The following is a 47,090-nucleotide window of genomic DNA, read 5'->3' as shown; positions in this document are numbered from 1 at the left end:
CGGGTCGATCCGGTATGCGTCTTGTGCTTGTTCTGAAGCGTGACGCGGTTGCCAAGGTTGTGTTGAACAACCTTTACAAGCGTACGCAGTTGCAAGATTCGTTCCCTGCGAACATGCTTGCCCTCGTCGACGGTGTTCCCCGTACGCTTTCCATTGACGGCTTCATCTACTACTGGACCAAGCACCAGATTGACGTTATTGTGCGGCGCACCAAGTTCCGCCTAGAGAAAGCACGCGAACGCCTACATATATTGAACGGCTACCTTAAGGCACTTGACGCACTTGACGAAGTGATCGCATTGATCCGGCGCTCACCAACCGTGAACGATGCGCGTACAGGCCTTATGGAATTCCTCGAGATCGACGAGATCCAAGCAGACGCAATTCTCGCTATGCAGCTTCGGCGCCTAGCCGCACTCGAGCGCCAGAAGATTATGGATGAGCACGCAGAGCTTTCTGCTCGCGTAGCGGATCTTGAAGACGTTCTTGTAAAGCCGGAGCGTCAGCGGCAGATCGTTTCAGAGGAGCTTGCGGAAATCGTCGAGAAGTACGGTGATGATAGGCGCACGCGTATCGTTCCGTTCTCGGGCGAAATGTCCACGGAAGACCTCATCCCTGAGGAAGACGTGGTTGTCACAATCACCCGTGACGGTTTCACAAAGCGCACCCGCGTGGATTCCTACAAGAGTCAACACCGTGGCGGTAAGGGAATTCGGGGCGCGAAGCTACGTCAAGATGACGTTGTGCAGCACTTCTTCGTCACTACGACCCACCACTGGCTGCTGTTCTTCACAAATCTTGGCCGCGTTTACCGCGTCAAGGCGTACGAGATACCTGAGGGTGGCCGCGATTCGCGCGGACAGCACGTTGCGAACCTCCTGGCATTCCAACCGGATGAGGAGATCAGCGACGTCCTCGCTATCAAGGACTACGATCAAGCCGATTACCTGGTTCTTGCAACCAAGTCGGGCTTGGTCAAGAAGACCGCCCTTCAGGATTACAACTCGCCGCGAAGCGGTGGCCTGATTGCGATCAACCTTCGGGACGTCAATGGAGAGCCAGACGCGGTGGTATCGGCAAAGCTTGTGAATGCTGACCAGCACCTCATTCTCATTTCCAAGATGGGGCAGGCTTTGCGTTTCGAAGCTAGTGACGAATCTGTGCGTCCGATGGGCCGTGCAACGTCAGGTGTGCGCGGCATGAAGTTCCGCGACGGGGACTACTTGCTTTCCCTCGACGTTGTACATGAGGGGCGTGACCTCCTTGTCATCACAGAGGGCGGATTCGCCAAGCGGTCCGCTATCGACACTTACCCAACGCGTGGCCGCGGCGGCCTTGGCGTCAAGGTAGCGAACCTCGTGGATGAGCGCGGCGACCTCGTAGCTGGCCTTGAAGTCACCGAAGAGGATGAAGTGCTTGTCATCATGGAGAGCGGCAACATCGTGCGGAGCGCGGTAAGCGAAGTTCCGCGCACCGGTCGTAACACACAGGGCGTGACCTTCGCGCGCCCCTCGAAGGATGACCGTATTATCGCAATCACTAAAAACTTGGAATCACAGTTGGATGACGATTCCGAGGCAGTAGACTCAGGTGATGAGGCCACAGCAACCACGGAAGCGCAAAATGCAACTGAGGTTGCCGAAGGAGTCGAACCCGATTCCGCGGCGCGAAATGAGGAAGGTGACGAATGAGCGACACCTCGCGATCTGACGTTCAGCAAGGTTGGGAGCAGGACACCCCGCATCAGGTAATGCTGGCAGTTGCCCGAGTTGATCCATGGACCGTCATGAAGGTCAGCTTCATGCTTTCTGTGGCATTTGCAATCGCAACGGTTATTGCGTCTTTCGTGATCTGGCTGATGCTCGACGGCATGCACGTATTTGCCGACATCGAACATTTCCTGGTCAGTATTGGTGCCGAATCGTTCGTCAAGCTGCTTGACTACGCTCGCCTGCCGCAGGTGATGTCCATGGCAACTCTTGTGGGTGTGGTAAACATCGTGATTCTCACGGCGCTATCCACGCTGGGTGCGCTCATTTATAATCTCGTCGCTGCACTTGTGGGCGGCGTGCGAGTCACCCTCATGGACGAATAACCAACCTGCGAAACGAAAGTGCTGGTCATTCTAAATCCTTCTAATGTAAGGATTGTCACTGATGGCAGTTTGGAATTGTCCAACTGCGTTGGGTAATCTTATTTGGTGCGAGAGCGCAAGGGCCTATAGCTCAGTCGGTTAGAGCGCTTCCCTGATAAGGAAGAGGTCGCTGGTTCGAGTCCAGCTAGGCCCACAGGCGTTTGAAGCACAGTAACGGAGGCTCGTATGATTCGCGAAGGACTACGAAATCTAGTTATTGGTGGGATCGTTGGTACAGTAGGTCTTGTGACTTACCAGATCACCCGCGATCTTTCAGACGATAAGAATCTGTGGCAGGCTATCCAGGCTGAACCATCTAACGCGATGGACTAACAGATTCCCAATAGGGGCTATGGCGCAATTGGTAGCGCACCTGCTTTGCAAGCAGGGGGTTAGGGGTTCGAGTCCCCTTAGCTCCACAACCACCCGGCCGAATAGGCCGGGTTTTTTAATGCCCGAGGTTGTCCGCACGGTTGTCTAAAACCGGAGCCGATTGTGGGGCGCGATTTGGGAAACATTGCGGCGCTATGCAGCATATTCGTTTAGATTCTCTAACAAACACCACTTATGCACAGGTATATCCACACCTGGGGAAACTTACACATATGTAGTTTCTACAATGTTGTTCCTTGGAATCTCAGGTAGTTTAAAGTACTCAAACAGTAATAGAACCCGACCTGTGGAAAACCAGCAGGTCGGGTTCGAAACAGTTGTGGAAATCTGTGTATAACTCAGCTGTAGAACTGAGCAAGCCCCCAGTAGATCCCGTAGTTCAGGGCTAACAGCGCTACAAAAATCCCAACAGATGCCAACACCGTGGCGGTGGTTTGGCTCTTTTCAGTCTTTCCAGGCCTCGGTCTTGCCAGGCGCACCAAAATCCATGCAACAAGCGCGCCCGTGATCAAACCACCTAGATGTCCTTGCCACGAAACTCCAGACACAACGAAGCCGTAAACAAGGTTCACGGCTAGCAAAACCACAATCGACGTTGTGTCTGAGCCAGAGGCCTTTTGGAGCACGAAAATAGCTGCAAACAAACCAAACAATGCGCCCGATGCGCCCACTGTCGCTCCCATTAGAGAAGTGGGATCAACAAACCCCCACGCCAGCACGAACAGTGATCCGCCCATTGCAGAAGCCGCGTACAGAACCAGGTAGCGCCCGGCCCCAAGGACCTGTTCCACGGGGTTACCAACGATGTAGAGCGTCAGCATGTTCAGCCCTAAGTGCAACAGTCCGCCGTGCACGAGGGCAACCGTGAGTAGGCGCCACGGTTCGTGCATTGACCAGGCGGGCACATACATTAACCAAACCTGGAGCGGCTTGTAAACCGTAGCAAGAAGCGAAACCGCGATGGTTATGCCAAGAATCCAAGTGGTGATGCTCTTACCCTGCAAGCGATATGCCGGCCGGCGCATGCGGGCACGAGTAGTGCTGTTCGCACACTCGGGGCAGATTGAACCTACCTCAGTGTGGATAGTGCAGTCCGAGCAGGTACCTCTTCCGCACCGTTTACATGTGGAAATGGCGGGGAGGTTAGGGTGACGAGGGCAGGCCACAGCGGGCTGTGACCTGCGTTCGCCGTAGCGTGGCTGGTCGCTCACTCTTCGATGTCAATCGTTTCGACTACAACGTCCTCAACCGGCCTGTCATTCATACCCGTTGGGACTGCGGCAATCGCGTCTACAACCGCCTTAGACTCGTCGTCAATAACCTTGCCGAAGATTGTGTGGTTACCCTGCAGCCAGGTGGTTGGAGCAACGGTGATGAAGAACTGCGAGCCGTTGGTGCCGCGACCCATACGCTTGCCTGCATTAGCCATTGCGAGTACGTACGGTTCGTTAAAGTTCAGCTCCGGATGGATTTCGTCGTCAAAGTTGTAACCGGGGCCACCAACGCCAATGCCAAGAGGGTCGCCGCCCTGGATCATGAATCCGGGAATAACGCGGTGGAAAACAACGCCGTCGTAAAGCGGTGCGTTGGTCTTTTCACTCGTTGCCGGGTGCGTCCACTCCCGCTTACCTTGCGCAAGTTCGGCAAAGTTCTTCACCGTAATCGGTGCGTGGTTGGGGAAAAGTTCGATGGCGATATCGCCCATATTTGTGTGAATTGTTGCTTTCATACTGCAATTGTCGCAGATTTGTTTGGATATGTCTTTATTGATCGCCCAAGATTAGCGGCCGGTTCATCCTGCAATGCGCGCGGTTTCAGTGCAAAATGGAAGGGATAGTGTTTCGCTAACGCGAAGCTGATTCTCAACGTAACGGAGGAAATGATGGGCAAGCTAGATACTAAGAAGCTCCATCGTGAGGCCGATGCCGCAGCTGAGGCCGCGATGCGTCATGGCGAAGAGTTTGTAACGAAGGCGCAGAACCTGGCGCAAGAGGGCGCAGAATGGGTTGCTCCTCGCGCTCAGTACCTGTGGGATGAGACGGTTAAGGCAACCGCCCCGGTGCTAGAGGAAGCCGCGGATCGCGTCCGTCCCTACTTGGATGATGCTCAGGCTGTAGCCAGTGATTACGCCAAGCGCGGCGAGAAGGCTGCTCGTGCAGCGTCCGCGGCAGCAAAGAAGGACGGTACTATTGCCGAGCGCGTACAGCGCGCGGGTGAGGCCAGCCGCAAGGAGCTCACAAAGCCGAAGAAGTCTGTTGCCGGTACGGTAGCTAAGACGTTCGGGTGGGTACTGCTCGGCACCGCGGCAGCGGGCGTTGGTTACCTACTTTGGCGTCGTTCCCAGCCGATTGAGGATCCTTGGGCAGAAGAGTACTGGGCGGACCTCGACACCGATGTTGACATCGTGGAAACCCCGGCAGAATCTGCTGAGGAAACCGAAGAGTAAGCCAAACTTAGCTTCTTCTACAAGGGAGGTTGAGGCCGCGGGCCTCGGCCTCCCTTCAAATTTCAAACCCCTTGGTAGCTACAGCTTTACATCGGTGACAGGCATGCTAGAAGCGGCCTAGAAACACAAAAATGGTGGGCATTACGCCCACCATTTTGCGTGAAACTTTAACGCCAGCGCAGTGTCATGAGGAATCCGGTCATCATGAAACCAAGGCCGATTGCGAGATTCCAGTTGCCAATGCCAGGAATTGGGAAGCGAGCCCCCGTCATGTACATGACGACCAGCCAGAGTAGGCCAATGATTAGCAAAGTTACGAACGTGGGAGCCCACCAAGACGGGGAGAGTGGGATGCCGTCAGTCCACGACTTGATTTCCAAATCATCCGTATGAGACGAGTTGGACGTCTTCTTGCGTTTTCTTGATTCAGGCACGCCTAATACCTTCCGACAGAGCCCTACCCGTACACTGGTTACATTGGATTGGGCAAATGATTAAAATCCTGTAATAGCGTACCAAAAGTAGCAGACATCGCGAAGAGGAGGGCTAGTGGAAAACGCGGATATGCGCGGCGCTCACCGTGGCGCGCACAGTCGCGGAGCTAACCATAGCCGCAAAACTCCTTTTTCAGAGCGCCTGAAACACTTTTTTGGCCGTGGATTCGTGCTGTTCTTAGCTGGTTTGCTGTTTGCTGGTGCAATGACGTTGCGTCCTTCCGCTGGCTCGAGGTACGACTCAGATCTGTTGTCTCTGGTGGCCCGCAAAGAAGTTACCGTGAAAGAGCTATCGGCGGCCAACGAGGACATGTATAAGCAGATTGACCAGATGATCGCGGCTGTTCCAGATCAGCCGCAACTGCCCGTTTCAGAACGTACGCGTGTGGAGTTAGCCGGGCCAGGCGTCACGGTAACGTTAAATGACGCTCCGATACCGGAACCATTACCGGAGGGCGTTGTGGCGGACGACCTCGTAATTCACCAGCAGGACATAGAGGCCGTTTTTAATGCTCTGCTAAGTGGCGGTGCAGAGGCGCTCAGCGTGCAGGGCCGGTTTGTGCGCGCCGATTCGAAAGTTTCATGCGTGGGCAATGTAATCAACATCGACGGTAAGCTCTACTCGCCCCCCTACGAGATTGGGGCGATTGGCGATTCCGCCAAAATGCGCCGCGCGCTCTCGCAGGATCCACAGATCGCCATACTGGGTGAGTACGTAGCTCGGTTCAACTTGGGTTACAGTGTTCGAGATGAATCAAACCTCAAAATTAGTGCCGTAAATCAACAGCCGGTATTCAACTTTGCGAAAGTGACGGCTAGCAATGACAACTAGCTCTTACCCCAGCAGGCGTGCAGTGGCGCGCAAGAAACCAAGCCTGTTTATTAGGTTCATTGGTGTTCTTGGCGAGCTCATGATCACGGCTTCGCTTGTGATTGGGTTATTTATCTTCTGGCAGCTGTACTGGACTTCCTGGGAGGTCGAGGCAGACCGGGAGCAGGCGATCAGTGACTTCGAAGCGAAACTTCCAAGAGTTTCTGTCGATAAGGTTCCTCCGGCTCACACGGAGGCTCCACCTGAGTTCACCCCGGTGGGTTATGGCGAAACCATGGGCATTTTGCACATACCCGTTTGGGACAACATGAAAGTTCCGGTGGTGCACGGAACGGCACAGTACCTGCTGGATCAGGCGCTGGGCGGACACTATGAGTTCACGCAATGGCCGGGCGAGGTTGGCAACTTCGCGGTCGCTGCTCACAGACGATCGTACGGTAACAACTTCCGTTACGTAGATACGCTCGAAGAGGGCACACCGGTGGTTATGGAGACCTCGAACGCATTCTTGGTATACAAGGTAGTGCAAAAAGAGATCGTGCTTCCGGAGCAGACAGAGGTTATCAACCCGGTTCCTGATCAGCCGATTGGCGCCACTCCCACCAAGCGAATGCTAACGATGACCACGTGTAGTACTGAGACTGGAGGCCAGTTTGGTAACAGTCACCGCTACATCGTTCACCTGGAGTTCCAACACTGGTATGAGCGCGATGAGGGCATGCCACCCGAACTGAAGTCTGAGAAGGAGGGCGCATAATGTATGCCGCTATCTTCCGCCTGCTGCCGGGCCCGAAGTGGTTAAAGGTTGTCTGGTCGATCCTGCTGATTGTTCTAGTGGCCTGGCTACTTCTTGAGTTTGCCTTCCCCTGGGTCCAAGACACGTTTAACGTGGTTGACAATACGGTGGATGTGCCGGATGTGACAACAACAAGTACGTAATCGTTTCACATAAGCAAATAGATTGGCGGCCCGTGACATGAGTTCACGGGCCGCCCATCTATCCGTAAGGTTTATTCCCCATTTTCAGAGGGCTGTTCCGCAGGTGGTTGTGGCTGCTCCTGAGCGGGAGGCTGTGTGGGAGCGGGGGCCTTGGCAACCGTGACGGTAATCGTCGTGTCCTTGGATACCGTTCCAGTTGCGGAAAGGCTCATTACGGTGCCCTCCGCGTGGTCTGCGCTCTCCTCGGTCTCCACGTTGGTGTTGAGGCCCAGCTCCTGCAGTGCTTGGAGCACCTCGTCGCGGGGGCGCCCAACCAGGTCGGCTGGTACAGAAACGTTGCCAGACGCGATGAATAGCTTCACCGACTCGCCTTCGCTGATTTTAGCTCCAGCCTCTGGATCGGTCTTGATAACCCGTCCCTTCTCCTGCGATGGGTCGTCAACGGTGACAACGTCAGAAACCTGTAATCCGTTTTGCTTGAGTTGATCTCGAGCTTGTTGCTGGGTTAGGCCGCTAACGTCAGGAACCGTTGTGTCTGCAGGACCTGAAGAGAGGACCACCTTGACGGTTGTGCCCTTATCTACGATCGTGCCTGCTTCCGGGTTAGATGAAATGACCGAGTTTGCAGGAATTTCTGAACTTGCTTCGGTGCTTGCAATGGCAAACTCTAATCCGGCTTCCTTTAGCGTCGCGATTGCTTGTTCTTGAGTCTGTCCAACAACGGTTGGAACCGGAACTTGTTCTACTTCCGGCTCCGCGGAGTTAGTGGCAAACCACCACACCAAGCCGCCAATCATGGCAAGGGCAACAACGATAAGTAAAGCGATTGGCCAGCGCTTCTTCTTGGGTTCCTCCTCCAAGGTGTCAATGCGCGCCATGGTTTGCGTATCGTAGGCGGGGGCAGGAGGTGGCATGGTTGCTGCAGGCATCGTCATAGTGGCTGGGGACATAACCTGCGTTGCTGGCGCCTGCCATGAGTCCGTTTCGGGGGCCATTACGAGAGCGCCGCGCGCAGCTCGATTGAGGTCGGCACGCATCTCTTCGGCAGAGCTGTATCTGTCGTCACGGTTCTTCGCTAAAGCCTTGAGGACAACTCGGTCAATTGAGTCCGGCACGTCACTGGTGATGGACGAAGGTTTGGGCGGAATCTCTGACACGTGCTGGTAGGCCACGGCGACAGCAGAATCTCCCTTGAACGGAGGTTGTCCCGTGAGAAGTTCGAACAGGACACAACCCGTGGAGTAAATGTCAGAGCGGGCGTCAACCGGATCGCCGTGCGCCTGTTCCGGGGATAGGTACTGAGCAGTTCCAACCACGGCATTCGTCTGCGTCATAGTGGCTTGAGAGTCCGTGAGGGCACGCGCGATACCGAAGTCCATGACTTTGATCTTGCCGGTGTTCGTTAGCATTATGTTGCCCGGTTTAATGTCTCGGTGAACCAGACCGTGCACATGTGAATATTCGAGGGCGGAGAGCACGCCAGAGATGATCTCTACGGCCTCATCGATAGGAACAGGAGCTCCTCCTGCCAGGAGGTCGCGCACCGTGTGCCCTTCTACGTATTCCATAACGATGTAGGGCACGGAGACGGTTGAGCCGTCGGGTGTTGTCACGTCCTCTTCGCCAGTGTCGTAAACCGCAACTATGTTCGGATGGTTCAAAGACGCGGCAGCCTGCGCTTCGCGGCGGAAACGGGTTTGGAAAATAGAGTCTCGCGCAAGGTCAGTGCGGAGCATCTTGATTGCGACCACCCGAGAAAGGCGCGTATCGAAGCCAAGATGTACCTGCGCCATGCCTCCACGGCCGATCATCGACCGCACTTCGTAGCGTCCGGCTAGGCGGTGGGTGTGGTTGTCAGCCATACTTGAACCTCCGTTGATGTGTTATCTGCCAGAATACTCGTAAATCGTCCGTGGCTCGCAGTAGGGCTTGTGGAGCTCGGGTTGCTGTTGAAAGCAAACATGACTAGCAGTGTGACAATAAAAATGACAATGGCGACAAATAATAACTCTTGTAGTTTCACCGCGTAAGCGTTTGACGCTGCGTGTCTAAAGGCCTTGTTATTAGCCGGTTGTCGCCGTGATTTAGGGGCGTATTGTGCCCGAGTGGGTAAGTTGCTTTTAGTTGCAGGTTTTGTGGTTCGGTTGTGTTGGTCAGATTTGAATGCGGGGGGCGCGTCAGATCGCAACTTTGTGGCAGTGGTTTTGCGTGAAGTGGCCACGTCAGTGCGTCTTTTGGTTGCGGCCTCGTTAGTGGATTGTTTCTTCGGGATCGAGGTGGTGAAGCCCGCGCGATTGCGTTCGAGGGCAACTGGTGGCGCGTCAGGTAGCGAGACCGGTTGAGGATTGGTGGGGAGCCCAAGGGAGAGAGCGGCGCTAGATAGCTGCTTCGCGAGGGTAGCACCATCTTTTGGCCGATCTGATGGTTTCTTTTCCAGTAGCTTCATGACGATTCGCGCCAGCTCTTTGGGAACATCGTCGGGTAGCGGCGGGACTTCATCGTTGACGTGGGCAAACGCGACGTCCACCTGAGTTTTGCCGGTAAACGGACGCTTTCCAGCAAGTGCCTCGTAGGCGATAACGCCTAGCGCATACAGGTCGCCACTGTGGGTTGCGGGATCTCCCATCGCCTGTTCGGGTGGTAGGTACTGAGCGGTTCCCATAACCATGCCGGCCTCAGTCATGGTGGCTTGGCCAGGTGTTGTGGAAATGCCAAAGTCGGTGAGCTTAACCAAACCCTCGGGCGTGATGAGGATGTTGGAAGGCTTAATGTCACGGTGGACGATTTCGCGGTCCTTGGCTGACTGAAGTACGTACGCGGTTTGGATAAGGATGGGTAGTAGCTGGTCTGGCGCGATGCGGTTACCGCCACGCAGATACTCGTTGAAGGGACGGCCCTCAACGTACTCCATGACAATCCATCCGGTGCCATCCTCCTCACCGTGGTCGAGGACCGCAGCGATGTTGGGGTGTTGGATGCGCATGGCGTTGGTTGCTTCCATGCGTAGGCGCTGGAGGAAGGTGGCCTGACCGGTGAGCTCTGGTTTGAGGATCTTCACGGCAATGTGTCGGCCAGTGACTTTATCTCGCGCGGTCCAAACTTCGCCCATGCCTCCCGTAGCAACCTGGCGGACAAGCTTGTAGCGCCCGCCCAGTACTTTTCCGCTGTAGTTACTCATTGGCAGACTCAACTTCCAAGAGTTGGCGGACCACTGGGCCGGCGTCAGTTCCGCCACCCACGTACGGGTTGATGTCATCGCCCTGGATGGCTACGGCAACAACTACGGGGTTGTCATTGGCTATAAAGGCTACGGACCAGGCGATGTTGCGATCTGCTACCTCGGCCGTACCGGTTTTTGCAGCAACGGTGCGGCCGGGCAGATACATGGTCCCGCCCAAGCCGTACCGGGTGTCAACTACCGCAACCATCATTGTGCGCAGTTGAGAGGCAACTTCGGGTGTGATTGGGGTGGCGAGGAGCTCTGGCTTAGTGTTGGTTTGAACCTCAAGATCGGCGTTTACTACCGAATCGATAAGGTACGGCTTCATCAGTTGGCCATTGTTTGCCACCGCTGCAGCGATCATAGCCATTTGTAGAGGCGTGACTTGCACGTCGCTTTGCCCAATCGCGGCGAGGGCTGTTTGGGCTTGGTCTAAGTCCTCGGGATATGCGGAGGGAGTAACTGGTAGCGGGATGGAAAGATCCTGCTCGAAGCCGAAGTCTAGGGCCTTCTGGTGGAGTTTTTCTGCGCCAACTGTTACACCGCCCTCGGCAAAAGTCGTGTTGCACGAGCGCGCAAACGCCTCGGTCAAGGTCGGGTTGCCGTCACCGCACGCGAGGCCGCTAATGTTAGGCAGGTCGGTTTCAGTGCCGGGTAGGCGATATGAGGCTGGGCCGCTCACCTTCGAATCTGGAGTCAGGCCGGATTCAAGCATTGCTGCAGCAGTTACAAGCTTGAACACTGAACCGGGCGCGTAGCGATCGCCTGCAATGGCGCGGTTCTTGAGCGGTTTTCCACTGTCTGCGTCAAGCTGCTTGTAGTAGTCCAATGCGGCCGCCCCGTCTGGGTCGGCTAGTTTGTTCGGATCGTAGGATGGGGAGGAGTAGAGGGCGCGGATTGCTCCGGTCTTTGCCTCGATGGCAACAACGGCTCCTTCGCGTCCTCCAAGGGCAGATTTAGCAGCTTCTTGGAGAGCGGCGTCGATAGTTAGGTTGACGCCGCCACCACGCCGCTCCTGGCCGGTGAGCAGGTTTTGGAGTCGCTGGGTGAAGAGGGAGGGTGCGTCGCCTTCAAGAATGTCGTCGGCGGCGGATTCGAGGCCGCTGGATGACCCGAGGTTTGTGGAGAACCAGCCGGTGAGGTGCCCGTAGAGGTCGCCAGCCGGGTAGCTACGGTTGTATCTGTGGGAGTCCGGGATTTTCACTGACTCGGCGATTGCAGTGCCGTTCACGATGATGGGGCCTCGGTCGCGTTCCGCGGCATGCAAAATGGTGCGCGAGTTGCGCGCGTCCGCGTTAAGTTCGGGCGCCTTGTAGAACTGAATGTAGGTGGCTGCTAGCGCCAGCGAACACACCATGGCGAACAGGATGATGTAAAGCTTACGGATTTGATCGTTCATCTGGCGCCTTCCGCAACATCATTGGGGATAGCAACCGGGGTTGGGGGGCGGCGCGACGCGTCGGATATGCGTAGCAGTAGGGCCACGGAGATCCACGAGGCAACCATGGACGAGCCACCTTGCGCGAGGAAGGGCGCGGTGAGGCCCGTGAGTGGAATCAGGCGGGTGATGCCGCCGAGTACTACGAATAGTTGGAGTCCGAGCGAGAAGCTGATACCGGTGGCAAGTAGTTTGCCAAATCCGTCGCGCACACCGATTGCAGCGCGCAGTCCGCGCTCGATCAGGATTAGGTACAAGAGCAAAATGGCCATCAGGCCGGTGAGGCCAAGTTCTTCTGCGAGGGAAGACAGGATGAAGTCAGACTGCGCGAAGGGCACTAGTTGCGGGTATCCGCGCCCCCAGCCGGTGCCGAACAATCCGCCTGACGCCATGCCAAACTGGCCTTGCACTACCTGGTGAGAACCGCCGATGGCGTTGTAAATGTCGTTGTCGTACGCGTGTAGCCAGATAGTGATGCGCCGCCCAACGTGGGGGAAGGCTTGGATTGCGAAGTAGGCGGCTGGTGCGAATAGTGCCGCGCCGATGATTAGCCAGGAAACGCGAGCGGTGGCTACGTAGATCATGGCGATGAACAGGCCGAAGAATAGTAGCGAAGTGCCGAGGTCACGCTGCAAGACGAGCACGAGGATTGCTACCAGCCATGTGAGCAGGATGGGGCCGAGGTCGCGTGCGCGAGGCAGGCGGATACCGAGGAACTTCTTACCCCCAACGGTGAGCATGTCGCGGTTGGTGACGAGATATCCAGCGAAGAAGATGGCGAGGGTGATTTTTACGAACTCGGCAGGTTGGACGGAGAACGGTCCGAGGTAAATCCAGATGCGCGCACCGAAATGTTCTTGTCCAAGTCCGGGAATGAGGGGCAGGATGAGTAGAACGATGGACACGAACATGGCGATGTAGGTGTAGCGGCGCAGGTTTCGATGGTTGCGTACGAGGATGAGTACAACTGCACCGGCCAATAGCCCCACGGCTACGAAAATCAGCTGTTTCATACCGACAATCGGGTATTGCGATTCTGGTGGGAGGTTCTCGTTTAGCGCCTTGTAAGACATGTCGAGCCGGTAAATCATGGCGAGGCCAATGCCGGTCAGTCCGACAGCCACGGGCAGGATCACTGGGTCGGCGTGTGGAGCGAGTTTGCGCACCCCAAGGTATGCAACGGTTGAGAATACGACGAGGATTACCACGTGCCAAAGGATGTTGGCGGGTAGTTCATCGGTTCGATTGAGGGAAGTGAGGGCGTAGCCTCCCAGGCCTGCGGCCGTGGATAGGACAAGCAGGAGCAGCTCTAGGATGGGCCGCGATCTTGGAGGGGAGATCGTTACGGTTGCCATTAGCTCTCCTTAGTGGCAGCCGTTGTTGGCGAGCTAGTTCCAGATTCGGATGGCGTAGTTTCGCCTGTTTTATCATTCTGCTCAGTTGTCGAAGTTGTCTTATTACTCTCAGCTGTGCGCTTCAAGGACTCAACATACTGGTTGATTTCCTCCATTGAGGATCTGCGTACAGGCTCTTGTAGGCGCGTGCGTTCAACGGGGAGGAGATCTGCAGCCTTGAGCTCGGTTAGTTCAACTGGATGAGACAACTCGAACGGGCCAACCGCCTGCGGAATGCCTTGGAATATGACAACCTGGTCTTCCACCAATTGCGCGTAATACTGGGTTTGTGACCAAACGTATCCGCCCCAAGCGCCCAGAATCACCAGCGTTGCAACGATAAGGGCGAAGAAGGGTTTAACCCAGGATTTGGGTTTCAAGTCTTCGGGTTCTTCCTCATCGAGGATGGTTTCGCGCGGAGCAAGGTTGGCGGCGCGTGCGGCAGCGCCCCCGCCTCCGCGGCTAGGAAGGTTGCGATCAACCGCTGCGGCGCCCACTACCTGAGGGGTTTGCGCGTCGATGGAACCGGCAGGAACGACGTCTGCGATCACGCACGTGATGTTGTCGGGCCCGCCCCCTCGTAGGGCAAGGTTGATTAGCTCCTCGGCACATTCGCCAGGATCGTCGATGGTGGATAGCGTTTCGATGATTGTGTCGGCGGAAACTACGCCGGACAGCCCGTCGGAGCACAGCAACCACCGGTCACCCACCACGGCTTCGCGTACGGATTCGTCGGGCACAACGTCAGAGCCAGAGTCTCCAAGAATGCGTAGCACGATCGAACGCTGCGGGTGGTTTTCAGCCTCTTCTGGCGTGATTTGTCCGGTTTGGATTAGGTACTGCACAAACGAGTGGTCGGTGGTGACCTGCGTGAGGTTGTCGCCGCGAAGAACGTATGCGCGCGAATCACCGATGTGTACCATCGCAAGTTTTGACCCTGATCTCATAAGGGCAATGCACGTGGTGCCAAGGCCTTGCAGTTTAGGGTCGTTCTTGGAGCGTTCAACCAGCTCCTCGTGCGCGGCATTCAGGGCGTCGCGGAGGAGGGGAAGCATTTGTTCGGCCGGATGGTCGTCCGCATCGAGGGGGGCGAAGTGGGCGACGGCCACGGATGATGCTATGTCTCCGCCCGCGGGCCCGCCCATGCCGTCGGCTAGCAGGAGCAGGTGCGGCCCGGCATAGCCGGAATCCTGATTGTTTTTACGCACAAGGCCCACGTCGGACCTGGCGGCGAAGCGGAAGTCAACTGCCATTAGCTCACCAGCTCAAATGTGGTTCTACCAATGCGAACGTTAGCGCCAAACGTGAGGCGGTGGGGCCGGTCGATGCGCTCGTCGTCAACGAACGTGCCGTTTGTGGAGCCGAGGTCTTCAACCCACCAGCCTTCATCGTCCAGGTGCAGGCGGGCGTGGCGCGAAGACGCGTATTCGTCGTCAATTACGAGCGTAGAGGCAGGCGAGCGGCCGATGGTGATGTCCGCATTACCTAGCTTCATGGTGGTACCAACCAGGGGACCTCCGGTGATAAGGAGTTTGGTTGGCGTTGCGGGGGCTGCACCGCGTTTGCGGCGTCGTTTGGATTCAGCGAGGTGCTTGTCAGCCTCTTTGCGGCCTGCGCCGCGCGGCGTGACCACGGTTCCGAAGATGTCTTGGCGTAGCAGTGAGACAGCTCCGAGCGCCACCGCCCAAAGTAGGAGGAGATAGAGGAGCCGGAGCAGCGTGAATGCTAGGTCAGAAGCCATCTACGTGTATTGCTCCTTTGCGGCAGATGTCCAAAACAGGATGCGCGTGCGTCCAATCACCAGCTGATTTCCGTCCACCAGTGTGGCGGCGTCTACCTTGTGTCCTTCGACGTAGAGGCCGTTTGTGGAACCGAGGTCGGAAGCAATCACGCCGTCCGGGGTTTTGCGTAGTTCGAGGTGGCGGCGAGAAACTCCGGAGTCTGAGATGGTGATGTCGGCTTCGGCTCCGCGGCCGAGGATGGTGACGGGCTCGGTGAGGATCCAGCGTTCACCCTCTACGTCGATGATCGGGTTGGACTCGGTGGCAACTTGGCTGGTGGCTGGGGCTACCGCCCCGCGTTTGGTGCCAACTTCGATTTCGAGTTCACCCGTGAGCTCTTCAGGACCTTCCTCAATATTCACGTCGATGGGGCCGACGAGAGCGAAGTTGTTTTCTTCGGCGTGTTCGCGCGCAGTGTTTTCTACTTCGGTGGCGAGGACGTCAATGCCAAGCTCTTCGAGTCGCTTCATGTCGGAGGGTGCGACGCGGACGGTGTACTGGTTCGGGGCGATAGCGCGATCCCGGGAATATTCCTGGACGTGGTTGTCCATGGCGCTGCGCACCGCCGAGCTGACGTCTACAGGCTTTAGTTCAGAGCGGAAGATCCGGGAGAAGGTACCTTGCACGCCTTTTTCGATTGCTGATTCGAATCGGTCAAGAAACCGCATTGTCCACCCCCAATAGGTAGCTCCATGGTTTTGCTACAAGCTCGGAATCTACGCTACTACTTTGGCCATATTATAGCGATTGCGCGAGGTTGGCTGAATTTGCCTCACAGGTTTTGATTTTATATGCTGATCTAGCTTTAGCCCGGGTGGCGGAATTGGTAGACGCGCACGGTTCAGGTCCGTGTGCCCTTACGGGCATGGGGGTTCGACTCCCCCCTCGGGCACGATTGTTATGTTTCGGGACATCGTTCATACGGTGTCCCGACATTTTTTATGCTTTGGGGCTTTGATGTGTCCCGTCATCGTTCCGTTTTTGGGCTGGTAGTTTCCGGTTATCGCCACGCGCTGAGCCATGGTCGGTTAGCTTGTAGCTAAGAGATACGAGTGCCGAGTGACGTTATGGAAACGGGCGGAAAGAGCAAACGATGTTTGAAGACGACGGGGTTGGTAAGACTCGCGCGTACCGTACATTCCCGAAAATGTGCGGCTTGATTAGGGAGGACTTGGAGCGCGTGTCAGACGGTTCTAACCCGGTAGTGGCTGGGTTTGACCGCACCGGTTACATTATCAACACGCTATCGGCGCTACGCGCATACTCAGCGGGAAGCCTGTTTAGTGGCAAGCCAGAGCTCGAGGTGCCCGTGCTGGACGTGATGATCGACCAATACAAACGCTACGGATACTTCATACAGGCAAGGCCGTGTAGAGATGCAGTGTTGCACTGGCTCGAAATGGAAGAACGAGCAGAGAGCGTGGGCGTCATGCCATTCACCATGTCGTACTTCGACATCATCGGCGGACGCGTCAGAGAACCGGATGAACCACGAGGATCAGAAACACCATACAAGCTAGAGGACTGGATCAAACGCGCCGAGCCATACTTTAGTGACCTGGTAGAGCGCTACGCGCTCGCGGCAAACGCGAGGGTGCACGAACAAGCAAACAAGTACTACAACTAGCGTCTGGGTACCCTTTCGCCACCCCGGCGGGTTGTCGTGCCAAGCATTCGCCGAAGTCTCCCCCTGCGAACGAGTGTGTGCTGCGTCATACTGGAAGTGTCTCGATTGCAAACGGATGGGTGAGGGACATGAGCGATTCGCTTGTTAGTTGCAGGTTTCTAGGTGCGGCTGGAACCGTGACCGGATCGAAGTATTTGCTTGAAATCGATGGCCGTAAAGTGCTGGTTGACGCGGGCATGTATCAGGGCGAGAAGAAATGGCGTGTCAAGAACTGGGAGCCGTTCTCCCCAAGTCCGCAAACTATTACCGACATCTTGGTTACACACGCTCACGCTGATCACGTGGCCTACCTGCCGGTGCTTGTGAAGCAGGGTTTTAGAGGCTCGATATGGGCTACGAGGGCAACTATAAAACTCGCTGAGATAGTCCTGCGCGATGCCGGCAACCTACAGGTGAATGACGCGAAGTCAGCCAAAAAGGGCGGCTACTCTAAGCACGAGAATCCGTTGGCCCTCTTCACTCCAGAGGACGTGGAGAAGACGCTGCAGTATTTCCGCCCCGTTGAGTTCGATACCGAAGTTGATTTTGGAGAGTTCTCCGCTCGCTGGGTGCCGGCCAGCCACATCCTCGGGTCGGCTTCGATTCTGATAAAGACAGGGGGCACGCGGATCCTCTTTTCTGGCGATCTGGGCAGGGAGAACCCGTACCTGCTCAAGCCGCGCGGGAAAACCCCGGCAGCGGATTGGGTGATTATGGAATCCACGTACGGTGACCGGCTACACGAGGTTGCCGAGGTGCCGCACGAAGAAATGGCGCGCGCGATCCGCGACACTGCGGCGCGGGGTGGAAAGATCGTGATTCCCGCATTTGCGATTCACCGTACGGAGTCGGTGCTCGCCCAGCTGGTGTCGATGATGCGCGAAGGGCGAATCCCTGATTTGCCGGTGTTTGTGGACTCGCCGATGGGTCTGCGTGCCCTCAGTGTGTACGAGGAGTTCGCGGACGAAGAGATGCGCAGCGGTATTGATAAGGAAGACTTCTTGGGCATTCCGCAACTGAAACAAATGCTGAGCGTGGAGGATTCGAAGAAGATCAATGAGTTCAAAGGCTCGTGCATCATAGTGACATCCTCAGGAATGTTGGAGGGCGGTCGCGTTTTGCACCACCTGCAAAGGTTGCTACCAGATCCGAAGAACTGCCTTATTATCACCGGATACCAGGCTGTGGGAACGCGCGGTCGTAAACTCCTTGAAGGCGCAGAATCGATCAAAATGCACGGCTGGTACGTGCCGGTTCGCGCTGAAGTTACGCAAGACCGCGAGTTCTCTGCCCACGCCGATCGTGACGAACTTTTGCGTTGGGTTGCGCAGGTCGGCCAGGGCGATGACGGCGAGGCGGGGAAGGCCCCGCACGCAGTGTTCTTGACGCACGGCGAGCCGCGGGCAGCCCAGGCGCTGGGCGAGCGAATCAAGCAGGAGCTTGGCTGGAATGTGGTTGTCCCGCAGTTTGGCGAGGTTGTGAGGCTTGCGCCAAACCCGGACTGGGTCAGGGATTAACGCAAGCCGCCTCTAGATCTGCAGCTAGTCGTGTCCGCGTAGCACGGCTTGCAGTCTTGGGTCCTCCAAGTAGCCGTCCAACACGTTGCGCGCCACGGCAATCGAGTCAACTAGCGGGTGGCTTGCAATAGCGTGCCAAGCGGCTCCCTCGTTGGACTCAAAGAACGCGCGTAGCAGTTCTTCTTCCACGGCTTTGACCGTTGAGACGAGGCCAAATTCAGGGCCGGTCAAGGGCTTTACCTGATGCGGGTGGATGCCGCCAGCGTCAACCGTGCAGGGAACCTCCACGACTGCGGATTCTGATAGTCCAGGCACTAGCAGGCCGTTCGGCCCATCGCTGTTTGCCACGTTGAGGATCATGGTTGCGGGCTCGCCCTTGGTGATGGCTTTCATGATGTTGAAGGCAACCTCTTGATAACCGCCGCCCATGTCCTCATTGCGGCGCCCGGCCCGCTCTTCCTCAGGACGTGATTCGGCCATGTACGTGGCTTCGCGCTCGTTGTGCGTAGCCTGCCACAGCTCGGCTGCCCGCTGCGGGTTGGCTGTTGCCGCCTCGTAAAACTTTTCTTGCTGGGCCCGCAAGAACTCTCCGCGCGTCTCATGCTCGTCCAGAATGCGCTGTAGCGATTCGCGCGCGTAGTAGTAGTAGAACAGGTACTCGTTAGGCAGAGCGCCAAGGGTTCGCACCCAGTCGAAGCCGAGGATGCGAGCCTCTTCAATATGATCGAGCATTTCGTCGGATGCGAGCAGCTCCGGCAGGCGGTCAACTCCGTCTACGCGTAGTTCGCGCAACCATCCGAGATGGTTGAGGCCAACATAGTCAAACTCAACATCGCTTGGCGAAACTCCTATCGCCGCGCACGCTTTGCGCATGAGGCCGATCGGGGTATCACAGATGCCAACAACGCGATTGCCTAGCACCGTGCGCATTGCTTGCGTGATGATGCCGGCCGGATTGGTGAAGTTGATGACCCACGCGTTTGGCGCCACTTCGCGCGCAGCCTCCGCTAAACGCATGGCCTCTGGCAGTGTGCGCAACGCGTACGCATTTCCGCCCGGACCCACCGTTTCTTGTCCAATAACGTGATTAGAAAGAGCCACTCGCTCATCGCGAACACGCCCATCGGTGCCGCCTACGCGGATTGCTGAAAATACGAAGTCCGCGCCAGCAAGCGCCTCGTGAAGATCGGTGGTCGCAGTGATTCGAGGCAGGTTAGGCCGATCAGAATACAATCCACGGATCACGTTTTCGATGACGCCCATTCGCATAGTGGAAACGTCATACAACGCTACGTCAGTGATCTGGAATACAGAATCATGCTTTGAGAGGACGTCCAGAACTTGAGGGACGCGAAATCCGCCGCCTCCAGCGATCGTTAGTTTCACGGGCGAATACCTTTCAGATCGAGGGAAAGCACAGTATCTTGCGCATACCCTCTCATCTTATTAAGTCTGCACACCTGCGTGGATAGTTCGGCAAGGGATGCGCGCATTGTTTGTCATGAACGAGATGTGGGGCGATACTGATCGAAACGGTACGCAGAAGGAAGCAGGCTGTATGTCTACCGGTGCAATAGCGGTTTGTGGCCCAACGTTTTTGGACGTGGTGATGGCTGGGATGCCACATGCTCCAGTGCTGGGCGAGGAGATGTGGGTTGAATCTTCGGCGCTCACCGCAGGAGGGGCTGCTAATCAGGCGGTTGCCGTGGCAAGGCTGGGGCACCCGGTAGAGCTGATAACTCGCCTCGGAAATGATCGAGCGGGTCAGATTGTGCGGTCAGTGCTTGACGAAAACAAGGTCGGTACCGCGTATGCTACGCCCGTTGAGTGCCAGTCTGTAACTGTTGCGCTTGCGTGGGACGCAGACCGGGCAATGGTCACCCATGGATCGGATGAAGGTGGCGCATTACCGGAAGACTTCGCACCTTCCGTGCTAATCGCAGACCTGCGTGCGATCGATAAGAATGTCGAGGTTGTGAAGAAGTGGCGCGCTCGCGGCACGAAAGTTATTGGTGACGTCGGTTGGGATTCTACGGGCGCGTGGCGCACCAGCGATCTGCTCCCGCTTGAACACTGTGATTATTTTGTTCCCAACGAGACCGAAATATTGCACTACGCCCGCTGTTTTGATGTTCGCCAGGCTGTTTCGATGATCGGTCAGCTGGTGGAAACCGATGCGCGAATAGTTGTAACAAGAGGCGGTCGTGGAGTGGTTCTAGGACCCGATAACTACCAGACTTTGCCTGGTATCTCGGTTGATGTGGTCGATCCAACGGGGGCGGGGGACGCGTTCAGCGCCGGGCTCGCCGTAGCCGTTGCTAATGGGGCAACGGAGCGTGAGGCCGTGTCTTTCGCCCTCCTTCTAGGCGCACTATCGGTTTCTAAGGCGGGAGGAGCTGGTTCTACTCCTACCGCTTCAGAGCTTGCAAAAAGGATTAAAGAGCTCGATATTCCTGGATCTTATGATTTGGGTTTCGTTCACCAATTTGTTAAATCACTCGGGTTTAACACCAAATAGTTTCGTGAGGTGAAACACTAGAGCAGACGGAGCAATTTTCGAAAGGGGAGGCAATGAGGCCTGCAAAGTTTATTGCACCTGCTGCAGTTGCGGCTGTGGCGCTAATGCTTGGAGCATGTGCTCCTGGACCTTCTAACGAATCGAGCCCCAGTGAGGGTGGTACGTCTAGTGAGGTCATTACGGATATTTCGAGCTTGCCTGAGCAGACTCTGACGGTTTGGGACCAGGAGGTTCGCGGAGGCCAGGATGAGCAGATGAAGCGCCTGAATGAGGCGTTCATGAAGAAGTATCCAAACATCACCATTGAGCGGGTTTCGCAGTCGTTTGATGACCTGCAAACTACGCTTCGCCTCGCACTTTCGGGTGATGACGCGCCCGATGTTGTGGAGGCAAATAATGCGCGGTCGATGATGGGGCAGTTTGTTTCGGCTGGACAGATCATTCCGCTGGATCCATGGGCGGATGCTTACAAGTGGCGCGATCGCTACTCTGACAGCATTCTTTCTTACTCTTCCTATTCGGCTGACGCCACGAAGTTTGGCGAAGGATCGCTTTACGGCTTGCCGCAGGTAGGCGAGGTTGTGGGTGTTTTCTACGCTCCTTCACGGCTTGAAGAGCTGGCCCTGCAGGTACCGAAGACGTGGGATGAGTTCAGCGACCAGTTGAAGACCATTAAGGACGCGGGAAAGACGCCGCTAATGCTCGGCAACGTAGATAAGTGGCCTGCGTTCCACCTGTTTGGCGCGGTTCAGGCCGCTCACGTTCCGGCGGACCAGGTGCGCCCACTTGGTTTCGGTAATGCGGGTGCTACGTGGAAGTCGGATGAGAACGTTGCGGCAGCGAAGCAGTTGCAGGACTGGGCGACGTCCGGCTACTTCAACGAGGGCTTCAACGGCGTTGATTATGACTCGGTCTGGCAGAGCTTTGCCAAGGGTGACGGCATTTACTTGATCGCCGGTTCTTGGCTCGCTCCGGATCTGATGGAGGCGATGGGTGACGACATTGCATTCATGGCTCCACCGATGGCGGGCGATAAGCCGGCAACAACCGGTGGCACAGGCTTGCCGTTTGCGATCACGTCTTCGGCAAAGGATCCGAACGTAGCCGCGGCATACATTGACTTCATCACCTCTGATGAGGCCATGCAGGTGCTTGCCGACACGGGCAACGTGCCGGTTAATGACGCTGCGAAGTATGCGGGTGGAACCAAGGGTGTTGTGGCAGACGTTTTGAACGTGTTCACAACCGTTTCTGAGGATGGCGAGATTCTGCCGTACCTGGACTACGCAACTCCGACGTTTGACCAGACGCTTGGTGATGCGTTGCAGCAGTTGATGGCGGGAACGATGACTCCGGAGGCATTCGTGGATGCTCTGGAGGCTGACTACGCCGGTTTTGCGAAGTAGGCACATGTCAACGGTTTCTAACGGTCCGCGCGCAGACTCAAAGAGTGGGGCTGCGCGCGGATCGGCCGTGAAATTTAGCCAGACTAAGCGAGGTAGTAATACGCTGGCCGCGCTGGCTTTGATGGCCGTGCCTTTCGCCGTATATGCGGCGTTCATGCTCTACCCGTTGATCCGCGTATTCCAGTTGTCTTTATATAAGTGGGATGGGCTGGGCTATTCAACGTTTGTAGGCTTTTCTAACTACATTGAGACGTTTTCGAATCCGCGGTTGTTGGCAGCGTTTTCGCACGCGCTGATTTTGATTATTTTTTACGCGGTTATACCCCTGTGCGTGGGCCTGGTTTTGGCGTCGCTGTTGACAAGGTCGCAGATTCGCGGTCTGGGATTTTTCCGCACGGTGGTGTTTTTACCGCAGGTGATCGCGATGGTGGTGTTAGCGATTGCGTGGCGAGGCATTTACGCCCCGGATGGGCCAATTAACGGGTTTTTGCGTGCGATTGGTTTGGGATCGTTGACGAGGGCGTGGCTGGGTGATTTCACGTTTGCTTTGCCCGCGGTGGGCTTGATTGGTTCGTGGGTGAGCCTGGGCCTGGTGACGGTGCTTTTGATGTCTGGCATGGCCGCGATTCCGCGTGATTTGTATGAGGCTGCGATGCTTGACGGTGCGGGCAGGGTGCGTCAGTTCTTCGCAATAACTGTGCCGTCGGTTCGCGCGGAGATCATAGTGTCTTTGACTCTGACGATTGTGGCGGCTTTGAAGACATTTGACCTCGTGTATGTGACCACATCGGGCGGGCCGGGAAGTGCTACAACCGTGCCGTCTTACGAGGTTTACTATCAGGCGTTTCGAATTGGTGAGGTGGGAACAGCCTCGTCGCTCGCAGTGGTGCTGACGCTGGTGATCTTCTTGATTAACTTGGCCCTCAACCTGGTGGGGGAGCGTGAATAATGAGACCCTCGCGTACGGAACAACTGATTAATTACGTGGTGCTCACGCTGTTTGCAGCGGGAGCGTTGGTGCCCATTTTGCGGATTCTGGTGCTGTCATTGCAGCCGGAGTCTTTTGGCGGGGAGGGTTCATTCCATTTTGAGAACTACGCGGCGGCGTGGGAGCAGGGGCGCTTTTCGGATTACATGCGCAACTCGATAATGGTGGCGTTGCTGGTGGTGACGGTGGCGCTGGTGTTGTCGATAGCTTCCGGCTATGTTTTGGGCGTGTTGCGCCCGCGCGGGGAGAAGATCTTATTCTTCACTTTCTTGCTTGGGATCATGGTGCCGTCTGAAGCAATTGTGTTGCCCTTGTTTTTTGATTTGAGGTCCCTGGGGCTTACGGACACGATTTGGGCTATTGCACTTCCCCAGATAGCGCAGTCACTGGCTTTCGGAACGTTCTGGATGCGCGCGTTCTTTAGGAGCGTGGATAGGTCTTTGATTGAAGCCGCGCAAATAGATGGGGCCGGAAATTTGCGGATTTTGAGGTCGGTTTTGGTGCCGATAGCCGTGCCAACGGTAGTTACGCAGGTGGTGCTGACGTTTATGTGGACGTGGAATGACTTCCTGATCCCGTTGGTCATGTCGCCATCGGGCAAGATGCGCACCGCACCGTTGGGGTTGGCGTTCTTCCAGGGCCAGTACACGCAGGGTTCGAGCCTGCTGGCTGCGGGTGCTGTGCTGGTAGCTTTGCCGATGGTGATTTTGTACTTTACCCTCCAACGCCATTTCATGGCTGGTATGACAGATGGGGCAGTGAAGGGCTAGATTCATAGCTTTTGTGAATCGCAGGCAAAAATTGCGTTCACCAGGTGGCTTTTGCTGGGCATGGGTAAGCTTTCAGGTATTGGAGGATTAGTTATGCGTGTTCCACTTTCTATTTTGGATTTGTCGCCGGTTTCTGCTGGTTTGGGTAGACGCCGGGCGCTGGATGATTCGCTTGAGTTGGCGCGCCTTGCGGAGAGCGCGGGGTACAAGCGGTATTGGATGGCGGAGCACCACGGTTCTCGTTTGTTTATGTCGTCGGCAACCTCGTTGTTGTTGGCGCGCGCAGCAGAACACACTTCCACGATTCGTTTGGGTGCGGGCGGCGTGATGTTGCCAAACCATTCGCCGCTAATGGTTGCGGAGTATTACGGTACGCTCGCAACGATTTATGGTGACCGGTTTGATTTGGGACTTGGCCGCGCGCCGGGCACCGATCCGGTGACGGCCTCGGCTCTGCGGCGCGGAAGCGGCCAGTTGGATGATTTCAGTGTTGATGTGGCCCAGCTAGTGCAGTATTTCCAGCCAAGCCCGGTTGACGATTTTGGTCTTGCTGGAGCGGAGGCCGCGGCGTTCGGGCTGTCTCCAAATCCCGCCTCGATCCGCAATAGGATTTTGGCGATACCCGGTGAAGGCACGGAGGTTCCGCTGTGGATGCTCGGATCTTCGCTCGGCGGCGCCCAGGTGGCGGCCGCGCTGGGCTTGCCCTACAGTTTTGCGTCGCATTTTGCACCTCAATACTTGCGTAACGCGGTAGCGACGTACCGCGCGAACTTTAACGCGGAGGCTCCCACGGCGCAGGTGGATCGCCCGGTGTTCATGGCGGGCGTGAATGTGTTGGTGGCGCCAACTCGGGAGGAGGCGAACTACCTGTTCACCTCTTACACGGATTGGAAGGATGGGCTTAGCAAGGGCAAGAATGAGCCGTTGTCGAAGCCTAATGCGGCCTTGCAGTATGACGTTGCAGCGCAAGGTTTGAATACTACGGCCGTGGTGGGCTCTCCTGATGATGTGGTGGAGTACCTGGATAGTTTTGTAGAGCAGTTCCGTGTGGATGAGCTGATTATCGTCTCTTACGCGTGGGATCCTGAGCTTCGCCGTCGGTCTTTCCAGCTTCTTGCCGACGCGTGGCTGGAGCGTGAGTGAATTAGGTGCGCCCACCCCGCAGCGCGGCAGGCTAGTGCGCGTGCGGCGCGAACATTCGGATGTGGCGCTATCTGCGGTGGGGGCGGTTTCGGCGATGGCCGTTGGGTCTGCCCTCGGCGTGCCGTGGGAGCTTATCGCTCCGCCCACAGACGCGCAACGTTTAGATTTGCGAGGACGCAGCGGCCTGTTTGATGAGGGCGAGTGGGGCGCGGACGTTCAGCTGGCTGTTTTGGGGCTGGAGGTAGCGGCTCAGAGCGCGCTAGGTTCGCAGGCGGCACTCGATCAGTTGGCTGTGCGAGTGATGGCTTGGTATCGCTCGCATCCGGCGCAGGTGGCTCCGGGATTGCAGTCGGTTTTACAGTGGGCGGATCAGCCCTCGCTTGCTCCAGCGCATTTGCGGGAACGGATTGAGCAAGAGCAGGGCGAGCCGTTGGGGGCCGCCCGTTTGGTGGCTGCGGCGAGTGCTCGTTGGGAGAGTTTGCGTCCGCGTGCACGCGTGGCTGGCAATGAGGTGTTTGCACTCATGGTGCCGGTGGCACTGTCTGCGGCGTTGGATTCTCGCGAGTGCACGCGGGTGAGTTTAGAGGTTGTGCGCATGGTGACGCCGGATCCGCGTACCGCTTTGCTGGCAGCCTCGTACGCGCAGTTGCTACGCGGGGCGCTCGCGGGTTTTGCGCCAGGAAAGCCATGGCAAGAATGCCTGGACTGGTATGCGGCAGTTGCAAATGTTTTGGATGGAATCGGCAGTCTGGGATCAGAATGTCCCATTTTTGGCGTTGCAGGCGTGGCGGGCGAGGACGAAGCGTTCTTGCTGTCGATGGTGCGAGGCGATGATGCGGGCGTAGCGTCTGGGTTGGGCGCTGGTTTGGATGCGGTGTCGGTGATGGATCGCGTGTTGGCGGCTGTCCGGGTGGCCGAGTGGGAGCAGCGCGGCAACGCGCAGTTGAACCCGGTTTGGGTGGGGGTCAGTTCCGCGGTGCGTGCGGGCGGGGACACGGACACGGTGGCTTGCCTGGCGGGCGCGTTGCTGGGCGCGGCGGCAGGGGTTGGTGCGGTGCCTGCGGATCTGACCGGCCAGGTGTGGGGTTGGCCGGGCTTGCGCCAGGATGGTTTACGCGATTTAGCAACGGCGGCGGTATACGTAGGCCTAATGCAGAAATAGTGAGGTTGTTTAGGAAATGTACATGGTGTAGAAAAGGTCGCGGTCCGTTGCTGACGCATTGGACCGCGACCCGGTAGTTTCTCTAGTAGAAACTATGCCTTCTTTGACGCGATGTACTTTTTCCATCCGCCGTGCTTAGAGATATCTGGATGTTTTATTGCCATCTCTTCGCTGTAAAGAATTCCTGGAACTACGCGACCATCAGCCAACGTTACAGGCCCGCGATATAGGCCTGCTGGCTCGCCTTCAATCACGCGAAGTAGGATTTCAGGTGACAGTTCATATAGCTCACCGTCAACTGCTACACCATTAGAGACAACTTTGTACATGCCTGGGTGGATATCGTCAATTGTGTGTAGACGATAATTTGGTGCTGTTGCGATTTCTTCTTTAAACTCGGCACCGGCAAGGTTGTCGTGCAGTTCAAGGCCACGCATAAGTGTTCCATTAACGAAGAGTAATTCGTCTGGAAGCGTATCATCGTGAAGATTTCTCTGCCACCAAGCAAACCCGGCGAGAATGGCCGCGAGAACGATATAACCAAGCGTTACGCCAGGTGACGCATTCACGCCTACCTCGTAAGCATTAATCAAACCGAAGAAGCTAAGTGCCGCTGAGATCAATGCAACTATGGATGCCGGATACAGTTTCTTGTCGATTACAAAGCAGGTAATCGCACCTAACAGAATTCCAACCAGCACCGCGCCTTGTCCAAGTAGTTTCATGCCATCGTAAATCACACCCGCGTCGACCAACGAAGCGATTCCCACGCTATCCGCTGTTGTGCCAGCGGCGGCAAGGGCATTCTCAACCTGTCCGGTGGCCCATTCTGCTAGGGACGGAATCATTGCAAGCACGATTGCAGGTGAGTAGCGGCTGGGTGATACATCGAATGCCTGGGAGCCGATGATAAGACCGATGTAGAGCAGAACCGGTACCAGTGCTTGCATCGGGAAGATTGCAAGGAATGTTGCAATTAGTCCGGTGGCACAAACAATAGCGACAATGATGCCGGTTACAAGGGAGTATCCAATTCGGCCACCAACCTGTTTCCAGCCGGGGTGCCCGACGTATACAGCGGGCGGGAATGGCGAACCGAGGAAGGAACCGATGATGGCTCCAAGTCCATCCGCGGTCAGGACTTGCCTTACGGAGAATTTATCTCCTGCTGCTGCGGCGCTTTCTACGTTGGTCATGCCTTCCGTGAAGTTGTAAATACCGAGGGGAATAGCTGAGGCCAAGAGCGGTGCGATATCACCAAGTCCAACTATGACGTCATTAGAAGGGATAGGAAGGTAGAAGCCCACGTTAGCGAATGATTCCGCAACCGCAGACGGTACTAAAATTCCACTCCAACCTGCTAGAACGGCTACCCATGCCACAACCGTCGCGACAATCACTGCTACCAAACCAACAGGTGCATCGAAAGGCATACGCCTTCCTGCAAGCCAGCCAATGAGGATGAACGCGAATGCAATAAAGGCAATCCAGGGTGCTTGCCACATTTGACCAGCAGGACGCATTGCGATGAACGTGATTGAGATACCAGCCAGGGCACCAAGGAGTGCGGCACGTGGAATAGCTTTTCGTATCCAAGGACCTATCATGGCACCGATTAGCACAATGCACCCGATGATGAATGCCCAAGCTAGCCCAGCCCGCCAAGCTTTAATCGCATCACCGGACTGCAGGTATACGGGTAGCATGACAACGAATACAACTATGAACGTGTGCGGCACGGATGGGCCATAGGGAAGAGCTGTAACATCGTTCCTGCCTTCCTTCTTGGCAAGACTCCATGCAAGCCATGCATACCAGATGTTTCCTAAGGGCAGTGCGATTGCTAGAGCTGGCAAGACACGACCATAGACTATTGTCTCCGGCATCTTAACAACAGCCAAACAGAGGCCAGTTAGAACGATGACGTTGAGGAGTACGTTAGTTCCTAGGCCAAATAGGCCATTCCAGTCCCCTTTAACCCATAGCTTAGGTTTTGAAGTAGTTGCGGTCTGTATTGACATTGTGATCACTTGGCCTTGTCGATTGATTCAATAAGAGTGGTAGAGTCACAAACCCAACCAATGATTGCACCCTGAGCAGAGAACTGTTCAAGCGCTGATTTCTTAAATTCTGGGAAGTAAGAGCTGGTGCAATCTGACAAGATAATGCATTCGTATCCGCGATCGTTTGCTGCACGAGCTGTCGACTGAACACAAACTTCGGTGGTAACACCTGTGATGATGAGTGTCTTTATACCCTGGGCTCGGAGCATTACGTCAAGATCTGTTCCGTAGAAAGAATCTTTGCCGGGTTTATCGAGAATGACTTCCCCATCAGCGGGATAGAGCTCGGGGATAATATCGTGGCCTTTTTCTCCACGAACGAGGATACGCCCCATAGGTCCTTGGTCGCCGATGCGAAGTGATGGGTTTCCGCGGTCGCGTTTGGCGGGGAACAGATCCTTAAGGTCGGGCCTATGTCCTTCTCTCGTATGAATGATCAATAGTCCCATTTCCCGGGCTCTATCTAGCACCCGCTTCGTTGGCTCAATAGTTTCCCGTAACGGTGAGACATTGTTGCCGAGTGTTTCGCCGAAACCACCTGGCTCCATGAAATCGCGCTGGAAATCAATGCAAATAAGTGCAGTTGAAGCCGGATCCCATTCGACGTTGAATGGGTTGGCTTTTGTGATAATCATAGGTTCTCCTCCGTGATGCGTGTGCCACCGTTGCCTCTCATAGCTTCGGCAGCCGTGTTTATGTTGGTTATGATGACTTGTTTGCCTCCACCTTCTAGGAAGGAAAGAGCGGCCTCTATTTTTGGACCCATGGACCCAGCAGGAAACTGGCCGTCGTCTAGCCATTTACGCATTTGGGTACGGCTGGTCTGCAGGATGTTGCTTTCGTGTTCCGTGCCCCAGTTGAGAACGACGTTGGGAACGCCGGTAAGAAGTATTAGGGTGTTTATTTCAGCCTGAGCTGCCATTAGTGCAGAAGTGTAATCCTTGTCGATAACGGCATCGATCGGAACCAAACGTCCACGATTTTCTACAAGTGGTATCCCGCCTCCGCCGCCTGCGATTACGATTTGGTCATTGCGCATCAGGGTTGCTACTGCTCTGGACTCTAGAATGGTTTTAGGTTTAGGACTTGCCACAACCCTACGAACCATTCCGTTGCGTACTTTTACCGTGTCCCAACTGGTTGGAGCTTCCTGTTTAGCCAAGGCCATTCCAATTGGTTTGTTCGGATTGTTGAACGCTGGATCTTCGGCATCAACAACGCAGTGTGTAACGACTGCTACCACTGGATAATCAAGCCCTCTTTCACGGAAAGTATTGGAAATAGCATTGGTTAGAATGTGCCCGATTCCGCCTTGAGAATCAGCCACTGCCAGCCACAGCGGTAAACTTGGGATTTCGATTGACTTCGAGTCTCTAGCCGACCGCTCAGCGCGTTGCATGATGAAGCCAACTTGGGGTCCGTTTCCGTGGGTAACGGTAACGTTGTATCCATCTTCTACAAGATCAGCTATCAATCCACCTATGGTTTCTGCACGACGATTCTGGGCTTCTAAGGTGGGTGGTTCGTTCTCTTGAACTAGCGCGTTTCCTCCCACAGCTACAAGTACCGATTTCATGTCAAGTTCCTCAGGCGTGCGATTTCGCGAATCGCACTAAGGAAAACTTCCTTTGGTGCGCGGACGATGCCAGCGCCAATTTGGCCGATGCCGGCTTTTTTGTGAGCAATACCGGTATTGATGACGGGCAAAATGTCGGTTTCGGATACTTTTAGAACGTCGATTCCTGAAGGGCTACCAGCAAAGTTCAATGGAGGTAATTGGAAAGCTGGATGCTGAGATATGGTGATGCGCCCCATCTCAACCGAAATCTTCAAAGCGTCGGAAGGTGCACCGCCAACAAACTTCGTGATAGCCGGGGAAGCGGCCATAGCGAATCCACCGATTCCCAGGGTCTCCGTAATGGCCGAATCTCCCAGATCTGGATTCGCATCTTCAATGGAGTAGCCAGGGAAGAATAGGCCATCAGCAGGTCCTACTTCAGCAGTGAACCATGTGTCACCGGTGCCTGCAGTTTGTAATCCGAATTGGACACCATTGCGTGCCATCGCAACCACCAGCGTTGAGTTTTCTGTTCCTCTCGCTGCATCCATGCACAACTTTGCAGCGGCCATAGATAGGTTTAGTGCGAAATGATCGTTTGAAGCAAGGAACTCGAGGGTCTCTCGACCTCCGTCCAGAGTTGATAAGAATGGCGCGAGTTTTCGTGTGAATAAACTCGTAGCAGCAACATTCCTGTTATGCCCCTCATCTCCCATTGCGAGTGCCTGGCCGAAGAGGGCAGTTGTATCTAAGGGGCCTGTTATATCAAGACTCCTGTTCAAGGTCGGACCAAGAACATCGCGCATCCACTCCAGACGCTGGATGACTTCGTCGTCATAGGCTCCGAACCGCAGAACCTTTCCTAGGCCCTCGTTCATTGAGGCGTAGGCTTTTCGGTCTCCATCAGAAACAACAAATACCGGCATAGAGGGAGAGAGCACCCCTGCCATGGGACCTACGGCGCCGTAATGGTGGCACGGAGAGACTTGAATTTCGCCAGAGTTAAGTAGGGTAAGCGCTTCGTCTTCGTTCTTTGCCCATTTTTCGAATATGCTCGCGCCAATCAGGGCTCCTTGCATAGGCCCGCACATTTGGCTGAAAGAGATAGGAGGTCCTGCATGGAGCAACAGTCGTTGTTGCAATGCGGGGATTGCTTCTTTGGCTGGAATAATTCCTTGCAACTGTGGTCGTACTGAGTGAACCTTCGCAATTGCTTCCTCGTTAGCTTTGCGAGTCACGTTGTCATCCAGCATGGAGGTTAGGCGAGCGATTTCGATGTCTCCAAAGGATGGTGGCTCCCATTGCAGATGCACGACTCGATCCGATGGTACGGCTTCAACGATCAGTGGAAGACCGATATTCAATATTGAATAATCTTTCGAAAACATGATTACTCCTTGGAGACTAGGTCAATGGCGCAGCGTACTGCAGCGGCATTGGAAGGAAATACGAATATGCCTGCATTGCGAAGAATCTCGGCTTGAGATTGATAGCTTTGATGATCCTTTTCCGTTCCGGTTATTGACGCGAGAACTACCGGATCATGCCCGGATTCTCGTGCTTTAGTGATCGCCTGGGTAATGGGAGTGGCGGGATCAGATGACGATCCCCACCCAATAACTACATCAACTAACAAAACGTCTGTGTCTTCGAGATTCTCGATGAACTCGCTTCGAAGGTCTGGGGAGATCATCGGGTGAGGACGCCCCTGGGTATACTGGTCGTCACCAAGATCTAGTATTTTGTACGAAACGCCGGCTCGTTCGCAGAGGATCTCCGCCTCGTGAGCCAGCGTTCCTCCAGTGTAAAGGCCCGTTATTTTTGATCCGTCAACAGGTATGTCGACGTACGGCGCGTCGAAGTCGAGTTGTTTTCTGAAATATGCAGCGATCTCAATGGCTGCGCCTTCTAGGGTTCCGCGGACAGTCATAGTAGAATCGCTGTCTTCTTCCCCGAGCAGGCATGCAATGAGAGGTTTGCTGAGCTGCCTCGATACGACTTTGAGCTTTTCGACCAATTCCTTGGCAGGAGGCTTTGAAATAACAACAATTAGTTTTGTTTCAGGATCAGAGTCGAGTTTTTCGAGTGCTATGAACGTGGCAGGCCAGCGTACCTTGCCAGACAAGTCGCGGCCTCCGACGCCAATGAGTTGACTGACTCCAACGCCTGCCCGGTCAATGAGCGTCGAAACTTCTTGTGCACCCGTACCCGAAGCAGAAACAATGCCTACATTTCCGTGGCTAATCTCGTTGGCAAATCCAAGGGGAATTTGATCGATAATTGCAGTTCCGCAGTCTGGGCCCATTAGTAGAAGGTTCCGATCGTGGGCTAATTTCTTTAGCCGGTCTTCGTCCTCGATGGAGACATTGTCTGAGAAGCAGAAGACGTTCAGATCACGCTTAAGAGCAGTCTCTATGACGGGCGCAGCGTAAACTCCTGGAACTGAGACCGTGACTAATTCAGGAGTTGAATCCTTTAGAGCCTCATCAATAGTCTTAGGTTCGAAATCTAATGATTGTGAACCCTTGGTATTCACTTCCGCAGTGAGTTTTTCGTCCGCAAGGTTTAATGCTGCCTTTATTGAATCTGTGTCAGTTCCACGCACCGAGATTAGAAGATCATCGGGCCCCGCTTCTAAATCCTCCGGTAGCATGTTTGAGCGGGATAAAATGTCGAGGTTTGAAGGGGTTGCCATCACGACCCCTGCTTCGAGAATGCCTTCCATTTTTTGCAGTTCTGCGGCTAACGACATTAGCGTAACCGAGTCTCTGTATAGGCGATGGTGGAGACTGCACTCTAAATGGCTTGCTGACATTTTGACTCCTTGATTTTTAAGATTTGGACGGATTGAACGAGGAAACCCAGTAGAAAATCGATGCCTGATGTGTGCCCGATGCGTTTAGCATTCTCAATCACATCTGTCGGTGGCTGCTTGCAACTCATTTGGTCAATTAATTTCAAGTGAACTGAGGCGAACTGCCTTTGATAGGCCCAAGACAATTGGTGTCTAGAAGCGCGGGTGGTATTCATCAGCTTGTTACGTACAATTCGGCTCAATGATTTGAAGGTTTTTTCATCACCCGTCGCGAGACAGGCAGCAAGCGCCCCGGTAAGCATGTCGTCGCCGGTTGGCGTAGCCCCTGGGCCTGCGCCAATTAGAGCGGAGATTCTCTTCGCGTCCTGACTAATTAGGTTTTTGAACATCTGCGCCGATACTGTGCTACTCATTTGCGCGATTAGGAGAGCTTGCGCCAGGTATGTCTGATCGAGGTTATTTTGTGTGAGGGTTAAATCTGGACGTGGCGTCAGCGTATGGTCTTGGAAGAAGTCTCCCAGAGATACGTGTTGATGTACGGATACTGTTTTGGAAAACAAAGCAAAGTCTTTGTCGCTAATCTGCAGACCGCCAGGAACTAATCCACGTTGGGAGTTAGTTACAACTACGAGTTGCCCGCATTGAGTCTCAGTTACGACCGAGGAAGGCCCTTTGTATATGACCTCCACACTTAAAAGATCCCTTGAATAGAGCGGCTTTGCAGCACTGCAAACCGGCTCTATTCGATACGATAGGACGCTCATATAACTCACACTAGACATAGAAATAATGTGTGTCATCTCTCAAAAATGCCAGTATTATTTCTTGTAATTGGCCAGAAAGGACAAAGGAGTTAACGTGGCTGGAATATCGTTGAACCAAGTCATGCAACTTCCCGCCCTGCGTGACGCTCGTGTGGTTGCAGGGCGGGATGGGATGGGACGCCACGTTCATTCGGTGAACGTAATGGAAGTCCCAGATGTTGAGGCGTTTGTTCGAACGGGTGATTTGTTGGTAACGACCGCCTATCCAGTTCACCACGACCCCTCGATACTTGTTCGTCTAGTCAAATATTTTCACCTGCGTGGTCTTGCAGCTTTGGCAATAAAAAAAGGGCGTTATCTGGAGAACTGGCCTGAAGGCCTCCTGGAAGTATGTAATGATCTAGGTTTTCCACTAATTGAACTGGGAGACAACTTATCGTTCGATGAAGTCATCGGAGAGGTTATGGCAGTTGTCCTCTCTGAATATGGGCCCGAGCCAAACCGCGCCGATGCTATTCGCCAACAACTGACGGAAGTTGCTTTGTCTGGTGGGGGACTCGAGGATATTGCGCTAACACTAGCGGATGCATTGCTGAGTAGGGTGAATATTGTTGACCTTGAAGGTAAGACACTTGCACTAGCGGATGCAGAATCTGTAAGAAATACCCCCGAGGGGGTGCCGGACTATAAGTATGTAGAATCATTTGAAATTAGGGTCGCATCTCGCCGTAAAGGATACATAAAGGTATTTACTGCGGGTCCCTTAACCATTGGCCAGAAACGGTTAGTGCAGCAGGCTTGTTTTGCGGCAGGCATGCATATTGCACAACAGCAGGCAACTATTGAAGTTAATGAACGCCTTCGTGCACTTGCATTAGAAGAAATCGTCCGTGGCACAGACGGTGGTGAATCCAGGCATCAGCATCTGTTTGACTGGCCTTTGGAAAAATTGGATACGGTCGTGGCCATTTCTAGCGCGAAAATTCTGCCTGATGAAACAGTTGTTCGCAAATTTTGGGGTAGATCCGCATTGGCATGGCTACGTGGTGAGGATGTCATGTTGCTGTGCAATAGACAAGAGATTGGGCGTCCGATTGGTGAGGCGAGCCTAGAATTTTCCAAGTTGTATTCTCATGATGTTCGAGTTGGCGTTGGGGATGCGGTTGATGAACCGTCACAGTTGGTGCATTCCCATTCGACAGCGTTGGAGGCGTTGCGTATTGCAAGGTTAACGAGCCAAGAAGTTGGAATCTATGAAGAATTGGAGTTGGAGCTTCTTCTGCTTTCTTTGGGTTCTGTGCGTGTAGATCGATTTATAGATCGCAATATTGGCCCATTAATCACCTACGATTACAACAATAAAGGTGCGTTGGTCAGCACACTAGGCGAAGTATTGAGCTGTCGTAATGGCAGGGAGGCCGCGGAACGTTTGTTTATCCACTACAACACCCTCAAGTACCGCCTTGAACAGATCCGAGATCTTCTTGGTGAAGAATGGGACAACCCTGATTTTCATGCTGGATTGGTTGTTGCGATCCAGCTACAGAAGCTACGCGACTAGTTGCGCTAATACATGTGATTTAGGAAATTCTCAGTAGCGTAGCGGGAAATTCGAGCCGCTACTTCGCCGTCGATGTGGAAGTCTTGGTTGGCGGCGGGTCCGCAAAGGTCCGAGACTGCCCGCACAGAAATGAACGGCACGCCGGCGCGGGCACAAATCTGGGCGGCCGCCGTGGTTTCCATGTCGGCACCGAGGGCGGCGGGAAAAGTCTCACGCATTTGCTCCACGTTTGCCGCGGTGATGAAAGCGTCAGAAGAGGCCACTTGGCCAAACCAAACCTTGCCCGTGCCCTGGACGTGGTTAGAATCTGCAGATTGGTTGGCCCCCTCAGGACGGTCAGCCGCAGAAAGATCGCCGGGCGAGTTTTCATTCGCGAGGGCGGTTCGAGCTTTCTCTACCAGTGCCGGATCCGCGAAGTACTGCTCGGGCATGCCGGGAACCTGCCCGGGCGCGTAGCCAAAGGCGGTGGCATCGGCCCGCGAGTAGGTGAAGGCAGTACCCACAACAACATCTCGCACACTTGTTTGCGCGCCCAGGCCACCCGTGGTGCCGCCGCACATGTATGCGCATAAGTTTTCTCCAAAAACCAGGTGCGCTCGGGCGGCCGCGCTCGCGGCGTTAGCCAGGCCAATGCCCGTGGTGATAACACAAAGTTGGAGTGGCCCCGCCTCCCCCTCAAAAACGCCTACACGCCAGTTTTGGCCCGCAATGTCAACGCTTGGCCCAAAGCTGGTGAGGTCAAGGAGCGGTTCGGTCTCCATATCCATGGCAGCTGCGATAGCGACCGTTTTAAGATCAGTGCTTGCGTGTAAATCTCGTAGGATGTGCATGTGCCCGCTTTCGCTGGTATGTCGTAAAACCTAATTTAGCTCAAGGAACCCGATGGTTTTTGAACCTTCTGCCGCTCCGGCCCACGTGGATGGGCCAAGCCCTGCCGGCATGATTTCCGGTTTGATTGATGTTGAGGATTCGGTGCGCCCCCTCTCCGTGTTCGATATGTTCCGGATTGGCGTGGGCCCCTCGTCTTCGCACACGGTTGGGCCGATGAGGGCAGCACAAGCGTTCGCGCAGGAGCTTTACGAGCTGGATTTCAGGCCGCAGGTGGTGCACGCGGAGCTTTTCGGTTCGCTGGGTGCCACGGGCCGCGGCCACTCCACCGACCGCGCAGTGTTGCTGGGCTTGGAGGGCTACATGCCGGATACCGTTCCGGGCGAGGTGGTCACGTCAATCTCGCAACGTGTGGAAAGCACGGGTGTGGTCAGTCTTTTGGGCGGTTGGTGCGAGGCCCGCATGGAGCCGATCGTGATGACACCGTTCACCGTTTTGCCCTATCACGTGAACGCTCTGACGCTTACCGCGAAGCGTGATGGCAAGGAGTTCTCGCGCACCTACTATTCGGTTGGTGGCGGTTTTGTGATGGAAGACCTGTCTGATGATCCGCAGCGACCAAACGTGCGGGCTCTCGCTACGCCGCAAGCGGCCGAGCTGCACGCCACCGCCGCGCCTTGCCCGTTCACCACGGCCTCGGCTCTGTTGCAGACGTGCGCGCGCGAGGGCTTGGCAATCTCGGATGTGGTTCGCGCTAACGAGGAAGCCGCGCGCTCGCGCGAAGACGTGGACGCCTACCTCGATTTGATTGCAAAAACCATGGAGGAATGCGTCGAAGCGGGGTGCAATACCGATGGTGTTCTGCCCGGTAGCCTGCGGGTGAAGCGGCGCGCGTCGAACCTGTTTAAGAGCCTGGGCGGGCGTAGTTCTGGCCCCGCGCAGGGCGATAAGTGGGCGTGTAGTGAGGACGACCCGTTGCGGGCGATGGATTGGGTGAACTTGTATGCGCTCGCGGTGAATGAGGAGAACGCGGCGGGTCACCGCGTGGTGACGGCCCCAACTAATGGGGCGGCTGGTGTGATTCCGGCGGTGCTTGGGTACCTGTGGCATTTCACGCCGGAGGGTGAGGCGAACCGCTTGGAGGCCACCCGTAAGTTCTTGCTGGCGGCCACGGCGATCGGGTCGCTGATTAAGACGAACGCGTCGATTGCGGGCGCCGAGGTGGGTTGCCAGGGCGAGGTCGGTTCGGCCTCAGCAATGGCGGCTGCTGGTTTGGCTGAGGCGTTTGGGGGCAGCGCTCCCCAGGTGGAGAACGCGGCGGAGATCGCGATGGAGCATTCTCTGGGTCTCACCTGCGATCCGGTTGCGGGTTTGGTGCAAATCCCGTGTATTGAGCGCAACGCGATCGCGGCGGTGAAGGCGATTAATGCGGCGCGTATGGCCATGTGGGGCGATGGGCGTCACACGGTTCCGTTGGATGCGGCGATTGAGACGATGAGGCAGACGGGCCTGGACATGATGTCGAAGTATAAGGAAACTTCGGCTGGCGGCCTGGCCGTAAACGTCGTTGAGTGTTAACGAGTGTGCGACACGCCCGGGCGCACTAATTCTCGAGGCTATTTAACATCCGTCCATTCCACAGTTTCCACAGCGTGTGAATATCTATTGTCCACAGTTTCAACAGGCCCTGGACCGGGCGCAGCAGCGTCTGGTTTGGGGCTTTCAAAATGTTTGTCCTACCCCTGTTAGACCATTGTTTATGGCCGGTTCCAGACAGTGATGAAGAGGGGGTGAGGTCGCGTATACAGGGCCGTTTCACGTCCACAGACTGCCGTCAGGCCGTCCACAGCCTCTCTTTCTCGAGTGAACAAAAATGCTCCATATTGTGGTCGTGATGTAACTCAACCACTAGGTATAGTGTCTAGAAGTTACAAACAGGCTAAACATCTAGTACAATCACATGAGTGTAGTTACAAGGCGCGGATTCGTCCGGGTCTTAGATAAGAAGCGTTGAGGAGAATGCCATGAGCATCACCGTTTACAGCAAGCCGATGTGCGTCCAGTGTGACGCTACTAAGCGCGCGCTGAACAAGCAGGATTTGGTGTACGAAGAGGTCGATCTGACTGAGGATCCAAATGCGCTTGAGTTCGTGAAGTCGCTCGGCTACGTGCAGGCTCCTGTAGTTATGGCTGGCGACCAGCACTGGGCGGGCTACCGTCCAGATCTGATTAAGAAGATCGCTAAGGAAGCCGCCCTCGTAGTCAACGGCTAAAGCCAAACCCGGCCGTCACATTTGGTGGCCGGGTTAACTATGCGTGAAACCCTTTCGAATCAGAAGTACCCGTAAAACAGCAGTTGAGCAGAAGGTAAGTCATGTCGGAAAAGAAGAGTGTGGACAAGGACATACTTGTTGTGTACTTTTCGTCAGCGACGGGCAACACCAAACGTTTTGTGGAAAAGTTGGGGTTTAGGAACTCGCGCATTCACCTGTTGCCGCGCGATGAGTTCTTGTATGTGCATGAACCGTACGTGCTGATTGTTCCCACCTACGGGGGCGGGAACTTGAAGGGTGCGGTTCCAAAACAGGTGATCAAGTTTTTGAACGTGAAAGAGAATCGGGATTTGTGCCGCGGGGTAATCTCGGGGGGCAACACGAATTTCGGTCAGGCTTACGGTCTTGCCGGCGATGTGATTGCTCGCAAGCTGGGTGTGCCACACATGTATCGGTTCGAGCTTCTTGGCACCAGCCAGGATGTTTCTAAAGTGCAAGAAGGATTGAGAGAATTTTGGCAGAAAATCTGACTGACACGGGGTTGGAAAGCGCGCTTCCGCCCGAGCTGGATTACCATGCGCTGAATGCTCAGCTGAATCTGTATGACCGTGATGGCAAGATTCAGTTTGATGCGGATAAGAAGGCCGCAAGGCAGTACTTCTTGCAGCACGTCAACCAGAACACGGTGTTCTTCCACACGCTGAAGGAAAAGCTCGACTACCTGGTGGAAGAGGGCTATTACGAGAAGGAAGTTCTGGATCAGTACAGCTTTGAGTTCATTAAGTCGCTGTATGACCACGCGTATGACAAGAAGTTCCGTTTCGAAACCTTCCTTGGTGCGTACAAGTACTACACGTCTTACACGTTGAAGACGTTTGACGGGATGCGCTACTTGGAGCGTTTTGAGGACCGCGTTGTCATGGTTGCCATGTACTTGGCGCAAGGTGATGAGGAACTTGCGGTCAAGATGGTGGATGAGATCCTTTCGGGTCGTTTCCAGCCGGCAACCCCCACGTTCTTGAACGCGGGCAAGAGGGCGCGCGGCGAACTCGTTTCATGTTTCTTGCTTCGCGTGGAAGACAACATGGAGTCGATTGCGCGCGGCATTAACTCGGCGTTGCAGCTTTCGAAGCGTGGTGGCGGTGTGGCGCTGTCGCTGACGAACTTGCGCGAGGCCGGAGCGCCGATCAAGAAGATCGAGAACCAGTCTTCCGGCGTGGTTCCGGTAATGAAGCTACTTGAAGATTCCTTCTCGTACGCGAACCAGCTTGGTGCTCGCCAGGGCGCTGGTGCCGTGTACTTGCATGCGCACCACCCCGACATCATGTCGTTCTTGGACACGAAGCGTGAGAACGCCGATGAGAAGATCCGCATTAAGTCGCTCTCGCTTGGTGTGGTGATTCCAGACATCACGTTCGAGCTGGCTAAGCGCAACCAGGACATGTACCTGTTCAGCCCGTACGACGTGGAGCGCGTCTACGGCGTTCCGTTCACGGAGATTTCGGTTACTGAGAAGTACCACGAAATGGTGGAGAACCCGAAGATCCACAAGAAGAAGATCAACGCTCGTCGTTTCTTCCAAACGATTGCAGAGATCCAGTTTGAGTCGGGATACCCGTACATCGTGTTTGAGGACACGGTGAACCGTGCAAACCCGATTAAGGGCCGTATCTCTATGTCCAACCTGTGTTCGGAGATCCTCCAGGTGTCGGAGCCCTCGGAGTACAACGAGGATCTGACGTTCGCGAAGGTTGGTAAGGATATTGCTTGCAACCTCGGTTCGATGAACATTGCGAAGTCGATGGATTCGCCTGACTTTGGGCTTACGGTTGAGACAGCTATCCGCGGCCTCACCGCGGTTTCGGGCCTGGCAAATATTGCGGCTGCCCCGTCCATTGAGCGTGGTAACCAGATGTCGCACGCCATTGGCCTTGGTCAAATGAACCTGCATGGATACCTGGCTCGTGAAGAAATCTTCTACGGTTCGCAAGAGGCTTTGGACTTCACGAACATGTACTTCTATGCCGTGGTTTACCAGGCAATTAAGGCGTCCAACAAGATTGCGCGTGAGCGCGGGGAAACGTTTGTTGGGTTTGAGGATTCGCAGTACTACTCGGGTGAGTACTTCAAGAAGTACATTGAGGGCGAGTGGGTGCCGAAGACCGATAAGGTGAAGGGCCTGTTTGCAAGCTCCAACGTGTACTTGCCAACGCCTGATGATTGGCGTGAGCTGGCGGCGAATGTGCGCGAGTACGGCATGTACCACCAGAACTTGCAGGCGGTTCCGCCTACGGGTTCGATCAGCTACATCAACAACTCGACGTCGTCGATCCACCCGATTGCCTCGAAGATTGAGATCCGTAAGGAAGGCAAGATTGGGCGCGTGTACTACCCGGCTCCGTACATGACGAACGAGAACTTGGAGTACTACCAGGACGCCTACGAGGTTGGTCCGGAGAAGATTATCGACACGTATGCTGTGGCAACTCAGCACGTGGATCAGGGCTTGTCGCTCACGCTGTTCTACCCGGACACGGTTTCAACGCGCGACTTGAACAAGTCTTACATTTACGCGTGGCGTAAGGGCATCAAGACGATGTACTACATGCGTATTCGCCAGATGGCGCTTCAGGGAACCGAAGTTGAAGGCTGTGTTTCCTGCATGCTGTAAAGGCTGACTGAAGAGGCGCGGAGCGTCTGGATGATTCCAGAAGCTCCGCGCCTTTTTCGTTCGATCGAACCGTTATCCCGTGGAAGGACGAGCAATTTCAGAACTTGCCGTTCCAATCCTCGGGTAATCCAAGACTTTCTGGATCTACAAGAGGATTGGTCAAGAAGTCATTGCGTATGAGGCCACTGACTTTGTCTGGCCACGTGGTTTTCGGTGATGTGGTGCGAACTAAATTTGCCATTACCACTAGCGCGCCAAATATTTGCTCACTTTGTCCTTCGGGTAGGAGGGCGAATTCGGGTAGTGTGCGTAGTGCAGGTGTGGGTGCTGGGGCAAATGATTTGTTCCAAAGTCTGGCGTGGTGTGCACAGTAATTGCGCACGATCGTTAACTGTTCCATCCAACGGACTAGAGGGGACTCGCGTTTGGCCTTTTCCTGCTGCCATTTGGATAGTTGCTTGAGGTCTAGTTTGATTCCCATATCTTCGGCGATAGCTCGTTGGTCGGATGCAGGTAATCCTTCATATAGGCGTGAAATGTCGGAGAAATCTAGAACTTCAGTCAGCACCCAGAATGGGTATTCTCCTTCGTATTCATCGCGGTAGTGCTTAATTGCCTCATTGCGAGCCCCTGCACGGGAAATTCGCTTTTTAGCAGTAACCATCCACTTTTTATGGTCGAATTTGGAGCGGAAGATTTTCGGATTTGTATATGCCAGTGGATCTTTTTTGACCAGTAGTTCACTCACACGTGTGCGCATGGCTATCTCAACTCGTTCCATACCATCGTGAACAAGCGCACGTAGTTTCCGATCCGCTTCGTAAAGTGCAACGACGTCGCTGAAGCTAATCCCTGGTTTGAGTCGATCGGTTCGTCTTCCTTGAGCATCCATTACTCTGGCTGGATACCAATACGCTGACAAGCGGTAGTAACTCACGTAAGTGAGCCACTGCTTAGCCAAGGTGGCGTCTACTTCCATGCCACGATCTCGCAACCGTGCCACGTGATCAACAATTGTGGCTGCTTGTTTTATTGCTCTGGTCACCGCGGTTACTCCGAGCCTAGATAGAGATCCAGCCCGCTCTCGCATGAGGTCGAGGCGGGCTGAACGATTGCGTCCATCGTATAACAAACCGGTGCATATTTGCCAGATGGCATTTTAGTGAAGCAGGCAATAATCCGGTTAGTAGTAGCGTGAGCTTCAGGTCTTCTATCTACACCCATTTTGACTCTACGTGGAAAATTGGTTTCAAGAGTCCTCGCGCAAAATATGTGCTTCTGTGTCCGCAGTCAAGCGTGCCAAGCGAATCCAATATTGATTCTCGCCGTGAGGCGCAAATGGCGGCGCACGATTCCGGAAGCTCCGCGCCATTTTGCTTGCGCAAGTGTGACTACGGCTGTAAACTTGTAATCAAGACTGATTTCTCAATAAGGCCCGCCTCGTTAGCGGGTTTATCGATTGCTCCATCGGGCCGCAAGGCCCGATATTTTTTTGGAAGCACGGATTGGGAATAGTAGCTACATATCCACATTTAATGTCCGTGGCGTCTGCTAATAGTTACATATGGCTACTTCACATCTTAAATACCGCGTCGGCGTGGACGTGGGACAGAACTCTATTGGTTTTGCAGCTATAGAACTGAACGATCAGGATCTTCCTATTCGTATTCTTAACTCCTGCGTGTTGAAGCATGATGCGGGCATTGATCCCGAGCAGGCAAAAACGCAAACAACGCGGCTAGCTTCTGCTGGTGTTGCGCGCCGCGCACGTAGAAGGTTGGTGCGTAAGCGCAAGCGTCTTGAAAAGCTTGACCGGCTAATAACGGATTTAGGTTGGCCGCTAATCAATTTGGAAGATCAGAGCGACCCTTACTATCCGTGGCGCGTTCGAGCCGAGCTGGTGGAGGGATTTATTGACGATCCTGATGAGCGGGCGCAGAAGCTGTCTGTAGCTGTGCGACATATTGTGCGTCACCGGGGGTGGCGTTCGCCGTGGATTCATGAGCGTACGTTGTTGCAACCTGCTGAGCCGAGCGATCAGTATGTAGCGTTTAAACAGCGGGTTGAGGATCTGATTGGCTACGAGCTACCAAATAACCTGACTTTGGGAGAGCTTGTGGTAGCCGCAGGTTTGTCTCCCAAAGTGAATCTTCGTCGCACCGGTCCGATGGATAAGCCAAAGAATCCGATTCTTGGTAAGACTTTGCAGAGTGATAACGCGAATGAGCTTTTAGAGATTGCGCGTGTTCAGGGATTGGATGACCAGACGGTTCGCAAGCTGGTTCTAGCGGTCTTTGAGAGTAAGAGCCCCAGGGGTTCTGCAGCTAAGCGGGTTAAGAAGGATGCACTGCCCGGCCAGGGTGCCCATTACCGTGCAGAGAAGGCTCATCCTGCGTTCCAGAAGTATCGAATCGCAACGGTTGTGGCTAATCTTCGCATTAAGAATCCGAATACTGGCGAGGTTGAGTCGATTCCGCTGGAAGTTAAGAACCAGATAGTTGGTTACTTGAATACCTGGTCCAAACGTCAGGCGCCAACGTGGATTGATATTGCCGATTACATCGGTGTTGAACGCCAGTATTTGCGTGGTACTGCGTCTGCAACTGCAGACGGTGAGCGTGCTGCAGCACGTCCGCCAATTAACGAAACGCATGTCAGGATTTTGAACGCATCTAAGTTGAAGCCGGTAAAAGACTGGTGGAAGAAGGCAGATGAGCAGAATCGCGGTGCTTTAGTTGATTGCTTGTCTAACTCGTCAGTGATTGACGAGGAAGACGTTAAATACGCTGATGCTCTTGAACTCATTGGTTCGTTGGATGATGAGCAGTTGGCAACGCTTGATGCGCTTAAACTTCCGATTGGGCGGGCAGCGTATTCGGTGAACTCACTTGAGAGGCTCACGCAGCGAATGTTGGTGCACGGTGATGATTTGCACCAGGCGCGCAAGAACGAGTTTGGGGTGGATGACGATTGGGCGCCTCCTGCAGATTCGATCGATGAGCCTGTAGGAAATCCGGCTGTGGACCGCGTCCTCAAGGCTGTTAACAGGTGGCTGTTGGGAGCTGAAGAGGCGTGGGGAGCGCCGGTGAGTGTAAATATCGAGCATGTTCGTGACGGGTTCATGTCTAAGCGGCAAGCGCATGAGATTGAGCGCCAAAATGAGCACCGCTACAAGCAGAATCAGGCTGCGCGTGAACGCTTGAAGGACAGCTTCAACGTGGAGAGTAACCGCACTTCAGATATTCGCCGCCTGTATGCACTGCAGCGACAAAATGGTGAATGCGCCTACTGTGGTGGTGCGATCACCTTCCAAAACTCGGAGATGGACCACATTGTTCCCCGTAAGGGCGTTGGTTCGCGTAACACGATGGATAACTTGGTTGCGGTTTGTAGCCGTTGTAATGAATCTAAGACAAATATTCCGTTCTCTGTTTGGGCTAGTAGTCGGCCATTCCCGGGCGTGAGCGTTGAAGAGGCGGTTAGTCGCGTTGAGTTTTGGAACAATGACGGTGGTATTCCCAACGCGGACTTTAAGAAGCTACAGCAGTCGGTGAAGGATCGTTTGTCAAGAACCGAGCTTGATCCGGAGATTGATGAGCGGTCCATGGAATCGGTTGCATGGATGGCGCGCGAGCTTGCCCATAGGATCAGGTACCACTTCTTAGAGAGCGGGAATGAAACTAAGGTCTTTGTGTTCCGCGGTCAGGTTACGGCTTGGGCGCGCCGGGCTTCGGGCATGGAGAATCGCCTGAATTTCATTGGCGGCCCGGGGAAGACCAGGCTGGATCGACGTCACCACGCAATGGACGCTGCAACGGTTGCGCTCATGCGTAATTCGGTAGCCAAGACGTTGCTGCAACGTAATAGCTTGCGCCAGCAGGAGCGTTTTAGTGAAGGCACAGAAACTTGGAAGACGTTCCGTGGTGATCCAGCTGATCCGGGCGCTCGTGTTATTTACGAGAAGTGGCTTGAGCAGATGCGGATTCTGTCCGAGTTGTTTAATGAGGCACTCGCTAATGATGGGATTCCAGTATTCTCCAATGTCCGTCTTCGTTTGGGTGACGGTAGGGCGCACGCGGATAAGGTGGACAGGCTAGTTCGTCACAAGGTTGGCGCTACGTGGAGTATGAAAGACATTGACAGGGTTTCAACGGAGGCCCTGTGGTGTGCGCTGACGCGACAGCCTGATTTTGTGTGGTCCAAGGGGCTACCAGAGAATCCGCAACGAGAAATCGTGGTCAATGGAACTCACTTTAGGGCGGATGACGAGGTGGAGATGTTCCCCAGTTATTCGGCCTATTTGAAGGTTCGTGGTGGTGCTGTTGCGCTCGGAAACACCATTCACCATGCGCGTATTTACCGCTATAAGGCAGGTAAGAAGACTAGTTACGGAATGGTGCGCGTTTTTGCGCAGGACCTGCAACGGCACAGGCACGAGGATCTCTTTAAAGCTCCGTTGAAACCGCAGTCAGTTTCTATGCGAGATGCCGGTATAAAGTTACGCACCGCGATTCAAAACGGTGAGGCAGAGTATCTCGGATGGATTGTTGTCGGCGACGAATTTGTGGTCGATTCCAGTTTGTTCAGCACGGACAAAATAGTTGAATTCAATAAAGAGTTTCCGGATATTACCCGATGGACGCTAATAGGCTTAGAGGATAATCGCAGGATTAACCTTAAGCCGGTTCTGCTTTCATCAGAAGGTTTGCCCGAGGAGGTTTCGCGAAATCTCGCTGAGATCATCTCGGTCAAGGGGTGGAGGGTCCCGTTATCGCAACTCATTAGCGCTGGCGGTTTAACCGTAGTGAGGCGAGATAGCATGGGACGGGTCCGGTACAAGTCCAGGGCAAACTTCCCAGTTACCTGGACGATTGACCCAGAGCAAGATGTCTAGCAACTGGCGCATCATAGATTGCACTCAGTTGCAGGGTGAGATCACCGCTAAACGTGGCAAAGTGGTGATCTCACCCAACAAGGCTTCCCCTACGGAGATAGCAGCCGTAGATGTGGCAGTTCTTCTGCTGGGCATGGGAGCCACTATTTCTGGTGCAGCGTTGCACCGACTGTTTCAAAATGATGCGGTTGTGCTGTTATGTGACTGGAGGGGAGTGCCAGAAGCGGGCGGGTTCGGCTGGTCCGATCATTCTCGCGTTGCCGCACGCCGGCGCGCGCAAGCATCACTGTCCGAGCCAAGACGGAAGCAAGCATGGAAAATTCTCGTGAAAACGAAAATACAGGGCCAGCGAGACTGCTTGCGCGCATTAGACAAGCCGGAATATGTTCTGCTGGATAGGTTTGCGAAGAGTGTTCGATCAGGCGACACCACGAATGTGGAAGGGCAAGCAGCCAGGTTTTATTGGAAAGCTCTATGCGGCTCTACGTTCACTCGCGTTCCTGGGGAGGGCGGTGGGATCAATGGGATGCTTGACTACGCATACACCATTGCCCGCGGGCACGGTATTAGAGCAGTCTTAGCTGCAGGCCTTGAACCTAGCCTCGGGATATTCCACAGAAATCGGGCCAACATGTTTTGCCTGGTTGATGACTTGTTGGAGGTATTTCGTCCAGCAATCGATTTGGCCGTTATTGAACTATTTCTATCGGGAAAGTGTTCTGTAGAAGAGGCTAGGGCAGATCTAGTTGCCATTGCCTGTGGCCCGTTTTCAGATGAAGGGCATAGCATTCCCACAGTTTTTCAAATGCTCGCTCAAAGCTACGGTCGGTATGTTGAAGGAGAGATAGACAAGTTAGATATACCTGCTTGGAACCCTGTTAAGGTACTTAGCCGTGGCGGATGATCCTATGTGGCTGCTTGTCATGTTTGACCTGCCTGTGAAAACCAATGAACAAGTTCGGCTTGCTAACAGGTTCCGCACGATCCTTCTTGATTCTGGGTTCAGCATGGTGCAGTTCTCCATCTATGCGCGGTATACGCCCGCGGGTGGAAGTGACACTCGCATGCTTAGGATTATCAAATCGAACATTCCGTATGGAGGCAAGGTTCGGATCTTGTTTTTGACTGACAAACAATGGTCCGGGATGGCTAAATATTCCAACGCAGTGGAAGAGAAACCAGAAAAAGCTCCCGAACAGCTTGCTTTTTTCTGAGTTAAAAACCTCTTGAGGCCCGCAAATTCAACGAGAATTTGCGGGCCTCAAGTTTATCAAGGGGAATGAAGACTGATTCCCAACATCAACGCATATTGCCTACGCCTCTTCTCAAGTTTATCAAGGGGAATGAAGACTGATTCCCAACCTGGTGGTTTCGGCGTCGCCGGCGGATTCAAGTTTATCAAGGGGAATGAAGACTGATTCC

The 47,090-nt window shown here is 54.7% G+C and carries 42 protein-coding genes and 3 tRNA genes; 26 read left to right on the top strand and 19 right to left on the bottom strand.

All coding sequences use genetic code 11. From position 1 onward, the window contains the following. The 5 genes from HMPREF2891_RS08230 to HMPREF2891_RS08215 all read left to right on the top strand — a co-directional run. Nucleotides 1–1,691, top strand: a 1,691-nt coding sequence (locus tag HMPREF2891_RS08230; protein ID WP_315940660.1) for a DNA gyrase C-terminal beta-propeller domain-containing protein, incomplete at its 5' end; no start/stop codon positions are given. Then, nucleotides 1,688–2,095 (top strand): DUF3566 domain-containing protein, encoded by a 408-nt coding sequence (locus HMPREF2891_RS08225; protein WP_070618905.1) that lies wholly within the window; start codon nucleotides 1,688–1,690, stop codon nucleotides 2,093–2,095. The genes HMPREF2891_RS08230 and HMPREF2891_RS08225, both read left to right, overlap by 4 nt. Nucleotides 2,096–2,214: 119 nt before the next feature. Beyond that, nucleotides 2,215–2,288: transfer RNA gene (locus HMPREF2891_RS08220), tRNA-Ile, on the top strand. A 32-nt stretch (nucleotides 2,289–2,320) separates the two neighbouring features. Beyond that, nucleotides 2,321–2,467: a hypothetical protein gene (locus HMPREF2891_RS09710; protein ID WP_186822321.1), complete on the top strand. Its 147-nt coding sequence runs from the start codon at nucleotides 2,321–2,323 to the stop codon at nucleotides 2,465–2,467. Nucleotides 2,468–2,480: 13 nt separating this feature from the next. Next, a tRNA-Ala gene (locus HMPREF2891_RS08215) sits at nucleotides 2,481–2,553 on the top strand. Between the two features lie 312 nt (nucleotides 2,554–2,865). On the opposite strand, the gene HMPREF2891_RS08210 is transcribed toward HMPREF2891_RS08215, so the two are convergent. Then, nucleotides 2,866–3,552 carry a rhomboid family intramembrane serine protease gene (locus tag HMPREF2891_RS08210; RefSeq protein WP_261666643.1) on the bottom strand — a complete coding sequence of 229 codons (687 nt, stop codon included), beginning with the start codon at nucleotides 3,550–3,552 and terminating at the stop codon, nucleotides 2,866–2,868. A 182-nt stretch (nucleotides 3,553–3,734) separates the two neighbouring features. Further along, on the bottom strand, nucleotides 3,735–4,256 hold the full coding sequence (locus tag HMPREF2891_RS08205; RefSeq protein WP_070664943.1) for a peptidylprolyl isomerase: 522 nt from the start codon (nucleotides 4,254–4,256) through the stop codon (nucleotides 3,735–3,737). Nucleotides 4,257–4,409: 153 nt separating this feature from the next. Here HMPREF2891_RS08205 and HMPREF2891_RS08200 point away from each other — a divergent pair, with 153 nt between their 5' ends. Next, nucleotides 4,410–4,973, top strand: coding sequence for a hypothetical protein (locus tag HMPREF2891_RS08200; protein ID WP_083311317.1), 564 nt, complete (start codon nucleotides 4,410–4,412; stop codon nucleotides 4,971–4,973). A gap of 167 nt (nucleotides 4,974–5,140) precedes the next feature. On the opposite strand, the gene HMPREF2891_RS08195 is transcribed toward HMPREF2891_RS08200, so the two are convergent. Further along, nucleotides 5,141–5,407, bottom strand: coding sequence for a cell division protein CrgA (locus tag HMPREF2891_RS08195; protein WP_070618932.1), 267 nt, complete (start codon nucleotides 5,405–5,407; stop codon nucleotides 5,141–5,143). Nucleotides 5,408–5,522: 115 nt separating this feature from the next. On the opposite strand from HMPREF2891_RS08195, the gene HMPREF2891_RS08190 reads away from it, so the two are divergent. Genes HMPREF2891_RS08190 through HMPREF2891_RS08180 form a run of 3 tightly spaced genes read left to right on the top strand, consistent with a single transcriptional unit; the run spans nucleotide 5,523 to nucleotide 7,238 of the window. Continuing rightward, a complete protein-coding gene (locus HMPREF2891_RS08190; RefSeq protein WP_070664939.1) occupies nucleotides 5,523–6,299 on the top strand; it encodes a DUF881 domain-containing protein in 777 nt (258 codons plus the stop codon). Beyond that, nucleotides 6,289–7,056: a class E sortase gene (locus HMPREF2891_RS08185; protein ID WP_070664937.1), complete on the top strand. Its 768-nt coding sequence runs from the start codon at nucleotides 6,289–6,291 to the stop codon at nucleotides 7,054–7,056. Before HMPREF2891_RS08190 ends, HMPREF2891_RS08185 begins: the two co-directional genes overlap by 11 nt. After that, on the top strand, nucleotides 7,056–7,238 hold the full coding sequence (locus tag HMPREF2891_RS08180) for a hypothetical protein (protein ID WP_070618942.1): 183 nt from the start codon (nucleotides 7,056–7,058) through the stop codon (nucleotides 7,236–7,238). Before HMPREF2891_RS08185 ends, HMPREF2891_RS08180 begins: the two co-directional genes overlap by 1 nt. A gap of 71 nt (nucleotides 7,239–7,309) precedes the next feature. On the opposite strand, the gene pknB is transcribed toward HMPREF2891_RS08180, so the two are convergent. Genes pknB through HMPREF2891_RS08145 form a run of 7 tightly spaced genes read right to left on the bottom strand, consistent with a single transcriptional unit; the run spans nucleotide 7,310 to nucleotide 15,739 of the window. After that, nucleotides 7,310–9,100: a Stk1 family PASTA domain-containing Ser/Thr kinase gene (gene pknB, locus HMPREF2891_RS08175; RefSeq protein ID WP_070664935.1), complete on the bottom strand. Its 1,791-nt coding sequence runs from the start codon at nucleotides 9,098–9,100 to the stop codon at nucleotides 7,310–7,312. Further along, complete coding sequence (locus HMPREF2891_RS09445) at nucleotides 9,073–10,416, bottom strand: serine/threonine-protein kinase (protein WP_083311344.1); 1,344 nt, start codon at nucleotides 10,414–10,416, stop codon at nucleotides 9,073–9,075. Before HMPREF2891_RS09445 ends, pknB begins: the two co-directional genes overlap by 28 nt. Further along, complete coding sequence (locus tag HMPREF2891_RS08165; protein ID WP_070664932.1) at nucleotides 10,409–11,857, bottom strand: peptidoglycan D,D-transpeptidase FtsI family protein; 1,449 nt, start codon at nucleotides 11,855–11,857, stop codon at nucleotides 10,409–10,411. Before HMPREF2891_RS08165 ends, HMPREF2891_RS09445 begins: the two co-directional genes overlap by 8 nt. Beyond that, nucleotides 11,854–13,251 carry an FtsW/RodA/SpoVE family cell cycle protein gene (locus HMPREF2891_RS08160; RefSeq protein WP_070664930.1) on the bottom strand — a complete coding sequence of 466 codons (1,398 nt, stop codon included), beginning with the start codon at nucleotides 13,249–13,251 and terminating at the stop codon, nucleotides 11,854–11,856. The genes HMPREF2891_RS08165 and HMPREF2891_RS08160 overlap by 4 nt, the downstream gene beginning before the upstream one ends. Beyond that, complete coding sequence (locus HMPREF2891_RS08155; protein ID WP_070664928.1) at nucleotides 13,251–14,543, bottom strand: PP2C family protein-serine/threonine phosphatase; 1,293 nt, start codon at nucleotides 14,541–14,543, stop codon at nucleotides 13,251–13,253. Before HMPREF2891_RS08155 ends, HMPREF2891_RS08160 begins: the two co-directional genes overlap by 1 nt. Beyond that, the gene (locus HMPREF2891_RS08150) at nucleotides 14,543–15,031 is read right to left on the bottom strand and encodes an FHA domain-containing protein FhaB/FipA (RefSeq protein ID WP_034508431.1); all 489 of its coding nucleotides are present in this window, start codon (nucleotides 15,029–15,031) and stop codon (nucleotides 14,543–14,545) included. Before HMPREF2891_RS08150 ends, HMPREF2891_RS08155 begins: the two co-directional genes overlap by 1 nt. Next, nucleotides 15,032–15,739, bottom strand: coding sequence for an FhaA domain-containing protein (locus HMPREF2891_RS08145; RefSeq protein WP_070618966.1), 708 nt, complete (start codon nucleotides 15,737–15,739; stop codon nucleotides 15,032–15,034). A 140-nt stretch (nucleotides 15,740–15,879) separates the two neighbouring features. Between HMPREF2891_RS08145 and HMPREF2891_RS08140 the strand changes: the two genes are divergently transcribed. From HMPREF2891_RS08140 to HMPREF2891_RS08130, 3 genes are all read left to right on the top strand, one after another. Continuing rightward, nucleotides 15,880–15,963 (top strand) — tRNA-Leu (locus tag HMPREF2891_RS08140). 201 nt (nucleotides 15,964–16,164) lie between these two features. Continuing rightward, complete coding sequence (locus tag HMPREF2891_RS08135; RefSeq protein ID WP_070664926.1) at nucleotides 16,165–16,698, top strand: hypothetical protein; 534 nt, start codon at nucleotides 16,165–16,167, stop codon at nucleotides 16,696–16,698. Nucleotides 16,699–16,826: 128 nt separating this feature from the next. Continuing rightward, on the top strand, nucleotides 16,827–18,254 hold the full coding sequence (locus HMPREF2891_RS08130; protein WP_070664924.1) for an MBL fold metallo-hydrolase RNA specificity domain-containing protein: 1,428 nt from the start codon (nucleotides 16,827–16,829) through the stop codon (nucleotides 18,252–18,254). 24 nt (nucleotides 18,255–18,278) lie between these two features. Here the strand turns inward: HMPREF2891_RS08130 and HMPREF2891_RS08125 are convergent, their stop codons facing one another. Further along, on the bottom strand, nucleotides 18,279–19,640 hold the full coding sequence (locus tag HMPREF2891_RS08125) for a family 4 glycosyl hydrolase (protein WP_070664922.1): 1,362 nt from the start codon (nucleotides 19,638–19,640) through the stop codon (nucleotides 18,279–18,281). 97 nt (nucleotides 19,641–19,737) lie between these two features. Here HMPREF2891_RS08125 and HMPREF2891_RS08120 point away from each other — a divergent pair, with 97 nt between their 5' ends. From HMPREF2891_RS08120 to HMPREF2891_RS08095, 6 genes are read left to right on the top strand one after another with little or no spacing between them, the layout of a single operon-like run. Further along, nucleotides 19,738–20,772 carry a carbohydrate kinase family protein gene (locus tag HMPREF2891_RS08120; RefSeq protein WP_070664920.1) on the top strand — a complete coding sequence of 345 codons (1,035 nt, stop codon included), beginning with the start codon at nucleotides 19,738–19,740 and terminating at the stop codon, nucleotides 20,770–20,772. 53 nt (nucleotides 20,773–20,825) lie between these two features. Beyond that, a complete protein-coding gene (locus HMPREF2891_RS08115) occupies nucleotides 20,826–22,178 on the top strand; it encodes an extracellular solute-binding protein (protein WP_070664918.1) in 1,353 nt (450 codons plus the stop codon). Between the two features lie 4 nt (nucleotides 22,179–22,182). Continuing rightward, on the top strand, nucleotides 22,183–23,127 hold the full coding sequence (locus HMPREF2891_RS08110; protein WP_233187635.1) for a carbohydrate ABC transporter permease: 945 nt from the start codon (nucleotides 22,183–22,185) through the stop codon (nucleotides 23,125–23,127). Next, on the top strand, nucleotides 23,127–23,936 hold the full coding sequence (locus HMPREF2891_RS08105; RefSeq protein ID WP_070664914.1) for a carbohydrate ABC transporter permease: 810 nt from the start codon (nucleotides 23,127–23,129) through the stop codon (nucleotides 23,934–23,936). Before HMPREF2891_RS08110 ends, HMPREF2891_RS08105 begins: the two co-directional genes overlap by 1 nt. A 60-nt stretch (nucleotides 23,937–23,996) precedes the next feature. Then, a complete protein-coding gene (locus HMPREF2891_RS08100; protein WP_261666859.1) occupies nucleotides 23,997–25,079 on the top strand; it encodes an LLM class flavin-dependent oxidoreductase in 1,083 nt (360 codons plus the stop codon). Then, entirely contained in the window at nucleotides 25,072–26,241 is a 1,170-nt protein-coding gene (locus HMPREF2891_RS08095) for an ADP-ribosylglycohydrolase family protein (RefSeq protein WP_070664910.1), read from the top strand. The genes HMPREF2891_RS08100 and HMPREF2891_RS08095 overlap by 8 nt, the downstream gene beginning before the upstream one ends. Nucleotides 26,242–26,333: 92 nt before the next feature. On the opposite strand, the gene HMPREF2891_RS08090 is transcribed toward HMPREF2891_RS08095, so the two are convergent. From HMPREF2891_RS08090 to HMPREF2891_RS08065, 6 genes are all read right to left on the bottom strand, one after another. After that, a complete protein-coding gene (locus HMPREF2891_RS08090; RefSeq protein WP_148131756.1) occupies nucleotides 26,334–28,262 on the bottom strand; it encodes an allophanate hydrolase-related protein in 1,929 nt (642 codons plus the stop codon). A 5-nt stretch (nucleotides 28,263–28,267) separates the two neighbouring features. Continuing rightward, on the bottom strand, nucleotides 28,268–28,939 hold the full coding sequence (locus HMPREF2891_RS08085; RefSeq protein ID WP_070664906.1) for a cysteine hydrolase family protein: 672 nt from the start codon (nucleotides 28,937–28,939) through the stop codon (nucleotides 28,268–28,270). After that, complete coding sequence (locus HMPREF2891_RS08080) at nucleotides 28,936–29,880, bottom strand: carbamate kinase (protein ID WP_070664903.1); 945 nt, start codon at nucleotides 29,878–29,880, stop codon at nucleotides 28,936–28,938. Before HMPREF2891_RS08080 ends, HMPREF2891_RS08085 begins: the two co-directional genes overlap by 4 nt. Beyond that, on the bottom strand, nucleotides 29,877–31,250 hold the full coding sequence (locus tag HMPREF2891_RS08075) for a YlbE family protein (protein ID WP_070664901.1): 1,374 nt from the start codon (nucleotides 31,248–31,250) through the stop codon (nucleotides 29,877–29,879). The genes HMPREF2891_RS08080 and HMPREF2891_RS08075 overlap by 4 nt, the downstream gene beginning before the upstream one ends. 2 nt (nucleotides 31,251–31,252) lie before the next feature. Further along, the gene (locus tag HMPREF2891_RS08070) at nucleotides 31,253–32,587 is read right to left on the bottom strand and encodes an acyl-CoA synthetase FdrA (protein ID WP_186822320.1); all 1,335 of its coding nucleotides are present in this window, start codon (nucleotides 32,585–32,587) and stop codon (nucleotides 31,253–31,255) included. A 71-nt stretch (nucleotides 32,588–32,658) separates the two neighbouring features. Further along, the gene (locus HMPREF2891_RS08065) at nucleotides 32,659–33,477 is read right to left on the bottom strand and encodes an oxamate carbamoyltransferase subunit AllH family protein (protein ID WP_070664897.1); all 819 of its coding nucleotides are present in this window, start codon (nucleotides 33,475–33,477) and stop codon (nucleotides 32,659–32,661) included. A gap of 58 nt (nucleotides 33,478–33,535) precedes the next feature. On the opposite strand from HMPREF2891_RS08065, the gene HMPREF2891_RS08060 reads away from it, so the two are divergent. After that, nucleotides 33,536–35,002 (top strand): PucR family transcriptional regulator, encoded by a 1,467-nt coding sequence (locus HMPREF2891_RS08060; protein ID WP_148131755.1) that lies wholly within the window; start codon nucleotides 33,536–33,538, stop codon nucleotides 35,000–35,002. Between the two features lie 5 nt (nucleotides 35,003–35,007). Here HMPREF2891_RS08060 and mtnN read toward each other — a convergent pair whose 3' ends face one another. Further along, nucleotides 35,008–35,832: a 5'-methylthioadenosine/S-adenosylhomocysteine nucleosidase gene (gene mtnN / locus HMPREF2891_RS08055; protein WP_070664893.1), complete on the bottom strand. Its 825-nt coding sequence runs from the start codon at nucleotides 35,830–35,832 to the stop codon at nucleotides 35,008–35,010. A gap of 52 nt (nucleotides 35,833–35,884) precedes the next feature. On the opposite strand from mtnN, the gene HMPREF2891_RS08050 reads away from it, so the two are divergent. The 4 genes from HMPREF2891_RS08050 (at nucleotide 35,885) to nrdE (ending at nucleotide 40,774) form a co-directional block, all read left to right on the top strand. Then, a complete protein-coding gene (locus tag HMPREF2891_RS08050) occupies nucleotides 35,885–37,408 on the top strand; it encodes an L-serine ammonia-lyase (protein WP_070664891.1) in 1,524 nt (507 codons plus the stop codon). Nucleotides 37,409–37,854: 446 nt separating this feature from the next. Next, nucleotides 37,855–38,103 (top strand): glutaredoxin-like protein NrdH, encoded by a 249-nt coding sequence (nrdH, locus tag HMPREF2891_RS08045; protein ID WP_034508458.1) that lies wholly within the window; start codon nucleotides 37,855–37,857, stop codon nucleotides 38,101–38,103. A 101-nt stretch (nucleotides 38,104–38,204) separates the two neighbouring features. After that, nucleotides 38,205–38,633 carry a class Ib ribonucleoside-diphosphate reductase assembly flavoprotein NrdI gene (gene nrdI, locus HMPREF2891_RS08040; protein ID WP_070664889.1) on the top strand — a complete coding sequence of 143 codons (429 nt, stop codon included), beginning with the start codon at nucleotides 38,205–38,207 and terminating at the stop codon, nucleotides 38,631–38,633. Beyond that, nucleotides 38,618–40,774 (top strand): class 1b ribonucleoside-diphosphate reductase subunit alpha, encoded by a 2,157-nt coding sequence (nrdE, locus tag HMPREF2891_RS08035; protein ID WP_070664887.1) that lies wholly within the window; start codon nucleotides 38,618–38,620, stop codon nucleotides 40,772–40,774. Before nrdI ends, nrdE begins: the two co-directional genes overlap by 16 nt. Nucleotides 40,775–40,871: 97 nt before the next feature. On the opposite strand, the gene HMPREF2891_RS08030 is transcribed toward nrdE, so the two are convergent. Further along, a complete protein-coding gene (locus tag HMPREF2891_RS08030; protein WP_261666858.1) occupies nucleotides 40,872–41,753 on the bottom strand; it encodes an Abi family protein in 882 nt (293 codons plus the stop codon). Nucleotides 41,754–42,338: 585 nt separating this feature from the next. Here HMPREF2891_RS08030 and cas9 point away from each other — a divergent pair. From cas9 to cas2, 3 genes are read left to right on the top strand one after another with little or no spacing between them, the layout of a single operon-like run. Beyond that, the gene (gene cas9 / locus HMPREF2891_RS08025; protein ID WP_070664885.1) at nucleotides 42,339–45,668 is read left to right on the top strand and encodes a type II CRISPR RNA-guided endonuclease Cas9; all 3,330 of its coding nucleotides are present in this window, start codon (nucleotides 42,339–42,341) and stop codon (nucleotides 45,666–45,668) included. Continuing rightward, complete coding sequence (gene cas1, locus HMPREF2891_RS08020) at nucleotides 45,661–46,572, top strand: type II CRISPR-associated endonuclease Cas1 (protein ID WP_070664883.1); 912 nt, start codon at nucleotides 45,661–45,663, stop codon at nucleotides 46,570–46,572. Before cas9 ends, cas1 begins: the two co-directional genes overlap by 8 nt. Further along, entirely contained in the window at nucleotides 46,562–46,882 is a 321-nt protein-coding gene (cas2, locus tag HMPREF2891_RS08015; RefSeq protein ID WP_083311314.1) for a CRISPR-associated endonuclease Cas2, read from the top strand. Before cas1 ends, cas2 begins: the two co-directional genes overlap by 11 nt. Nucleotides 46,883–47,090: the final 208 nt, after the last annotated feature.

It is taken from the genome of Actinomyces sp. HMSC065F11 (assembly GCF_001813085.1).
GTDB classification, from domain to species: domain Bacteria; phylum Actinomycetota; class Actinomycetes; order Actinomycetales; family Actinomycetaceae; genus Gleimia; species Gleimia europaea.
This window is presented reverse-complemented; position numbering and strand designations above follow the sequence as displayed.

Excerpts from the sequence above, each read along its gene's own strand:
- pknB (WP_070664935.1), bottom strand. The coding sequence starts at position 9,100 with ATGGCTGACAACCACACCCACCGCCTAGCCGGACGCTACGAAGTGCGG.
- nrdI (WP_070664889.1), top strand. The coding sequence starts at position 38,205 with ATGTCGGAAAAGAAGAGTGTGGACAAGGACATACTTGTTGTGTACTTT.
- HMPREF2891_RS08030 (WP_261666858.1), bottom strand. The coding sequence starts at position 41,753 with ATGGAAGTAGACGCCACCTTGGCTAAGCAGTGGCTCACTTACGTGAGT.
- HMPREF2891_RS08065 (WP_070664897.1), bottom strand. The coding sequence starts at position 33,477 with ATGACACACATTATTTCTATGTCTAGTGTGAGTTATATGAGCGTCCTA.
- HMPREF2891_RS08105 (WP_070664914.1), top strand. The coding sequence starts at position 23,127 with ATGAGACCCTCGCGTACGGAACAACTGATTAATTACGTGGTGCTCACG.
- HMPREF2891_RS08100 (WP_261666859.1), top strand. The coding sequence starts at position 23,997 with ATGGGTAAGCTTTCAGGTATTGGAGGATTAGTTATGCGTGTTCCACTT.
- HMPREF2891_RS08165 (WP_070664932.1), bottom strand. The coding sequence starts at position 11,857 with ATGAACGATCAAATCCGTAAGCTTTACATCATCCTGTTCGCCATGGTG.
- HMPREF2891_RS08085 (WP_070664906.1), bottom strand. The coding sequence starts at position 28,939 with ATGATTATCACAAAAGCCAACCCATTCAACGTCGAATGGGATCCGGCT.
- HMPREF2891_RS08180 (WP_070618942.1), top strand. The coding sequence starts at position 7,056 with ATGTATGCCGCTATCTTCCGCCTGCTGCCGGGCCCGAAGTGGTTAAAG.
- HMPREF2891_RS08145 (WP_070618966.1), bottom strand. The coding sequence starts at position 15,739 with ATGCGGTTTCTTGACCGATTCGAATCAGCAATCGAAAAAGGCGTGCAA.
- mtnN (WP_070664893.1), bottom strand. The coding sequence starts at position 35,832 with ATGCACATCCTACGAGATTTACACGCAAGCACTGATCTTAAAACGGTC.
- HMPREF2891_RS08090 (WP_148131756.1), bottom strand. The coding sequence starts at position 28,262 with ATGTCAATACAGACCGCAACTACTTCAAAACCTAAGCTATGGGTTAAA.
- HMPREF2891_RS08150 (WP_034508431.1), bottom strand. The coding sequence starts at position 15,031 with ATGGCTTCTGACCTAGCATTCACGCTGCTCCGGCTCCTCTATCTCCTC.
- HMPREF2891_RS08185 (WP_070664937.1), top strand. The coding sequence starts at position 6,289 with ATGACAACTAGCTCTTACCCCAGCAGGCGTGCAGTGGCGCGCAAGAAA.
- cas1 (WP_070664883.1), top strand. The coding sequence starts at position 45,661 with ATGTCTAGCAACTGGCGCATCATAGATTGCACTCAGTTGCAGGGTGAG.
- HMPREF2891_RS08160 (WP_070664930.1), bottom strand. The coding sequence starts at position 13,251 with ATGGCAACCGTAACGATCTCCCCTCCAAGATCGCGGCCCATCCTAGAG.
- HMPREF2891_RS08115 (WP_070664918.1), top strand. The coding sequence starts at position 20,826 with ATGAGGCCTGCAAAGTTTATTGCACCTGCTGCAGTTGCGGCTGTGGCG.
- HMPREF2891_RS08200 (WP_083311317.1), top strand. The coding sequence starts at position 4,410 with ATGGGCAAGCTAGATACTAAGAAGCTCCATCGTGAGGCCGATGCCGCA.
- HMPREF2891_RS09710 (WP_186822321.1), top strand. The coding sequence starts at position 2,321 with ATGATTCGCGAAGGACTACGAAATCTAGTTATTGGTGGGATCGTTGGT.
- HMPREF2891_RS08155 (WP_070664928.1), bottom strand. The coding sequence starts at position 14,543 with ATGGCAGTTGACTTCCGCTTCGCCGCCAGGTCCGACGTGGGCCTTGTG.
- HMPREF2891_RS08135 (WP_070664926.1), top strand. The coding sequence starts at position 16,165 with ATGTTTGAAGACGACGGGGTTGGTAAGACTCGCGCGTACCGTACATTC.
- HMPREF2891_RS08075 (WP_070664901.1), bottom strand. The coding sequence starts at position 31,250 with ATGTTTTCGAAAGATTATTCAATATTGAATATCGGTCTTCCACTGATC.
- HMPREF2891_RS08210 (WP_261666643.1), bottom strand. The coding sequence starts at position 3,552 with ATGCGCCGGCCGGCATATCGCTTGCAGGGTAAGAGCATCACCACTTGG.
- HMPREF2891_RS08080 (WP_070664903.1), bottom strand. The coding sequence starts at position 29,880 with ATGAAATCGGTACTTGTAGCTGTGGGAGGAAACGCGCTAGTTCAAGAG.
- HMPREF2891_RS08110 (WP_233187635.1), top strand. The coding sequence starts at position 22,183 with ATGTCAACGGTTTCTAACGGTCCGCGCGCAGACTCAAAGAGTGGGGCT.
- cas9 (WP_070664885.1), top strand. The coding sequence starts at position 42,339 with ATGGCTACTTCACATCTTAAATACCGCGTCGGCGTGGACGTGGGACAG.
- HMPREF2891_RS09445 (WP_083311344.1), bottom strand. The coding sequence starts at position 10,416 with ATGAGTAACTACAGCGGAAAAGTACTGGGCGGGCGCTACAAGCTTGTC.
- nrdH (WP_034508458.1), top strand. The coding sequence starts at position 37,855 with ATGAGCATCACCGTTTACAGCAAGCCGATGTGCGTCCAGTGTGACGCT.
- HMPREF2891_RS08130 (WP_070664924.1), top strand. The coding sequence starts at position 16,827 with ATGAGCGATTCGCTTGTTAGTTGCAGGTTTCTAGGTGCGGCTGGAACC.
- HMPREF2891_RS08050 (WP_070664891.1), top strand. The coding sequence starts at position 35,885 with ATGGTTTTTGAACCTTCTGCCGCTCCGGCCCACGTGGATGGGCCAAGC.
- HMPREF2891_RS08070 (WP_186822320.1), bottom strand. The coding sequence starts at position 32,587 with ATGGAAGGCATTCTCGAAGCAGGGGTCGTGATGGCAACCCCTTCAAAC.
- HMPREF2891_RS08120 (WP_070664920.1), top strand. The coding sequence starts at position 19,738 with ATGCGCGCATTGTTTGTCATGAACGAGATGTGGGGCGATACTGATCGA.
- HMPREF2891_RS08225 (WP_070618905.1), top strand. The coding sequence starts at position 1,688 with ATGAGCGACACCTCGCGATCTGACGTTCAGCAAGGTTGGGAGCAGGAC.
- HMPREF2891_RS08205 (WP_070664943.1), bottom strand. The coding sequence starts at position 4,256 with ATGAAAGCAACAATTCACACAAATATGGGCGATATCGCCATCGAACTT.